45 protein-coding genes and 1 pseudogene (2 of these 46 cut by a window edge) are annotated in these 57,671 nt (G+C 40.8%); 17 read left to right on the forward strand and 29 right to left on the reverse strand.

Annotation, left to right across the window (positions count from 1 at the left end):
* Positions 1 to 616, reverse strand: partial view of a tRNA (cytosine(32)/uridine(32)-2'-O)-methyltransferase TrmJ gene (gene trmJ, locus LMH66_RS05420; RefSeq protein ID WP_229368834.1) — the 5' portion only. Its footprint begins 128 nt before the window's first position; only the first 616 of its 744 coding nucleotides appear in the window; the start codon lies at positions 614 to 616; the stop codon falls past the left edge of the window.
* 151 nt (positions 617 to 767) lie between these two features.
* On the opposite strand from trmJ, the gene suhB reads away from it, so the two are divergent.
* From suhB to LMH66_RS05460, 8 genes are all read left to right on the forward strand, one after another.
* On the forward strand, positions 768 to 1,571 hold the full coding sequence (gene suhB / locus LMH66_RS05425) for an inositol-1-monophosphatase (protein WP_229368835.1): 804 nt from the start codon (positions 768 to 770) through the stop codon (positions 1,569 to 1,571).
* 222 nt (positions 1,572 to 1,793) lie between these two features.
* On the forward strand, positions 1,794 to 2,204 hold the full coding sequence (locus LMH66_RS05430; protein ID WP_102526355.1) for a phosphate-starvation-inducible protein PsiE: 411 nt from the start codon (positions 1,794 to 1,796) through the stop codon (positions 2,202 to 2,204).
* 155 nt (positions 2,205 to 2,359) lie between these two features.
* Positions 2,360 to 2,662: a PilZ domain-containing protein gene (locus LMH66_RS05435; protein ID WP_229368836.1), complete on the forward strand. Its 303-nt coding sequence runs from the start codon at positions 2,360 to 2,362 to the stop codon at positions 2,660 to 2,662.
* A 144-nt stretch (positions 2,663 to 2,806) separates the two neighbouring features.
* On the forward strand, positions 2,807 to 3,472 hold the full coding sequence (locus tag LMH66_RS05440; protein ID WP_229368837.1) for an AAA family ATPase: 666 nt from the start codon (positions 2,807 to 2,809) through the stop codon (positions 3,470 to 3,472).
* A 188-nt stretch (positions 3,473 to 3,660) separates the two neighbouring features.
* Complete coding sequence (locus tag LMH66_RS05445; protein ID WP_229368838.1) at positions 3,661 to 5,340, forward strand: sensor histidine kinase; 1,680 nt, start codon at positions 3,661 to 3,663, stop codon at positions 5,338 to 5,340.
* Positions 5,337 to 6,047 (forward strand): two-component system response regulator BtsR, encoded by a 711-nt coding sequence (gene btsR, locus LMH66_RS05450; RefSeq protein ID WP_229368839.1) that lies wholly within the window; start codon positions 5,337 to 5,339, stop codon positions 6,045 to 6,047. The genes LMH66_RS05445 and btsR overlap by 4 nt, the downstream gene beginning before the upstream one ends.
* A 206-nt stretch (positions 6,048 to 6,253) precedes the next feature.
* Positions 6,254 to 7,717, forward strand: a complete 1,464-nt coding sequence (locus LMH66_RS05455; protein WP_229368840.1) for a carbon starvation protein A — start codon at positions 6,254 to 6,256, stop codon at positions 7,715 to 7,717.
* A gap of 207 nt (positions 7,718 to 7,924) precedes the next feature.
* Positions 7,925 to 8,257, forward strand: coding sequence for a VF530 family DNA-binding protein (locus LMH66_RS05460; RefSeq protein WP_229368841.1), 333 nt, complete (start codon positions 7,925 to 7,927; stop codon positions 8,255 to 8,257).
* A gap of 151 nt (positions 8,258 to 8,408) precedes the next feature.
* On the opposite strand, the gene LMH66_RS05465 is transcribed toward LMH66_RS05460, so the two are convergent.
* The 6 genes from LMH66_RS05465 to rssA form a co-directional block, all read right to left on the reverse strand.
* A complete protein-coding gene (locus LMH66_RS05465; protein WP_229368842.1) occupies positions 8,409 to 9,260 on the reverse strand; it encodes a hypothetical protein in 852 nt (283 codons plus the stop codon).
* A gap of 82 nt (positions 9,261 to 9,342) precedes the next feature.
* Positions 9,343 to 9,957, reverse strand: coding sequence for a GTP cyclohydrolase II (gene ribA / locus LMH66_RS05470; RefSeq protein WP_102526349.1), 615 nt, complete (start codon positions 9,955 to 9,957; stop codon positions 9,343 to 9,345).
* A gap of 85 nt (positions 9,958 to 10,042) precedes the next feature.
* Complete coding sequence (locus LMH66_RS05475) at positions 10,043 to 10,399, reverse strand: YibL family ribosome-associated protein (protein WP_229368843.1); 357 nt, start codon at positions 10,397 to 10,399, stop codon at positions 10,043 to 10,045.
* A gap of 368 nt (positions 10,400 to 10,767) precedes the next feature.
* A complete protein-coding gene (nrdG, locus tag LMH66_RS05480; RefSeq protein ID WP_229368844.1) occupies positions 10,768 to 11,250 on the reverse strand; it encodes an anaerobic ribonucleoside-triphosphate reductase-activating protein in 483 nt (160 codons plus the stop codon).
* Between the two features lie 72 nt (positions 11,251 to 11,322).
* Complete coding sequence (gene nrdD, locus LMH66_RS05485) at positions 11,323 to 13,443, reverse strand: anaerobic ribonucleoside-triphosphate reductase (RefSeq protein WP_102526346.1); 2,121 nt, start codon at positions 13,441 to 13,443, stop codon at positions 11,323 to 11,325.
* A 209-nt stretch (positions 13,444 to 13,652) separates the two neighbouring features.
* Positions 13,653 to 14,624: a patatin-like phospholipase RssA gene (rssA, locus tag LMH66_RS05490; protein ID WP_229368845.1), complete on the reverse strand. Its 972-nt coding sequence runs from the start codon at positions 14,622 to 14,624 to the stop codon at positions 13,653 to 13,655.
* Positions 14,625 to 14,754: 130 nt separating this feature from the next.
* Here rssA and LMH66_RS05495 point away from each other — a divergent pair, with 130 nt between their 5' ends.
* From LMH66_RS05495 to LMH66_RS05510, 4 genes are all read left to right on the forward strand, one after another.
* Positions 14,755 to 16,140, forward strand: coding sequence for a DEAD/DEAH box helicase (locus LMH66_RS05495; protein ID WP_229368846.1), 1,386 nt, complete (start codon positions 14,755 to 14,757; stop codon positions 16,138 to 16,140).
* A 69-nt stretch (positions 16,141 to 16,209) separates the two neighbouring features.
* A complete protein-coding gene (locus LMH66_RS05500) occupies positions 16,210 to 16,647 on the forward strand; it encodes a DUF3010 family protein (protein WP_229368847.1) in 438 nt (145 codons plus the stop codon).
* A gap of 204 nt (positions 16,648 to 16,851) precedes the next feature.
* Complete coding sequence (locus LMH66_RS05505) at positions 16,852 to 17,451, forward strand: M48 family metallopeptidase (protein WP_229368908.1); 600 nt, start codon at positions 16,852 to 16,854, stop codon at positions 17,449 to 17,451.
* Between the two features lie 33 nt (positions 17,452 to 17,484).
* Positions 17,485 to 17,919: an HNH endonuclease gene (locus tag LMH66_RS05510; protein ID WP_102526342.1), complete on the forward strand. Its 435-nt coding sequence runs from the start codon at positions 17,485 to 17,487 to the stop codon at positions 17,917 to 17,919.
* Between the two features lie 63 nt (positions 17,920 to 17,982).
* Here LMH66_RS05510 and LMH66_RS05515 read toward each other — a convergent pair whose 3' ends face one another.
* The 16 genes and pseudogenes from LMH66_RS05515 to smc all read right to left on the reverse strand — a co-directional run bounded on the left by LMH66_RS05515 (position 17,983) and on the right by smc (position 42,207).
* Positions 17,983 to 19,287, reverse strand: a complete 1,305-nt coding sequence (locus tag LMH66_RS05515; RefSeq protein WP_420709403.1) for a peptidoglycan DD-metalloendopeptidase family protein — start codon at positions 19,285 to 19,287, stop codon at positions 17,983 to 17,985.
* A 584-nt stretch (positions 19,288 to 19,871) separates the two neighbouring features.
* Positions 19,872 to 23,633, reverse strand: coding sequence for an AAA family ATPase (locus tag LMH66_RS05520; RefSeq protein WP_229368848.1), 3,762 nt, complete (start codon positions 23,631 to 23,633; stop codon positions 19,872 to 19,874).
* Positions 23,630 to 24,904, reverse strand: coding sequence for an exonuclease subunit SbcD (gene sbcD / locus LMH66_RS05525; protein WP_229368849.1), 1,275 nt, complete (start codon positions 24,902 to 24,904; stop codon positions 23,630 to 23,632). Before sbcD ends, LMH66_RS05520 begins: the two co-directional genes overlap by 4 nt.
* Positions 24,905 to 25,014: 110 nt before the next feature.
* Positions 25,015 to 25,776, reverse strand: coding sequence for a TSUP family transporter (locus LMH66_RS05530; protein WP_102526338.1), 762 nt, complete (start codon positions 25,774 to 25,776; stop codon positions 25,015 to 25,017).
* Between the two features lie 222 nt (positions 25,777 to 25,998).
* The gene (locus LMH66_RS05535) at positions 25,999 to 27,378 is read right to left on the reverse strand and encodes an SLC13 family permease (protein ID WP_229368850.1); all 1,380 of its coding nucleotides are present in this window, start codon (positions 27,376 to 27,378) and stop codon (positions 25,999 to 26,001) included.
* A 413-nt stretch (positions 27,379 to 27,791) separates the two neighbouring features.
* The gene (locus LMH66_RS05540; RefSeq protein ID WP_229368851.1) at positions 27,792 to 28,706 is read right to left on the reverse strand and encodes a M14 family metallopeptidase; all 915 of its coding nucleotides are present in this window, start codon (positions 28,704 to 28,706) and stop codon (positions 27,792 to 27,794) included.
* Between the two features lie 107 nt (positions 28,707 to 28,813).
* Entirely contained in the window at positions 28,814 to 29,278 is a 465-nt protein-coding gene (locus LMH66_RS05545) for a GNAT family N-acetyltransferase (RefSeq protein ID WP_102526335.1), read from the reverse strand.
* Positions 29,279 to 29,401: 123 nt separating this feature from the next.
* Positions 29,402 to 31,387: an NERD domain-containing protein kinase family protein gene (locus LMH66_RS05550; protein ID WP_102526334.1), complete on the reverse strand. Its 1,986-nt coding sequence runs from the start codon at positions 31,385 to 31,387 to the stop codon at positions 29,402 to 29,404.
* A 226-nt stretch (positions 31,388 to 31,613) separates the two neighbouring features.
* Positions 31,614 to 32,003: a ribonuclease E inhibitor RraB gene (locus LMH66_RS05555; RefSeq protein WP_102526333.1), complete on the reverse strand. Its 390-nt coding sequence runs from the start codon at positions 32,001 to 32,003 to the stop codon at positions 31,614 to 31,616.
* A gap of 10 nt (positions 32,004 to 32,013) precedes the next feature.
* Entirely contained in the window at positions 32,014 to 32,268 is a 255-nt protein-coding gene (locus tag LMH66_RS05560; protein WP_420709404.1) for an RNA-binding S4 domain-containing protein, read from the reverse strand.
* Positions 32,269 to 32,352: 84 nt separating this feature from the next.
* Positions 32,353 to 33,189 carry an SDR family oxidoreductase gene (locus LMH66_RS05565; protein ID WP_229368852.1) on the reverse strand — a complete coding sequence of 279 codons (837 nt, stop codon included), beginning with the start codon at positions 33,187 to 33,189 and terminating at the stop codon, positions 32,353 to 32,355.
* A gap of 87 nt (positions 33,190 to 33,276) precedes the next feature.
* Positions 33,277 to 34,470 (reverse strand): HD-GYP domain-containing protein, encoded by a 1,194-nt coding sequence (locus LMH66_RS05570; RefSeq protein ID WP_229368853.1) that lies wholly within the window; start codon positions 34,468 to 34,470, stop codon positions 33,277 to 33,279.
* Between the two features lie 326 nt (positions 34,471 to 34,796).
* A pseudogene (locus tag LMH66_RS05575) lies at positions 34,797 to 35,258 on the reverse strand (DUF2919 domain-containing protein); the annotation flags it as partial.
* A gap of 221 nt (positions 35,259 to 35,479) precedes the next feature.
* A complete protein-coding gene (ligA, locus tag LMH66_RS05580; protein WP_229368854.1) occupies positions 35,480 to 37,486 on the reverse strand; it encodes an NAD-dependent DNA ligase LigA in 2,007 nt (668 codons plus the stop codon).
* A gap of 72 nt (positions 37,487 to 37,558) precedes the next feature.
* Positions 37,559 to 38,743 (reverse strand): cell division protein ZipA, encoded by a 1,185-nt coding sequence (gene zipA, locus LMH66_RS05585; RefSeq protein ID WP_229368855.1) that lies wholly within the window; start codon positions 38,741 to 38,743, stop codon positions 37,559 to 37,561.
* Positions 38,744 to 38,763: 20 nt separating this feature from the next.
* A complete protein-coding gene (gene smc, locus LMH66_RS05590; RefSeq protein ID WP_229368856.1) occupies positions 38,764 to 42,207 on the reverse strand; it encodes a chromosome segregation protein SMC in 3,444 nt (1,147 codons plus the stop codon).
* Between the two features lie 185 nt (positions 42,208 to 42,392).
* Here smc and cysZ point away from each other — a divergent pair, with 185 nt between their 5' ends.
* Positions 42,393 to 43,157 carry a sulfate transporter CysZ gene (gene cysZ / locus LMH66_RS05595; RefSeq protein ID WP_229368857.1) on the forward strand — a complete coding sequence of 255 codons (765 nt, stop codon included), beginning with the start codon at positions 42,393 to 42,395 and terminating at the stop codon, positions 43,155 to 43,157.
* 256 nt (positions 43,158 to 43,413) lie between these two features.
* Entirely contained in the window at positions 43,414 to 45,768 is a 2,355-nt protein-coding gene (locus LMH66_RS05600) for a carbohydrate binding family 9 domain-containing protein (RefSeq protein ID WP_229368858.1), read from the forward strand.
* A gap of 114 nt (positions 45,769 to 45,882) precedes the next feature.
* On the opposite strand, the gene LMH66_RS05605 is transcribed toward LMH66_RS05600, so the two are convergent.
* Both LMH66_RS05605 and LMH66_RS05610 read right to left on the reverse strand, forming a co-directional pair.
* Positions 45,883 to 47,115, reverse strand: a complete 1,233-nt coding sequence (locus LMH66_RS05605; protein ID WP_102526326.1) for a response regulator — start codon at positions 47,113 to 47,115, stop codon at positions 45,883 to 45,885.
* A 19-nt stretch (positions 47,116 to 47,134) separates the two neighbouring features.
* Positions 47,135 to 48,256, reverse strand: coding sequence for a beta-ketoacyl-ACP synthase III (locus LMH66_RS05610; protein ID WP_229368859.1), 1,122 nt, complete (start codon positions 48,254 to 48,256; stop codon positions 47,135 to 47,137).
* Between the two features lie 376 nt (positions 48,257 to 48,632).
* Between LMH66_RS05610 and cysK the strand changes: the two genes are divergently transcribed.
* Entirely contained in the window at positions 48,633 to 49,598 is a 966-nt protein-coding gene (cysK, locus tag LMH66_RS05615; protein ID WP_102526324.1) for a cysteine synthase A, read from the forward strand.
* Positions 49,599 to 49,793: 195 nt separating this feature from the next.
* On the opposite strand, the gene LMH66_RS05620 is transcribed toward cysK, so the two are convergent.
* On the reverse strand, positions 49,794 to 50,324 hold the full coding sequence (locus LMH66_RS05620) for a GNAT family N-acetyltransferase (RefSeq protein WP_229368860.1): 531 nt from the start codon (positions 50,322 to 50,324) through the stop codon (positions 49,794 to 49,796).
* A gap of 171 nt (positions 50,325 to 50,495) precedes the next feature.
* On the opposite strand from LMH66_RS05620, the gene LMH66_RS05625 reads away from it, so the two are divergent.
* The gene (locus LMH66_RS05625; protein WP_229368861.1) at positions 50,496 to 51,572 is read left to right on the forward strand and encodes a methyltransferase; all 1,077 of its coding nucleotides are present in this window, start codon (positions 50,496 to 50,498) and stop codon (positions 51,570 to 51,572) included.
* 561 nt (positions 51,573 to 52,133) lie between these two features.
* A complete protein-coding gene (locus LMH66_RS05630) occupies positions 52,134 to 54,806 on the forward strand; it encodes a TonB-dependent receptor domain-containing protein (RefSeq protein WP_229368862.1) in 2,673 nt (890 codons plus the stop codon).
* A gap of 117 nt (positions 54,807 to 54,923) precedes the next feature.
* On the opposite strand, the gene yfcC is transcribed toward LMH66_RS05630, so the two are convergent.
* The 3 genes from yfcC to LMH66_RS05645 form a co-directional block, all read right to left on the reverse strand.
* Entirely contained in the window at positions 54,924 to 56,459 is a 1,536-nt protein-coding gene (gene yfcC, locus LMH66_RS05635) for a putative basic amino acid antiporter YfcC (protein WP_229368863.1), read from the reverse strand.
* 175 nt (positions 56,460 to 56,634) lie between these two features.
* Positions 56,635 to 57,114, reverse strand: a complete 480-nt coding sequence (locus LMH66_RS05640) for an AAA family ATPase (protein WP_229368864.1) — start codon at positions 57,112 to 57,114, stop codon at positions 56,635 to 56,637.
* Positions 57,115 to 57,240: 126 nt separating this feature from the next.
* Positions 57,241 to 57,671, reverse strand: the final stretch of a protein-coding gene (locus LMH66_RS05645; protein WP_229368865.1) for a BamA/TamA family outer membrane protein. Its footprint extends 754 nt past the window's final position; the window shows 431 of its 1,185 coding nt (coding positions 755-1,185); the start codon falls outside the window, past its right edge; it ends in the stop codon at positions 57,241 to 57,243.

Consider the following 57,671-nt stretch of genomic DNA (forward strand, 5'->3'; position numbering starts at 1 on the left):
TCATGATCTGACCTGGGTGATTTTTAATAATGAAATTTGTCTTAGTTAGTGTCGACTCAAGATGCACATAAAAGCGTTGTAAGTCTTCTGAGAGTGGGTATTCTTCTTCAAAAGTCGCCTTTTCATCTAACGCTAAATGCGCCATACGAGTTTCATAACAAATGATCTGCACCGCTTGCGCTAAATTAAGCGAGCTATATTCAGGGTTTGCAGGAATAGACACGTGATATGTACACTCTTGCAGCTCTTCATTACTTAAACCGTGGTTTTCACGACCAAATACAATAGCTACAGGCCCTTTAATACTTTCCAGAGCCAGCTTTTCGCCCGCTTCTTTCGGGACTAACATAGGCCAATCTAGTGTTCTGCTACGTGCACTCGTTGCAATCACTAAGCTACAGCCAGCAATCGCTTCTGAAAGTGAGTCAACAATCGTCACGTCTCTAATCAAATCGGCTGCACCTGCAGCGAGTGCAATAGACTGTCCATCAGGCTGCACTCTAGGTTCAGCAAGGTATAAGTTTGATAAGCCCATGGTTTTCATGGCTCTAGCGGTAGAACCGATATTTCCGGGATGCGATGTCCCAACTAAAACAACACGTATATTACTCAGCATGAAACTACTTTAATCGTCTAAAAATCTATTTGCGGATAGTAACACAAGCTGCAAATAATTCCTTATATGAAAATCTGCATTTGATAAACCTGTCAAAATGCGTATAATTACGCGGCTGATTTATTCGTTCTTTAACATCCAGGGGATTGCTATGCATCCGATGCTGACTATTGCCACGCGCGCTGCACGCGCTGCGGGCCAAACTATTATGCGCGCCTATACTGAACTCGACAAAGTTGAAGTTGATTCAAAAGGTCTAAATGACTTTGTTACAAGTGTAGACAAGGAAGCAGAAGCTACCATTACATACCAAATTCGTAAGTCTTACCCAGATCATACGATTGTTGGCGAAGAAGACGGTGAAAACCGTGGTTCAAATAAAGATTATGTATGGATAGTCGATCCTTTGGATGGTACCAACAATTTCGTTCGTGGTATCCCTCATTTCGCAGTATCTATCGCAGTTCAATATAAAGGCAAAATTGAAGTTGCCGTTATTTACGATCCTGTTCGTGAAGAATTATTCTCTGCTGTTCGCGGTCAAGGTGCTAAAGTAAATGACTTCCGCCTACGTGTAACTGGTGTAAATGAACTCGCTCATACCATGATTGGTACTGGTTTCCCGTTCAAATCTCGTCAACACACTGAAACTTACATGAACATCTTAGGTGAAGTATTCCCTGTATGTGCTGACATACGTCGCGCAGGTTCAGCGGCACTTGACTTAGCTTATGTTGCTGCAGGCCGTTTAGACGGTTTCTTCGAAATCGGTCTTAAGCCTTGGGATATCGCAGCAGGCGACTTAATCTGTCGTGAAGCAGGCGGTACCGTAACAGATTTCACTGGTAACCATAATTACCTAACTTCAGGTAACGTTGTTGCTGGTTCGCCTAAAGTGACTTCAGAATTAGTTAAAATTATGCGTCCTTTACTCAATGATGGCCTTAAGCGCTAATCATTAATCTGACCAATAACGGTTAGAACAATTAAAACCGCCTGACTTAAACGTCATTGGCGGTTTTTTTATGCCTGAAATTCCTAAACCGTCTATTAAGGCGCTAGAAAGTGATGATATTAGAATAAATTTATAATTTTTGACCTAGATCACTCAGTAAAACACGACCTAGCAGAATATACTGAATTATCAATTAAATTAATAATAAGAGATGTAATAATCATGCCGCTTCCTATACTCCGTCAAATAGGTGTTAAAAGCCTAAAAAGCGTCGAACATGTCGTTTTATTCATTATTTCTCTTGCGACGGTGTTCGCCATTGGCGAGGAAGTGTTGCACATGTTTCACATCAAAACGGTAGAACTTGCTGATCTGCTATTACTGTTTATTTATCTCGAAGTCTTAGCCATGGTGGTCAATTACCTTGAGTCAGGTAAATTGCCCATCCGTATGCCTTTATATATCGCGATTGTGGCACTCGCCCGTTACTTAATTCTTGATATGAAGGATATGGATGATTGGCGCATACTGGCTATATCACTATCAACAATCGTGCTAGCAGCAACGGTCATTGTCATTCGATGGGGCCAACTAAAACTCCCATATCCAAAAAATAAAGATATGGAACATTAAAAATTGATGAGTAACTATTCTTAAGAATTGATATTTTAATTTGAATAATTAAGCGATAAGTGACTAACTTATCGCTTTTTTTATAGATGTTGATTAGTATGAATTAGCGGATAAATTATGCTCATTAATAAAAGTAAATACGGAGTAAGGCGGTTATGTCTAACGAACCCACAGGATTTGAAGAAAAAAGAAACTCATTACGAGTGGATATGGAAGCCGAGCGCATTTTATTGCATTGGATAGATTCATCAGGCGAGTCTTGTGAAGATTATGGTGTATGTATTGATTTGGCGCGCAAAGGTATCCTGATTGACTATAAGAGTGCGTTCAATCTTGGAGATTTAGTCGCTATCACTTTTAATCACAATACTGAAAAACAAAACACGATTAAAGGACAAGTCTGCCGCTGTACCGAAGCTAACCCGCAAAGCTTTCATATTGCCTTACAGCTTGTTTAATACCGTATAAATTCTCACACAGTAAACGTATTTAATGGATAGCAGCCTTGAATAGAAATTGATTTCAAAACTTATGATTTAATGAGTTATTTTGAACTATGATTAATTTAAGGTGGTAGAAATCTCATAAAATAAGGTTGCGCTATGATAATACTGGTCGGTGGTGAAAAAGGTGGCAGTGGTAAAAGTTGTTTAGCTCAAAACCTTGCTGTATATGTTACCGAAACCTTCAAAGCCAATGTATTAATGGTGGACTGCGATCCACAACGCACCACATCTGATTGGATCCAAGCTCGCAATAACCAAACCAATCTAAAACCGATTAATTGCATCCAACTTTACGGTAAAATTCGTAATGACCTATTAAGTTTGGGTGAGCGCTTTGACTATGTCATTGTTGATTGTGGTGGTCAGGATAACTTAGCGATGCGCGCAGCGATGTCAGTTGCCAGTTACGTTGTTATTCCTTTAAGGCCAAAACGCCGCGACTTAAAAACACTCCCCCACATGGAAGACATGCTCAGTACCTGTAAAATGGTGAATCCCAAAATGGTCGCTACTGTGGTTATCAGTCAATGCCCAGCCCTTCCCTCGCAATTTAAACGCATACTTGAAGCCAAAGATGTCGTCAAATCGTTTGGACTCACCGCTTTGAATGCTGTCACTTTTAATCGCAATATTTATGATGACAGTGAAGAAAGTGGTTCATCAGTACTAGAAATAGATCCTCAAGGTAAAGCCGCCCAAGAAATCACAAATATTGCTGAAGAGTTATTTGCGATACCGCCCGATGACAGTTTTGAATTTTAAACTCAAATTCATACTCGCTTATTAGCAATAACGGCAATCAGTAACGCCAAAATGTGATCATGACTCATAAATGAACTAAAAATCGTTGCCCAATTCAGTTTGGTGCGCCAAGATCACAGCAGCATTTAACCGTGCACTAAATTACCCTTCGCTGAGATAACAGCTCTTTATCCAATAGGTTAACCTCTATGGCACTAATCCTCCTCTTAACCCAACAGATGTGCCTTTACCTCGTCATCGTTTATCTGTTCAGCAAAACGCCCTTATTCAAAATGTTTGCCGAAACATCAACTCGCTTGCCTCATAAGGTTTTCATTTATGTGGTTTTTTCAGGTTTTTGTATTATGGCGACCTACTTTGGTGAACAAACCACAGGCGCCATTGCTAATACCCGAGCAATGGGAGCTGTACTTGGCGGATTGTTAGGTGGGCCAGTAACAGGATTCTTTATCGGATTAACGGGAGGGTTACACCGCTACAGTTTAGGTGGGTTTACTGAATTAGCTTGCGCCATTTCAACCACCCTAGAGGGCCTATCGGCTGGCATGGTCAGTTATTACCTCAAACGCAGCGGTAATCTAGAACTGATTTTTAATCCTCTACTGGTATTTTTAGTGACGTTTTGCGCCGAGTTAATGCAGATGAGCATCATCTTGCTAGTAGCAAAACCATTTGATCATTCCTTTGAATTAGTCTCAGAAATCGCTATGCCGATGCTATTGGTCAACGCCATTGGCGCTGCATTGTTTATGAGCATGATTCTGGATCAAAAAACCATGTTCGATAAACTTTCTTCCGCCTTCTCGACTAAAGCCCTCAAAATTGCAGAACGCAGTGTCGGGCTACTTTCCAAAGGGTTCAATCAACAATCCACCAGCAAAGTAGCGCAAATTATTATCGAAGAAACCCAGGTGGGCGCTGTGGCAATTACTGACAGAGAAAAGTTATTAGCTTTTATTGGCATAGGTGATGATCATCATATTCCAAATACACCTATTTCGTCGCAAATTACCTTAGATGCCATTGCTCAAAATAAAGTTATGTTTGCTGATGGCGTGGAAAGCAGTTATTGCTGCTCCATAGACCATAAGAACTGCCGCTTAGGTTCTAGTTTAGTGATACCGCTCCGCAGCGATAATGAAGTTATCGGTACGATTAAATTATATGAGCCGAAGAACAAACTATTTTTGAATATCAACCGCACTTTAGGTGAAGGAATAGCTAAGTTACTTTCAAACCAAATATTATTTGGACGATATGAGCAACAGCAAAACTTGCTCACTCAATCAGAGCTTAAATTATTGCAAGCACAGGTTAATCCACACTTTTTATTTAATGCGCTCAATACCATTAGCGCTATTATCAAACGCGATCCACAAATGGCAAAGCAGCTACTTCAGCAACTGTCACAATTTTTACGCATCAATTTAAAGCGCACCACAGGCCTTGTGAGCCTTAGTGATGAACTTGAACATATTGACGCTTATTTAGCGATTGAACGAGCAAGGTTTATCGATAAGTTACAATTAGATATCGATATACCAGCTAGCTTACATCACTACCGTCTGCCTGCATTTACGTTACAACCCATCATTGAAAACGCAGTTAAGCACGGCACCTCACATTTAATTGAGCAAGGTATTATTTCTGTCACAGCATACGTCACTGACGATGAGTTAGTATTGAAAGTCACCGACAATGCCGGATTATATAACCCGCCTGAACGCTCGGAAGGTTTAGGAATGAACATAGTGCATAAGCGTATTCAAAACCAATTTGGCGAACAATATGGCGTTAAAGTGGATTGTAAGCAGGATAAAGTTACCAGTGTTTCGATTCACCTCCCTTACTCTGGAGATAAACCATGATTAGCTGTTTAATCATTGACGATGAACCCTTTGCTCGGCAGCAATTAGCTGACCTGCTAGCAACTGAAACTGACTTCATCATTATAGAAGAATGCAGTAATGCCATTGACGGACTCCACGCCATTAATAAACATCAGCCACAAGTAATATTTCTCGATATTCAAATGCCGAGAATTACCGGTCTTGAGCTTATCAGTATGCTAAACCCTGAACATATGCCAAGAGTGGTGTTTGTCACAGCGTTTGATGAGTATGCAGTCAAGGCCTTTGATAATAATGCCTTTGATTACTTACTTAAGCCAATCGAAGAAAATCGATTCAAAAGAACAATTGATAAAGTCAGAAACGATTTAGCTCCACAAGCAATTGAAACTATTGCTCCAGAGCAAATTGAGCATTTACCTTGTTATTGTGGCAATAAATTAAAAGTGGTGGCGACAGAAGATGTTGAATACATTTTTAGTGATGTAGGCGGAATACATGTTAATGCGACTAACAGCTACTGCCATACCCAGCTCACGCTAAAAGTTTTAGAAGAAAAAACCCCTCTCGTGCGCTGTCATAAGCAATATCTAATTGCTCCTCGTGCGATTTCAGAAATTGAATTGCTCGACACAGGCGCTGAAGTGACCACCCATAGTGGTAAAAAAGTACCCGTTTCTCGTCGCTATCTTAAGCCATTAAAACAAGTCTTAGGCTTTCAATAGCCGTCTCCCAACGCTCGCGACACCTACAACATTGAGTAATTAATCCTCTTAAAGGTAAATCTGTGTGAATATTAAATGTTGAGCTAGCGCCGCTTAATCCCAGATATTACCGCTTACCCTCCTAAATCGACCTATCAGTCAGTTTAGGCTTTTTTAATGTCTTCAGCGCGATAAAGTCGCACCATTGAAAATGGGAGATGTTTAAAATGACTTGGTTTTTACTTTGTGTAGGCTTGCTAATTGGTGGCTACTTTATTTACGGTGCGTTTGTTGAAAAGGTATTTGGGATTAATGCCCAAAGACAAACCCCAGCATTCACTAAAACTGACGGCGTGGATTACGTTCCAATGTCTAAAGGTAAGGTGTACTTAATCCAGCTATTGAATATTGCTGGTGTCGGCCCTATCTTCGGTCCAATTTTAGGTGCCCTTTATGGTCCTGCTGCCATGCTATGGATTGTATTTGGGTGTATTTTTGCAGGTGCCGTCCACGATTATTTTTCTGGCATGTTATCAGTAAGAAATAACGGCCAATCAGTGCCTAACCTTGCCGGCAAATACTTAGGTAAACCTGCTAAACACTTTATGAATGTGTTTGCCATAGTCTTATTACTGTTAGTTGGTGTGGTATTCATTTCAGCCCCAGCAGGCTTATTAAGTAAGCTAACTGGCTACGACATGGCAATTTTTGTTGGCATCATCTTCAGCTACTATCTTATCGCAACATTGGTTCCTGTTGATAAAATCATCGGCCGCCTATACCCATTTTTTGGCGCGCTACTGATGTTCATGTCAGTTGGCTTAACCTTAGCGATTATTGTATCAAGTGAGCACACTTTATTGCCTGACTTTGAAGCTAAGGACTTCTTAACTAACTTGAATCCAAATGACATGCCATTATGGCCTGCCTTATTTATTACCATTGCATGTGGTGCGGTATCGGGTTTCCATGCAACACAATCACCACTTATGGCACGTTGTGTTGAAAATGAGTCAAATGGTCGCTTTGTATTTTTTGGCGCTATGATTGGTGAAGGTGTTATCGCCCTAATTTGGTGTGCTATCGCATTATCATTCTTTGGTGGCATCGAAGGCCTTAACGCAGGTATGGACGGCAACCCAGCTAATGTGGTTTATGCTGCTTCAAACGGTTTATTAGGTGCTGTAGGTGGTTTCTTAGCTATCTTAGGTGTGATTGTTTTACCGATTACATCTGGTGACACAGCATTTCGTTCTGCACGTTTAATCTTGTCAGAGTTTTTCAAGATGCCGCAAACTCAAATATCTAAACGCTTACTATTAGCGATTCCATTATTCGCTATTGGCGCAATATTGACTCAAGTTGATTTCGGTATTATCTGGCGCTATTTCGGCGTAGCCAACCAAACAACGGCTGTATTAATGCTTTGGACTGCTTCTGCATATTTGCTACGCCACAATAAACTACATTGGATTTGTACTGTCCCAGCGATGTTTATGACTTGTGTGGTTATCAGCTTCTTACTGAGTTCACCTACTTTAGGTGCAGGTTTGAACATGACAGTATCAACGATTGCAGGTGTGGTTTCTACGATAGTGATTGCTGCGTTAATTATCACTAAAACCAAAGGAAGACACGTTGAAGATGATGAAGACCTGAGCTTATCAGTTAAAGGGTCAACTGAATCATAACCGTGTGTGACATTTAACCTGATAATGAATAATCATTAGTTTATTTATTACCTAAGGCCGATAACACTGTTATCGGCCTTTTTGTTCTATCCTCTGTTTGTTTACTTCATTTTTAAACAGCTAATGTTTTCAATCTCTAGCAAGTGCTAAAGCATTTCTTCCTGCTGATGTTATAATACGCTCAAATTAGTTAATTAAGTCTGAGTAATGACACAAGTAAACAACCCACTTCACGGCATTAAACTAGAAACTATCGTTAATGATCTCGTCGATAAGTATGGCTGGGAAGAGTTAGGTAGCCGTATTAATATTCGCTGTTTTAACGATAACCCTAGCGTTAAGTCGAGCTTAAAGTTTTTACGTAAAACCGAGTGGGCGAGAGACAAGGTCGAATACTTGTGGCTTAAAATGAATAAACTTCCCTTGCCTGCACCAAAGCCTTATGTTGAAAAAGAGCAAGAACCTTCAACGAGCAACGCAAAGTCAGGTCATAGTAATAAAAGCACTGAAGGCGTCAACGCGAGTATTTGGGGAAAGTAAGCTTTAAAATTAAAGCTAAACAAAACAGGCATGAAGATTCATGCCTTTTTTATTGATAAAATTTGATTCAACATCTTAGCAATGCATACTCGATAATCAATGCTATATCCATCAATGCTATAACCATCAATGTTATAACCATCAGGGTTAATTACATTGGAAATTCAAATATCAAACGCCACACTTGCAGTTCACCATCAGTTTGATAACTCACCCCAAATCTATAGGTACTGAACCAGCCCCAACCTAATGGCTTGGATAAAGCTAAGGTTGCACCCACTTCATAAGTACTCGAAGTATGGATATCATCTTCTAACGGTGTAATAAATTTAAGCTTGTTAAAGTACCAACGCCCAGCCACAAACAATCTGGGTTCAATAGTATAGTCGCCCCAATCCCACTGCTGTCCAACACCGAAATCAATGCCAGATTGCAGTACTGAATAGCTTTCTGAGCTGTCATTTATACTGCTTTTATAACCTGCGTAGTAAACTCGATTAACCCAAATGGGTGTATATTTAGGTTGCGCTAACTCGTATAACGCAGAGATACCCGTAGAGACAATTCCCACGTTACTACTATTAGAAAAATTGTGACCGTAGCCTAAATCTAAATAGCTTTCAAAAGTCAGTTGTTCATCATAAAGCCATTTGTATTCAATTCCAGGTGTGATGGTCATAGTGCCAACATTATCTGGGATATCACCTTCTGGTAAGTCACTAAACGAGTAATCAAAGAAACCTAATGAAATGGGTAATCTTAAGGTGAGAATATGATCGTCTGACTCTTCAATATCAAAAGCAAAGGGAATATTAACCACAGCAGCATTCTGCCCAGAGGTGCGATATATACCGCTGCCAATGTAATTTGCAAAAGCATAATGAGAGAGATCGGGATTTTTCGACTCACCAGCATAGCTTTGAGACGGGGTAAAAAAACTAACAAAAAGCGCTGCAAGAATAGTTGCAACGCTTTTAGGATGAATAAAGCGACACGCTTTCAATGTTGATAACCCATATGTTTTAAGCAACTCTTATCATGTCTCTAATAAGCGACGAAAGAGGCCTAGGCTAAAGCATCAACCGTTATTTATCTTCTTCGATAAAATGATGTTCTGTCATCATATGACCTAACTGGGTTGATTTAGTTTTTAAATAATCTTCATTGTAACGGTTTTTACCCACTTGCAAAGGCACTCTTTCAGCAACTTCAATGCCCATCGATTGCATCGCTTTGACTTTACGTGGATTATTCGTCATGAGCTTAACCTTGCTTACGCTGATTTGCGCTAACATCGGCTCGACCATATCGTACTTACGCATGTCTGCTTCAAAGCCTAAACGCTCATTCGCTTCAACCGTGTTAGCACCTTGGTCTTGTAACTCATAAGCACGGATTTTGTTAAGTAACCCAATACCACGTCCTTCTTGACGTAGGTAAAGAATAAACCCTTGACCATTTTCAGCGATATTTTGCATTGCTGTTTGCAGTTGGAAACCACAATCGCAACGTAAACTAAATAAAGCATCACCTGTTAGACATTCTGAATGAATTCGGCCTAACATAGGCTCGGTGGCATTAAGCTCACCATAAGTTAACGCCACATGCTCTTTGCCAGTTTCTGTATCTTCAAAACCATGCATAGCAAATACGCCCCAAGGCGTAGGTAACTTAGAAGTGGCGATATATTTAATCGACATGGATAAACCTTTAAGACAACGCTCAATCCTTGAGACTTTTCATCCTTGAACTGACTTTTATGTCATGACTATTTCGAATACTGGACTAGAATTTTGCTGGAGCAAATCCTGTGACAACTGTGATATTCATTTCACGGCCCATAGCAGTCATTGGGTGAACAACTACAAGTCCTTTTACTGATTTTTTAAGCTTGCCCATATCAGCTTGTTCAGCTTTAGTCAGTGCACGGTTGAATTTTAAGCCTTTAACTTCTTGGCCTTGCTTATTCAATTGACGTGATTGCTGATATTTCAAGCTCGCAATACGTTTAGTGACTGTGGCAATTTCTTTCTTAAACTGCATGATAATGACTTTGTCTTCACGTGCTTCTGCGGCAGCAAGCTTACGACGAAACTTCTCTGCTTTATCATTTAATGCTTGCAGTTCTTCTTTTAAATTCATTTCTTTACCTTAAATTCTTTCATGTTATCGATAGCAATGAGTTGTTTTGATATCGAACAACACTTTTTCGAACGCAAATTATATACCTAAAGGGGTTAAATTAGCTAACTTGAAAACTTGTTACAGCGCATAAATTTATCATTTCATCACTGCTATGGGAGTTTCATTGTCTGATGGCTACAAATTGAACTTTGATTACTATACTGTTTTTATAACATTCAAGTTGAAGCGAGGCTAAAACAACAACGTAATTATTGGCGAGAACAACTCTGATTGTTCGTGTCGCAGTTATTGAAGTTGTTAAATAAGAGCATTTAAAATGAGTTTTAAAAGCTCGCTCATGACAATTAACAAGCCAATACCAAAAGTTAACCAACAGCAATAAGCGAACTCATGTCATGAATAACTTGATTTGAACTACCCCGCCATTTAAGGCTTGGATCCGACAAGTCTTGTTCGAACTTGCCATCCACTAATACGTCCACATACGACAACACTTGTTGCTGTTTCAGTGACATCTCATCCAACTTGTAGCCGCTCCATAGCCAAATATCTTTATCAGGGCATTCAGCTTTAACTCGTTTAACCAAAGACAAGATAGCGGTTAAGTTTGCAGGGAATAATGGGTCGCCGCCTGATAAAGATAAGCCACGACGTTTGATTCTAGTGTCATTTAAATCAGCAATGATTTGATCTTCCATTGGCTTATCCACTTCATGACCTGAACGCGGATCCCAAGTCGATTGGTTATAACAACCGCGACATTGATGTTCGCAACCCGATACAAACAAAGTGCAGCGCGTTCCGGGACCGTTTATCACATCGACTGGATAATACTGATGAAAATTCATAACACTTACCTTTCAAATAAATAAGGCGCTAATCAGCGCCTTATTTGATTCTATGTTAACTCAATGACGCGACTAGATATGCTTAACGCGGCGCTTCACTTCTTCTTGCTTACCATAGTTAAACGGTCTTGCATCTGGACTACCTAAATAACCACATACACGACGTGTTACAGATACACGGCTTGGTTCATGGTTGCCACATTTAGGACACACAAACCCTTTACTAGTACAGTTAAACTCGCCTACAAAACCACAGTCATAACACTCATCAATCGGTGTGTTAGTGCCGTAATATGGCACACGGCTATAGCTGTAATCCCAAACGTTCTCTAATGCTTCAATGTTGTGTTGCATGTTAGGGAACTCACCGTAACAAATAAAGCCACCGTTAGTGATTTCTGGGTACGGTAATTCAAAATCAATTTTATCGTATGGGTTAACTTTCTTTTCAACATCTAAGTGGAAGCTATTGGTGTAATAACCTTTATCAGTCACACCTTCAACCACACCAAACTGTTTTGCATCTAACTGACAGAAACGGCTACACAAGTTCTCACTTGGTGTACTGTATAAGCTAAAGCCATAACCTGTTTCAGCTTTCCATGATTCTGTAGCACGCTTCATCACATTGATAATTTCAACAGCTTTAGTGCGTAAAAGCTCACTGTCGAATACATGCTCTTCTGTGCCATATAATGCATTAATCGTTTCATGAAGACCGATGTAGCCTAATGAAATAGACGCACGGCCATTTTTGAAAATTTCAGAAATATCATCATCCGCTTTTAAGCGAACACCACAAGCACCTTCCATATAAAGAATTGGCGCAACACGTGCTTTAACGCCGACAAGACGAGCAATGCGGGTATCTAATGCTTTACGAGCCAATATCATTCTTTCATCAAGTAAGGCGAAGAATGCTTTTTCATCGCCTTTAGCTTCTATGGCAATTCTTGGTAGGTTAAGACTAACCACGCCTAAGTTGTTACGGCCTTCATGGATAAGCTCGCCATTTTCTTCGTAAGTGCCTAAGAAAGAACGACAACCCATAGGAGTTTTGAATGAACCCGTAACACGCTCAACTTGTTCGTAGTTAAGAATGTCTGGATACATGCGCATTGTTGCGCATTCTAAGGCCAGTTTTTTCACATCGTAATTACTATCAGTCGCTTTGTGGTTAACACCATCACGAATAGCGAACACAAGCTTAGGGAATACAGCAGTTTTACGGTTTTTACCTAAACCTGCCATACGCACAGTAAGAATCGACTTTTGAATTAAACGTGATTCCCAGCTTGTGCCTAAACCAAACCCAAAAGTTACGAATGGCGTTTGACCATTTGCAGTATGCAATGTGTTCACTTCATACTCTAAAGACTGGAATGCGTCATGACATTCTTTTTCAGTTTGCGCCATGGCAAAAGCTTCAACATCGCTTACGCCCCACTCTTTACCAATCACTAATTGCTTTTGGTAACTTTTTTGCACAAACTCAGCTAACACTTCGTCAATTCGGTTAATCGTGGTGCCGCCATAGATGTGGCTAGCCACTTGAGCAATAATTTGCGCTGTCACAGCGGTCGCTGTTGAAATTGATTTTGGTGTATCAATCTCAGCATTACCCATTTTAAAGCCATGGGTCATCATGCCCGCTAAATCAATCAGCATGCAGTTAAACATTGGGAAAAAAGGTGCGTAATCTAAATCATGGTAATGCAGTTGGCCTGATTCATGAGCAGCCACAATATCTTTTGGTAATAGGTGCGATTTAGCATAATGCTTAGCCACAATACCGGCTAATAAGTCACGTTGTGTTGGAATCACTTTCGCGTCTTTATTGGCATTTTCATTTAGAATAGAGCTGTCGCTTTGTTCAACTAAACCACGAATTTCGCAGTTAAGTTTACTTTTTGCTTCACGACAAATATCGCGATCATGGCGATACTCAATATAATGACGAGCCACTTCTTTGTGAGGCCCTTCCATTAATAAGTTTTCTACCAGACCTTGTAGGTGGTGAATGTCAACTTCTTGCTTGTCTGAGACTTGATCTCTAATCACACAAGCAACAGTTTCAGCGTAATCACTATCAGCACTACCTGTAGCAGTTTCCATCGCAGCAACAATGGCATCCTTAATTCTAGACTCATCAAATAAAGTCCGACAACCGTCCCTTTTAATTACTACAGGCATTACTTTCACTCCATTTATGCACAGGATATAAACACTATATATCCACAACAAAAAACCAATAAACACTAGATATGGTGTATTAAGCAATAATGGAGACTAGAAATCTATGATCTAGATCATATTTACTTACGAGGTGAGAAATGAAAAATATTACTGCCAAGCTCTGCACTGTTTAGACAGACAAAGCTTGACCATAGAATTGAAAACCGTTATCGGCCTAATGCAGAGTTGATTAAATGCGCAGTTTGACGAACAGATTGTCTGCCAGCTTCTATCGCTTCAGCTGCACGGTGAAACTCCATCGTACCGATATCTGCTAACTGTGGCACTAAACACACATCGGGGGGATCCCCCATTAACCGTGCGCGTTTATGGCGTTGTTCTAAAATGTCCATTGACTGAGACATCACAGCAATCATCCCAGGATGTGATTTAGTCGACATAGAAAACTTTTCAGACAAACCTGCGATGTACTCTTTACCCTTACCTAAAATATCCATAAAAGCGGACTCTTGTTCAGCGCCTTCTTGCTGCTGCTTTTCTAGTGCAGTCGGAGCTCGGCTTTTCATCTGCTGTGGCAACATGTGCATGCTATTACGGCGGTGACCATTTAAATCAACGGCAATCACCACATCAACATCCATTGCACGGCACATTGATACAGGAACAGGATTCACCACAGCACCATCAACTAACCAGCGATCTTGTAATTGCACTGGCGGTAAAAATCCTGGCATTGAGCAAGAAGCTCTGACAGCATGGCGTAAATCACCTTCTTTAAACCAAATTTCTTGACCTGAATATAAATCAGTCGCTACCGCCGAAAAAGGTTTTTTCAGTTGCTCAATACTTAGCTCACCAATACGACCAGCCAAAACATCAAACACCTTCTCACCACTAATTAAACCGCCTTTACGCCAGCTTAAATCCATTAGACCAAGTACATCCCAGCTTGAAAAACCTCGAACCCAACCTTCTAACTCATCGAGATGATCATTGGCGTACGCAGCACCGACCAATGCCCCTACTGAACAACCGGCCACTTTATCTGGATGCACACCCATTTCAGCAAGTTCTTTTAATACCCCAATGTGGGCCCAACCTTTAGCCGCACCACTACCTAACGCTACACCAATTCGTAATTGTTTAGTGTTAGGCGGATCCTTGGGTACATCTGACATGTTTGTTTACATCCTTAAAAATACATTGAAATTAAAATGCTAATACTCAGCATAACTGAGGCTTAAGCTGTTGGCTATCTCAGGCTTACACGTTATAATATCTGGCTATCATTTTTTAGGGGATTTACCTTTGTTATTTACCGATTTTTCTTTAGACAAACGCTTACTTGAAAGTCTAAAGCATATGGGCATTTCTGAGCCAACTGAAATTCAGCAGCAAGCCCTGCCGATTGCCCTAGCGGGTAAAGATTTAATGGCATCTTCAAAAACCGGTTCAGGTAAAACCCTGGCATTTTTATTACCTGCTTTGCAGCGCGTAATATCAACAAAGGCCTTATCTAAAAAAGATCCGCGTGTGCTCATTTTACTGCCGACTCGAGAACTTGCCCAACAAGTTTATGGTCAACTGCGTTTATTAGTCGCCAACACCCAATATAAAGCGGTAAGCATTTTAGGCGGCGAAAACTTTAACGATCAAGCAAAGTCATTATCTCGTGACCCACATTTTATTGTGGCAACGCCTGGTCGTATTGCAGATCATCTAGCACAACGTCACCTGTACCTTAATGGACTAGAATTGCTAATTCTTGATGAAGCCGATCGCATGCTTGATTTAGGTTTTGCGCCGCAATTAAAAGCCATCAATGAAGCTGCCGATCACAAACGCAGACAAACACTGATGTTTTCAGCAACGCTTGATCACGATCATATCAATGATATCGCGGCAACCTTACTGAAAACACCAAGTCATGTTGCTATTGGTGCATCACATAACGAACATAAAGACATTAACCAGCGCGTGTTCTTGGTTGATCACTTAGATCATAAACAAGCGCTACTACAACATGTGTTGAAAACTGAACAACACAAGCAGGTGATAATTTTCACTGCGACCCGTTCTGATACCGATAGATTAGCTAAACTGCTTGCAGAAGAAGGTTTAGAAACGGCGGCATTAAGTGGTGACTTAAATCAATCTGCCCGTAATCAGATTATGGATAAATTCAGCCGTGGCCAACAAAAGATTTTGGTGACCACTGACGTTGCATCGCGCGGGTTAGATTTATTAAACGTGTCATTAGTGATTAACTTTGACATGCCAAAATTTGCCGAAGAGTATGTTCACCGTATTGGCCGAACTGGCCGAGCTGGCGCTAAAGGTGATGCGATCTCATTAGTTGGCCCTAAAGACTGGGAAAGCTTTAAAAAGATCCAAGTATTCTTACGTAAGAATTTTGACTTCTCGACCATTGAAGGTCTACAAGGCAAATTCAAAGGCTTAAAAGACAAGCCAAAAGCTGGCAGTAACAATGCGAAAACTGCCGATGTTAAAGCATCGAACAAAAAGCGCAGCACAGCGAATAAACCTAAAACAGCACCCAAACGCGATAAGCGTTTTATTACAGGTGTTGATATTGGTGACGCGCCAATGCGACGTAAGGCAAAGCCAGCCAAAATTTTAGAAAACGATAACTCAATTGTTCAAGATGATGAACAAGAGCTTGGCGAAGATTAAACCCATTTAAGCCTAATGAAGCATATGCTCTGTTAGGCAAAACAAACTAGTTCAAAAGTAAGGTGAAACATGAAAATTTGTGGCGTGGAATTAAAAGGTGGCGAAGCCATCATTAGCTTATTAACTTACGAAGTTGAAACATTCAATGTACCTGAATGTCGTCAAATCTCTTTCAGCATTTCTAAATCTGCTGAAACAGAATCTATTCGTGAGTTTCACTTTGCTTTCCACAAGTTAATGGAAGACTACAAAGTTGACGAAATCGTCATCATTGAACGTGAACAAAAAGGTAAATTTGCAGGTTCTGCTACCAGCTTTAAATTAGAATCAGCGATTCAAATCACTGATTTACCAGTGAGCATTATTAGCCCTGTTATTATTAAAGAAGAGTTAAAACGTAACCCGCCTCAAGCGGATTTAGAAACTCTTGGTCTTAAGCGCGTGCAAATGGCTGCATTTGATGCTGCATACGCACAGCAAAACCGTCGTATGTACGGTAAAGTTTAAGTCAAATACCGACTTAAGCTTACGTAAACAATAAGCCTATCGATTTCCTTAATCATCAATTTGATGAAAACATTAAGATGAATTGGTAGGCTTAGTTTTATCCGCTAATTAACCATATTCCATTGGGCAAACTAACAAGCTATGAGCTCAAAAAAAGCACCCAAAAATCTAGCAGACAAACCCGCTCGTAAAGCGCCGCCTAAAATGGCTGTAAAAACCAGCTCGGCTAAAGTTGCAGCCGCAAAAGATACCTTAGCAGGCCTTGTAACCAGTAAAGATGTGCAAGCAAAGCAAAAACAGCAAGCCCAGTTAAAATACCTTAATGGTTATTCAGCCAGCACCATTGAACAAGTTAAACGTCATATTGAAAATGACACCCTCGAAAACCTGCTACTAAGTCGATATCCAACTATCCATGACATACGTACCGATAAAGCCTTATATGACTATGCTATGGAGTTTAAACAGCAATTTTTAAAGCAGTCTGACCCTATATCGAAAGTCATTTTTGATGAAAAAATCAGTTTAAGTCATCAAGCTTTGGGACTTCACACCTATGCTAATCGCGTTCAAGGTAATAAGGTCAAAGCCAAAAACGAGATTAGAATATCTTCTAGACTGCGCCATGTACCCGAACCATTATTAAGAATGGTTGTTGTGCATGAACTGGCTCACCTTAAAGAAAAAGACCATAACAAAGCTTTTTATCAACTGTGCAAATATATGACCGCTGATTATCATCAGCTCGAACTCGATTTACGCTTATTGCTCACATGTATTGAATTGGGTAAGTCGCCGTATTAGTCTGAATGAATCATAAAGTATTGGAGCCTTATCATGTACGTAGCAACCTATAGAGGCGAAGGGCGTAGAACCAAACATTATAAATCAGAAAAAGCCGCTTTAAAGTCTATTCGCAATTGGCTAAAAGATAATCTAGATAAAGGTTACTCTGTAGGATTAATGGGGCCAGACATTCCTCCTACTGAATACAATGACTGGGAACTGATCCCATTTGAAGAGCCAAAAGCTGCTTCCTTCTACTCTAGTAAAGAATGGAGCAATTTAAAGGCTGAAGCATTTGAAAAGTATGGAAACAAGTGTGCATGTTGTGGGCGTAGTCCATTACATAATGTCATCATGCATGTTGATCATATTAAACCACGCTCAAAATACCCAGCACTCGCTTTAGACATTAACAACCTTCAAATCCTTTGCGATATTTGTAATATCGGTAAATCCGATAAGTTCGAAACACAATGGCGTGAATAAAAAACTCGTATAAACAAAAAAGCCACGTTTTAACAACGTGGCCTTGTTCAATATCATGACAGCTTAACCTAAATCCATCATCATTTGTTTACTGTTAACCAGTTGTTTAAATTGAGCCATTTGCTTTTTAGGTAATACCGAAGCTTCAACAATACTGACTTTCATTGGGTTCGCTGGGCGGCCGTTTACATGAAATTCATAGTGTAAATGAGGGCCTGTAACTCGCCCTGTGTTACCGGTTAAGCCAATCACTTGTCCACGTTTAACACGCTGACCTTTTCGCACTAAAAACTTTGATAAATGCAAATAACGGGTTCTGATATTGTTATCGTGTTCAATAACAATATATTTCCCTGCAAAGCGATGATTAGTGATCATCGACACTACACCATCACCAGGTGCCACAACACGAGTACCAATTGGTGTCGCAAAGTCAGTGCCGTTATGGGGCGATACTCGACCTGTTACAGGGTGATTACGATGAGGGTTAAAATGCGACGATAAGCGGAACTGACGTTCTAACGGAATACGTTGGAATGCACTGGCTAAGCCTTGGCCACGATCATCATAATAATTGCCATCAACATTTTGAAATGCATTGACGTTATTTCTACGGGAATTAATCCTAACGGCTTGTAGTTGCGAGATCCCAGTTGACTCACCTTCAATATATTGATCATTCATCAATACGTTAAAGGTGTCACCGGCACGTAAATCGCGAGAAAAATCTAATTTGCTCGAAAGTAGCGTTTCAATGGTTTGAATATTTGCCGCACTAAGACCAGCTCGTTGCGCAGATAAATAGAATGAACCATTAATCTCACCGCTAATAATACGATTTTGCCAAATGCCTTCGATATTAATTTCTTCAACGCCATAACTACCATCATCAAAGCGAGTAAAAATGACCTGATAAGCGGGGTTAAAGTACAATTCAAGTTTAGTGAGATTTTGTTGTTCGTCCTGGAAGAACTGAATTCTATTACCCAAAGACAATGTATCTAATGCAAGCACGTTCAAATCGGCTTCAAGCACTTTATACATGGTTTGCTGGCCAATACCCGCTAACTCGAATAAATGACCTAAGGTATCGCCATTTTGAATCACACGTTCAAAGTTAGGTTTTATAGGTTCTACAATTTCAAATGTTGAAGCACTCGTCCCATTGGGTAAAAAGGACTCAATGTCCAATGCCACTGGGATGCGCTGCGATGAAAACTCTTGCGGCGTTGGCCATAGCAAAGCCGCAGCAACAACAAATACGCTGGCAAGTAATAATTTTCGATGTAATACAGGTAAGTTAGGCACTTTATTCAAGCGCGCTTGTAACTGACCCCTTTTAACTGAAAGCAATCTGGGTACCGCCATAAATACGTAAAAAAGTAATACCTTTTAGCTAAGTCGAGTCAACAATAAGATGACCTAAAGAATGCGTACTTAAGCACTAGAAGATATAGTAGCGACCCGTTATACCAAATAAATAGCCTAAAAAAAATATAATCTCTCATTTGAACTGCATAAATTTGAACTAAGTATAAACCGATTGGTCACTCTAGCAGCACTCGATAACTGAACGTAATCAGCTTGAGTTAACTCTGTTATCAAGATTTAACGGCCTATTATATATTGAATTTTCAAATGGCTAAGAGCGAGTAAAATATATATTCACCTGCAATTGCTTTGCTATTAAGTCCTGTTTATTTTGGTTTTAAAAGAGCGAAACCGTCCAATGCTCTGCCCCCTAAAATTTAAACTCTAAACTCTAAACTCTAAACTCTAAACTCTAAACTCTAAAACAAATTAAACATTAACAGTCTTTTTTAAAGGTATTGGGGTGATTATCGAATTAGCAGCTTTCAATGCAGTAACCCCCAGTTAAACAAAAAGTACTCTCGACATACAAGGGCGGGAAGTTCCACACTGAACCGCCCTTCTAAGCTGCAAATTTGCGTTTACTCAGCAGCAGTCTCAACTTTGTATTCAGCCTGTAAACGGCTCACCCCAAGCCCGTTCATTTTATTCACTTTGATTTGCACGCTTATCCGCTCTTTCATCGCTTCAATATGACTAATGACGCCAATCATTTTACCTGATGCATTTAAGTTATCTAGCGCATCTAACGCAGTGTCTAATGTTTGGCTATCTAAGGTGCCAAATCCTTCATCTAAGAATAATGAATCAATACTGGTTTTATGACTGACTAAATCCGATAGTGCCAGTGCTAAAGCCAAACTCACCAAAAAGCTTTCACCGCCTGATAAAGTCCGCGTGTCGCGCACAGCATCGCCTTGCCAGGTATCTAAAACTTGTAACTCAAGCGCCTCTGATTGTTTTCTTTCCAGCAAATAACGACCTTGAAGCCTATCTAACTGACGATTCGCAAGGATCACTAAATGATCTAATGTCAGTCCTTGAGCGAATTTTCGGAATTTATCGCCTTTTTGCGAGCCTATCAGTGAATGCAAATAAGCGATGTCATCATAATTTTGTTTTGCTTGGTTGAGCTGCTCAACCAGCTGTTGCTGACCTTGACGTTTACTTTCATCTTCTTTGAGCAAATGTGCGATTTGCCAAAGCTGTTGTTTCACTTCCGCCAATGCCGTTTCAGCTTGTTTGCTCAATTCACTGACTTCTGTAATCACCTGCTCACTATGACTTGCAATTGTTTGCTCAGTTAACTTCTCCGAGTCGTTTTGGCTAAAGCCGAGTTCCTTAGCTTGGATAATCAATTGCGCCAATTGTGTTTTCGCTTGTTCAACTAAGGTGCTGGCTTTAACCATGCTTTGATCTAATTGCTGCTTGAGTTGCTTCAGTGCTTCTCGTTGCTCGCTTGGCATCACAGCTTGTTCAAACTCAGCTTGGCTGGCAAATGGACTGGTTAATAACGCCTGTTCAAATGCGCTACCAGCCTCGTTTAACTCAATGGTTAAACGCTGAACTTGTTGTTCATTGGCTTGACGCTGCGCAACTAACTTGTCCAGTTGCTGCTGCATATTGACTCGAATATCATTTGCTTGGCTTAACCTAAGTTCAGCTTGCTGCAATGACTGGTGACTGGCTTGTTTCTCTTGAGGACATTGCTTGTCGGCAAATAGCGCAAAACGCTGCTTGCTGGTGTTGTTCTGCTCAGCTGTCAATTGTTCCAGCTGAGAGTCAAGGACACTATTTTTAGCAGTCATGTCTTGATGCTGGGTCATTAACGCTGCTATCTTTTGTGAGCATAACTGATGCTCTTGCTCTAATACCCCTTGCTGCTCAAACGCTTTTTGCCATTGGGTAATTTGAATGTCTAATTCAACCAACCACGACTCAAATAGGCTCATTTCAGGCATGGTTAAGCCTGCTTGAGAGACACTGGTTTGGCTATCACCCAATAAGTCAGAAATCTGCTGCTGAGTTTCAGTCTGATGTTGCTTAAGCTCTTGTAATTTTTGCATCTGAGTTTGCGATTGCTGCTTCGTTAACATCAGTTGACTTTGCAGCTGCTCAGCATGAGCCTGTGCTTGCTGGTATTGCTCAATACATTGCTGGTGCGAAGTAGAGTGCTGCCTAATAATTGCAAGTTGCTGGTGTAATTGCTGTTGCTGCTGCGTTGCATGTTGAATAAATTCAGCTAGCGATAGCGCATCAATCTCGCCCTCGTTTGGTGCTAAATGCCCAATCAACAATTGCTCAGTAATCTCATGATACTCAGATAAATATTGAGTAATTTGATGTTGGTTTTTTTCTTGCTGCGCAGTTAATAATTCGAGTTGATGCTGGCGCTGTTTCTTTTCAAGGCTTAACTGCTCACCTTGAGTTTTAATCAGCTGCAATGCGTCAGACTCGCTTTGAAAACGCACTTCAGTGTCACTCACATCAATGGCTTGATAATGGTCAACTAAAGGGTGCTCTTTAGCGCCGCATAAAGCACAAGGCTCACCCTGGATCAATTTAGCCCGCTCAGCGGTTAAGTTTACAATTTGCTGTTCTTGTTTAAGTAACGATTGTAAATCTTTAACCTGTTGGTTCTTTGATTGCCATTCCGTGCGCACTTGGTGAAGCTGCTGGTCAATTTGCCCTAGCTGCTCAGACAATTGCTGCGCCTGTTTTAGCTCATTATTCAGTTCTTGCTGACTTTCAAGATGCAGTTGTTGCAATTGCTGTAATCGGCTGCGAGAAACCTGCTGATCAATTAATTGTTGATACTGGGCCTGCATTTGCCCTTCTGTGTTGCCAGCAAGTAATTGGGCAAGTTGATGCTCGCTAGCATTTAGCGCAGTTAATTTATGCTGTACTTCAACTTGCTGCGATTCAACGTTTTTCTGGTACTGCTCAAGCTGCTCTGTATGCTGTATACCTTGCACCGATTGAGCTTCTATTGCATTGACCAGCTCAGCATCTTTTTGGCTTAACCTGGCATAGTTGCTTGCTTGTTGTTTCCACACGGCAATATGACTTTGGATCAACTGGCCTTGTGGGAAACGTTCAATTAACTGCTGGTTGGTTAACTTAGCTTGATTATTTTCAGTTAACTGTTGATTGAGTTGATGCTGCTCACGCTCTATTTGTTGTAATTGCGTTTGCTGTTGCTGCTTGGATTTTTGCTGCTCGGACAATTGAAAATTTAACTTTTCAATTTGCTTATCTAACGGTTCAACCTGCTGCTCGACTAACTCGATTAACTGTTGATGACTTTGCTTAAGTTGTAAATTTTCTTGTTGTTTATTCTCATGCTCAGCTACAGCATCATTAAATGTCACTTGCGCATCTTGCCCAGCTTGTTTTAGCTCTTCTTGTTGCTTATCAAGCTGGCTTTTCTGCTGTGTTAACTTATTAAGCGAAGTGAATAAAGGTGCAATGATTTGCGCAGGCTCGCTGGCATTTAATTTTGCTAATGCTGGGGCTTGTGCTGAAATATCAGCTTCAGCCGCCGATAACGTTTGCAGGCTATCAGTAAGCTGCTGGCTGGTTTTAACGCATTGCTGCGCCCAAGTTAAGTTCTGCTGAAATTGTTGCGTTTTAGCTTGCAATTGCGTCTCTTGCTGCTCTAATTGTAATGCTTCAGCACGCTTATCTACTATCGCTTCGTCCGTTAGCAGCTCAACACTGTCTGTTTTGGCCTCTAACAGTTTTAATGCTTGCTTGGCTTCACTAAAATTCAGATGGACTTGCTCTGAGATCAAACCATAAATTTCTGTACCTGTTAGTTCTTCGAGTAACTCAGCGCGATCATTGGCATCGGCATTTAAAAAAGCCGCGAATTGCCCTTGAGATAGCATCATTGATTTAGTAAAACGCGCAAAGTCTAGGCCAGTAACGGCTTCGGTTAACTCGGTTTTTTGTTTCACTTGGCTGGCGAGTATTTTGCCTGAATCAAGTTCGGCAAGCTCTACTTGCGCATCTTGCAAATTGCCATCAATTTGACCCCGTGAGCGACGTTGGCTCCAAAAAGCGCGATAGCCTTTACCTTTTACTTCAAACTCAACTTCAGCCAAACAATCACTGGTGCCACGAGTCATTAACTCATTAGTGGTTTTCGAGATAACCTTTAATCGCGGCGTTCGATGATATAGGGCTAAACAAATGGCATCTAAGATGGTGGTTTTACCTGATCCTGTCGGGCCAGTAATCGCGAATAAACCATTTTCTTTAAACGGCGATTGGGTGAAATCGATTTTCCATTCATTTTTTAATGAGTTGATGTTTTTAAAACGTAAGCTGAGGATTTTCATGCTTTAGCCTCCTCAGATGTACTTGTTTCAACTTGGGCACCTTGCTCAACAACCTGTTCAACGACTTGATTGAATTGCAGTTTGATCCTTTCTAGCCTTTGTTGCTGGGCGAGCTCTGAAAAATCCTCTTGGGCTAAACGCCGCTCAAACACATCATTAACAGAAAGCTCTGATAAAGTTTCATTATCAAGCTGCGCTATTTGTTGCTGACGTTGACTGCGAGCACGCTTAAGTTGCAACACCTCAACCGCTAAAGGTTCTGTGATATCAGCAATGCGACTCTGTAAATCACTCAAAAAGTCTTGCTGTGCAACTTCGATACTAAGCCAAGTCGTTTCTGGCTCGGTATCAGCCGATTTCACTGTAAATTCAGCCAAGCTTGCTTCAATATCAACTAAACTGCCTTTTAAGCTTGCCATAGCCTGAAATCGAGGCACGTCAATAGCGTTTACTTCAGCTAATTTATCTTGCTTAAATTCAACCAGAAAGACACTTTTTTGCCCAGTCAATTCATCAAAGCTTAATGGGATCGGTGAACCGCTATAACGAATGTGCTCAGTCTTAGCGATTTTTTGTGGCCTGTGAATATGACCTAAGGCAATGTAGTCCGCTGCGGGAAACAGAGATGCATTAAATGCATCAAGACTGCCGATGTAAATATCCCTGACTGATTCACTGGTGCTAGCTCCAACCGTGGTTAAGTGCCCTGTAGCAATAATAGGTAATGGCTTATCCTGTTGCTGATTAAGCAGTTGTGCACGCTCAAAACATTGTTCATACAAAGAGGCGATTTCATTACCCAGCTTGCGTTGTTTATCAGTACTAGACTCACCAGATTGGCTTAGCACCAAATCCCTAGGGCGCAAATATGGCAATGCGCAGATAATGGCACAAGGTTGTTGATGTTTATCCTTTATCACTAATACATGCTCATCAACATTGTCGAGTGCCCCTGGAATAACAGTGGCATTAAGACATGCAAGCAATTGCTTGGACTCACCTAAGGTGGCTACAGAATCATGGTTTCCGCCCAATACGATGAGCTGACAACCTGTCTGTTGAATATCGACAATAAATTGATTGTAAAGGCTACGAGCATAACTTGGCGGCGTTCCAGTATCGAAAATATCACCCGCAACAATTAACGCATCAACATCATGTAATTTGATCTGCTCAAACAACCACTGCATGAATAATTGATGTTCGTTGGCACGGCTTTTTCCGTAAAAATTCTGCCCTAAATGCCAATCTGATGTATGAATAATGCGCATAGCAACCTATAAAACTGAATGTGGTAGTTAACCTCAGCACAAATGAGCTGAGTTAATGTATTTGGACAACGCCAACCATACTAATTTACCGTAATCGTTAACCGTATTAGTTAACCGTATTGGGCCCATAATAATTTAAAGCTCATTAAAAACGACATTGTTACAACAAGAGGCTTAATAATCTTCACACCTTTTGACATCACTAAACGTGAACCTAACGTTGCGCCAATGGCTTGGCCAACCAGCATAATCAAACCTAAAACAATGAAGACTTGCCCGCCAATCAGAAAGAAAATCAATGACGATATGTTAGTGGCAAAATTCAGGATTTTTGCATGGGCCGTTGCTTTAGCAAGCCCGTATCCTGCTAGTGATACAAACGCTAATGCAAAAAAGCTTCCTGTACCTGGACCAAAGAAACCATCATAAAAACCTACCCCAAGCGCTGCGGTAAAAGCAAACATGGTAGGGGTTAATACTTGTTGCTTATCTTCTTCAGATATCTTTTTTGAAAATAAAAAGTAACAACCAATCGCTAATATCAGAAATGGCAAAACCAGCTGTAAAATACTGACATCAATCATTTGTACTATGATGGTGCCCACTGCAGCGCCAACGAATGCGCAAATGATAGATAGCTTTGCCTGTTTTAGATTAATCATCCCTTTGCGAATAAAATATAAACTGGCAAAAAAGCTGCCACCACAAGCTTGAAGCTTATTGGTTCCTAATGCTGCAGCCGGGGGCAATCCAGCCCACATCAATGCTGGGATGGTCAAAAGACCTCCACCACCAGCTATGGCATCAATAAAACCTGCAAGAATGGCAACAAAAAATAATATGATGGCGAGTTGTAGGGTCAGTTCGAACATGAGGTGTGTCTTTAATTATTATTTATAGGCCATTAGACCTGCTTTACATATAAATTTCAAAAGCTATCTAAAACAAATGTGTTTTTGTGTTTTGAAAGCTCGAACTTGTATAAAACCTTTAACGTTTATGCTGTTAAATTGTTCTTTTTCGATGAAAAAGATAATAAAAAAGGCAACCTAAGTTGCCTTTCTTGCTATCTGAGTATCTTGTGACTTACTCGTTTAAAAACCCCAAAAGAAGTTGGTTATTAAAAACAGTATCAACATACTAATAAAGTTAATAATCAAGCCTGCTCGCATCATTTCAGATTGTTTGATATAGCCAGAGCCGAAGACAATGGCATTTGGCGGTGTGGCAACCGGCAGCATAAACGCACACGATGCCGCGATACCAATCACCACAGAAATCATCACAGGGGATAAACCTAAAGGTTCAGCAATTGCGGCAAAAACGGGGACGAGTAATGCGGCACTCGCGGTATTACTTGCAAACTCAGTCAGCATTACGACAAAAGCGATCACGGCAATAACAAATAAAGCCATATGTGCGTTACCAAAAATGTCGGTAACAAAGTGAGCTAAAAATACACTGGTGCCAGTCGCTTTTAGTACTGCACTTAGTGTTAAGCCACCACCAAATAAAATGAGTACGCCCCAGTCTGTAGTTGACTCAATCTTCTTCCAATCAACTAACTTAAGGCCCGCAAGTACAACCACTGCGCCAAGTGCGACAATAGTATCAAACTTACTGATCCCGCCTAATGCCTGAGCTAGAGGTTTACTGAATATCCAGCAACATACTGTGGCTAAAAAGATGACTAAGGTCAGTTTGCCACTCATAGACAGTGATTCTGTTTCAGCCTTTATTTCACATTTCGCAGATAAGTCTGGCTTTAAATACAAGTGCAATGCAATCAACATGGCTGGCAACATTAACGCCACAGTAGGCAAACCAAACGCTAACCAGTCACTGAAAGTCAGTCCGACTTGCGCAGCGGCGATGGCATTAGGTGGACTACCGACTAATGTTCCTATGCCACCGATATTAGCCGAATAAGCGATACCCAGAAGCACAAACAAGTAAGTGGTTTTATGATCTTTAAATTCAAGTTGATGCAATATCCCTAAGGCAAGCGGCAACATCATTGCTGCGGTGGCAGTATTACTGATCCACATTGATAAGACGGCAGTTACTGCAAAAAGTAAAAAACACGCGATACTGAGCTTACCTTTAGAAAGTTGTAATACCTTCTGAGCAATCAATTTATCTATACCCTGATGATTTAGCGCTGCAGCTAAAACAAAGCCACCAAAAAATAAATAAATGATCGGGTTGGCAAAGTTACTCATTGCCGTTTGAGTATCAAACACCCCTAAAAAAACCGCGATAATAGGAATTAAAATCGCAGTAATACTGATATGAATGGCTTCGGTTAACCACAGAACTGCCGCAAAAATTAGCAGCGACAAGCCTGTATTGACCCCTTGTTCAAATGGTAAAAAGTGATAAAGCAAAGCGAATAATGCAATGTTGCTAAACAAGATAATAAAATCTTTTTTGTTCTTCGCTGTTGTTGATGACTTATTCGGTATGTTTTCCATTAAAGCGCCCTCCTTTTGTTTTTTATGGAGAACAATGTAAAGCACACCGATGACTAAGATAAAGCCCTGTTTTTCAGTTAACTTATTACTTTTGAAACATACTAAACTGTGAGCAACTCCTCACTTAGCTGCTAACTTGAGAGCCAAGCGATCAGTGACCTTGCTTAAGTTGTGGTAATTAAGTTCCAAATAAGCTCATTTCTGGGGTGTCGCTTCAATTACTGAATGTTTAAGCTCATTCAATAACTGTGAGGTAGATCTAATATCGCAACAACTCATCTGGCGCAAAGCGACCTTATTAACAAGAACGTGAGCAAGCTCTAATCTGAAGCGCAAAAAAACCTACTCAAATGGTAGGTTTTAAATGGGCTTTATATCTTGTATCGAATTATCACTTCTAGTTCAATTGAACACTACTGCCCGAGTAAATAATCAAGCCCACTACAAATCGCTGCGACTTGCGCCAAAATACAGTTTTCAGCATCAGATAAAGGACTATCAGGATATACTTCTGTCGTGGTTTTATACTGGGCTTGAGTTAAGCCTGCACATAGACCTAGTTCACCACATGGATAGTTTATTACTCCAAATTGAGCTAATTCAACGCCGATTAATTTGCCGTCATCGTCAGCGGGGGCGATATGAGTAACTTCCTCTACGCCTTTAATAATGGCTCGTTGAAACTCTGCTTGAGGGTTTTCAGTATCGCCCACTAAATAAAAACCATCAGGAATATTCCAGTTATGATTCACGATGCCATCTCTGGCAGCTAAAGCTGGTCTAAATTCTGAATTATCAGTGTCAGTAGTTTCATGCAAGTCAATATGAGCAAGCACATCGACATTGAGCTCTGCCATCACTTTGAGCAAGGCTTCGGACTCTTCTGCAGGACTATTAGTATAGAACGAGCGATTAGGATCGACTGCTTTTGGGTTCCAGCGGTTAATGGTTTCGTATCCCCAAGGACTGACACAAGGTGCTACGATAATATTAAATTGCTCTGCATACTGCTTTGCTTTGGTTTCTACAAAGCGAATAGCGCCTTGAACGCCGCTGGTCTCGTAACCATGCACACCACCTGTGATTAAAACCACTGGTTTACTCTCGTCCCATGCACTTCGGATCAAGAGTAAAGGATACTTGTTAGCATCATATGACAGTGCGCCATATTGAGAAACGCTAAATTGTTCACGCAAAGCATCAATCTTGTTGACGACCTCTTGCTGATAACTGCGTTTAACCTGTTGCTGTGACAACCATTGCAGCTTATGTTCATCAGACCATTTTTGGCCAGTGACACCAATGCTATAAGGCTCGTTAGTTTGCATATCCATCCTAGTATTGTTTTTATTTTGATGTAATTAACCGTTTTGCTAGTTTACCCTAGCTCATTAAACAAAGGTTTTATCACTTAACAAGCCCCTGTTACAAGAACTTAGGCAACGGGAGAATGATCCTTCACTGATAAGCTGTAAGAAAAAAAGCGCGTGTCTTTAACAAATCCTATTTTTTCATACACTGACTGAGCAGGAAAGTTAACTTTAGCAGTCCCTAAGTCCACCCGTACAGCACCTATACCTCTGGCAAGTTCAATTGAACATTCAATCAGTTTGTTCGCAACGCCTTGATTTCTTGAATCAACATCAACAAACAAATCATTTAGCACTAATACCTTTCCTAACTCTACTGAAGAAAACGTCTGATAATTAAGTACAAAGCCAACAACTTGGTTTTTATCGTTATAAGCTGCAAAGATGAATGCATCCTGATTTTTTAAACGATCTGATAAATAACCTACATACTCACTTTCTGGCGAATTAACACTGTAAAACGCCATATATTGGCTAAATAAAGGCAAAATATCATTAAAGTCGGTCAAAGTTATACGGTTAATAATCATCGTTTCCCTCGTTGATTGTTTTACGTTATTGCCTTTTGATTGTGGTTAGTATTTATCCTTAAGACTCTAACCACATCATTGTTTATCAGCCGCACTGAATAAGGCATGTTATAAATTTAAGTGTTATAAACCTGAGTTCTCTAGTTCTAATTCATCTAACCCTAACTGCTTGGCATAACTCATGTTAGGCACAATTCTGAGCTCAAATCTCAAAATCTTATGGCAAGCCTCATAAAACGCTTCACCAAGCCATTGCTTATCATATTGTTCCAGCGCCCTTAATATCGCATCAGCCCCAGAGCCTTGCTTAATCGAGTCTGGCGCCATAGCATCAATAAAACTTGCCACTAAACCATACAAATCTTTTTCTGCATCACCTTCCACCGACCATAAATTAGGATCCGCGTATTGAGCAGCATAATGGCTTGCAGCAATATCAGAACCAATACCAAAATTCACCAAAGTGGCTTTTTCATCACGGCAGATTATATTCTTAGGACAAATTGCTCCGTGGTGGATATCAAGACTGTGAAGGTACTGTAATGCCGTAAGTAGTTGTACGAACCACAAACGTGGTTGGCCAACTTCAATCGATGGTACTTCATCAAGACCGACACCTTGTACCCAATCCCTTGCAATAAATAAATCATCTGATTGCGGTAACTGTCCAAAAGCTAAAACACGCTCAACATGCGGGTGATAGATTTTAGCTAAACTGCGGTACATATTACTTAAAGTGTGCCATTGATTATCTACATCTTGGTAAACGCTCACACAACATGGATAATTACCTTGAAGGTGCATAGCACGCCAGAGTTGGCTTCGTGATGTTGCTGAAATGAATTTGTCTAAGCGGTAATGATGGTCAACCACTGCGCCTTGTTCAACGTCGATTTTTTGCGGCAAAGTATCACACACACCTAAATCAATTAGGGCAGATAAATCGCAACGAATTGCATCTAAATCGATTGTGCTGCCTTTGGCAGCTGCGCGATACCATTGATAAATACGTGGTTGGAGCGTTTTCTCGGCCAGTTCCAGAAATGCTTTGGCATAAGCTTTAATATCTTCACTGGTATTAAGAGAGTCTTTAATATCAATAAATTCTACATCTGCATCTTCTGAGATAAAAATACAGTTTTCAGCCCAACCACCAATGGTGTATCCACGGCGATGGATTTGCTGAAGTCCCGTGACACTGCGTCGTAAGATTTCTAATAATTGATAAGTGGTTTGTTGCTCAATATCGAAAATATTAAGTGGTACGCCTCGCGGCATTCTAATCGGTAGCACCACTTGCTCACCGTCTTGAATTAATGGCGCACAAAATGGCACACAGCTACAGCCTGACAACGACTGAATGCGCTTAAATTCATCACGCAATTTCTGCTCATGGGAGTTCGCTTCAATAGCATCTTCAAACTGGCTTGTTACTAATATCTTCAATAACCAGGGTGCAGTCCAACCACCTGGATTATATTCTGACTGCCAGACCTCTAAGCCTTGCTGTAAGAATAAACATTTGAGTTTAATAAAGTCCTGAATTTTATTATTTCGCTGCTCAACTAATGCCACCTGGCCTATGGTATCTAACACCATTTCTTTTTGGGTTTCAGTAACAGGATGAATATGAGGCGCTGTTAAGCCCCATTCTTTGGTTAGCGCTGCGATAATTTTTGCAGGGGTGTAAATACTCAGTTTACCAGTGTCTTTCTCTACAAGGATTTCTTCGCCTTTTCGACCAGTGACAAATACCATCCCCTGACACCAAGGCGCATATACACCAACAGGAATTTTGTTCTTTAATTTTCCGGCTAAAACCCGTGCAACATAATTGGCTTTCGATAAGCTATTGTCCACATGGCGACCATCTAAAGACCACGCATGAAGTCCGGCATTTAAGCGACCAATATAGCCTTTCACATCGACAACATAGACGCCAAATTCACCGACAACGAGCGCATCGACTTCCATAGCTTGACCGGTATGAGTAGGGATCTCTACATTGGTTAGGAGTAAATAATCTTCTGGGAGTTCGTCGGATAAAAGAGAAAATGCCCAACGTTCGGCGTCGTTGACTGGGGTACCAAAACTAATATGTCTTGCCATTGAGAATGCGACTCCATTAATAATTATTGTTATCTATCTTCTGCATATGGCTACATCCTATAATAGAAAGACACAAAAAAACCACCTAAAAGGTGGTTTTTGTTTTCATTAACTTAACAGTGATTAATGGGTTAAATGATGAATCAATTATCTAACTGAATAATCTTCATATTTCTTACTGTATGTTCTGCAGAAAATGATATAACCATCTGTTAGTTTGATGGTATTAATGAGTGTGTGAACAATGACCACTTTCATGATCATCGTCAGCAAACTCATCATCACCTTCTTGATGTTGCATTACGCCCCACCCGTCAGTCATGCCATCGAACTCTTGTGCAAACGTGTTTAGCTCTATTTCTTTTGCGACTAAATCATCATAAGTAGGCACCATGTTTAAACAAACAATCAGCTCCCACTTTTCGATTTCTTCACTGAAGTTAAGCTCAAGCTCACCGTTAACATCTTTTTGAGCTAACGCTTCAAGTGCAGACTCTGCATCTCGTTGGTCATCAAAAATAAGAAAGAAGTCAACATCCAAGGCTACCGATAAATCGATGCCAGATTCAGCCATTGCGGCTAACATTTTACCATTATCATCATCAGGGAATTGCATTATTCTGTCCTTATGCACTAGCAACAATTTTAATGAACTCGCCATTGAATTCAATGACATCGCCCACAACACATTTCTTACGCTTGCGAGTATCTACTTCGTTATTTACTTTAACGAAACCTTCAGAGATAACGTGCTTAGCTGCGCCGCCGCCATCTACTAAACCTTGTACTTTTAATACTTTATATAACTCTACAAACTCATCACCACTTAATAGTGGGAATTCTGCAACTTCGCTGCTCATTGGATATTGGCCTTTGCTCATAAATATGTCGGCTATTATACCTGAACATGAATTAATACCAATCTTAAAACCCACCGACTCATGTAAAGGCTAACTCAATTCCTATTAGCAGGCGTCGAGCATACTGACAGGATCCGGATGAATATAGTTGAAACCAAGCTGCTTGCAAATTAAATCGCCGATTATTGTTTTACTCGGTAATGTTTGTTGATTGAATTCAGGAGCGCTCAAACCTAAATGAATCGCTGCAGCCCGATAAAACTCCGCTCTTGTTGGGTGATGAGGTGCAGCTAAATTATATATGCTCGCGACTGGTTTACCTTGCTCAGTTGCAGATAGAATGGCTTTAATAGCCTGAATACAATCATCAAGATGAACAAGGTTCACCGCTACATTCCCACCTGCAATATCTTGCCTTCCAGCAAAAAACTTACCTGGGTGCCTTTTAGGGCCTATTAAACCTGAAAAGCGAATAATGCAGCTATTATTCATCGCAGTAAAATAAGACTCAGCCTTGAGCAAAACTGTACTTTTATCGTCATAAGCTTGAGCATCATTTTCATGCATATGTTGATCGCTAGCAGGGTACACCCCCGTCGTACTGATAAATATTACCCGCTTATAATTTCGGCCATCAATGAGTTGATGTAGGCGCTCAATATGATTTAGATATTGGTTCTCACCCCGCCTAAGGCCTGGTGGAATATTCACAATCAGCACTTCTGCGTCCAATAAAGGGGTTAAGCGAATACAATCTTGAGCAAGAGTTTGTTGGTTAACCAGGCTCAAATCCAGTTCAAAAGGCGTAATGCCATTCAGGGAAAGTTCATCGCAACCCTCCGGGCTTTTTTTAGTACCTGCAACTTGTATTCCAGCACTCACTAACGCTTTAGCTAAAGGCAGGCCAAACCAACCACAACCGACAATTGCAACTTTATTCATGATTTTTCCGTGTTTAAAATGGTGAGAAGAGCGAGGCGATGAATTTAAAGTAAATATATGTAGCGATTCAATAAACCATTAAATCGCTCACTCAATGATATGACTTGGATAAAAACACACAGGGCTTTGCACTTGCAAGGTGCTAACAATTTTCTCTGACAAAGAGTCGGCTTTAACGGTTTCTACAACACTGACATCTTCATCAGTTAAACAACGAAACACGGCTTGGCCGCCGCGATCATTACAGCTATAAACATGAGGTTGTTTTGAATCTCTTGACGTCATCATGACTTTAGCGATAGAACCGTCTGATAATTTCACTATCGAACCCGGAGGGTAAATGCCCAACACTTTTACCAACACTTGAATAAGGTCTTTTCCATGTTTACCCACACGGGTTTTAAAGAGAGTACCAAGGGCAACTTGCGGCGAGCCTGTTTTAAGCAACAAGCCTGCATAGTCATTTGCCAGTGCCGCTATTTGAGCCAGTTTAGGAATCTTGACTTCATTCAGCTTATTCGGATAACCGCTGCCATCAAGACACTCGTGGTGATGCAATACAATGTCTAACATTGGCGCTGGAAATAGCCCACTTCTGTCTAGCATTTCATAACCAAGATTAGGGTGGGTTTTCATATAGTTTATTTCGACAGTGGTTAAATCCTTGCGTTTACGTCTAATTGCGTCTGGGATTTTGAGCTTGCCAATATCGTGGAACACGCAACCCAAGGCTAAATCACGAAGTTCACTGTGACTAAGACCAAGACTATTGGCCATCATCATAGATAGCACAGCCACTGACACACTGTGCTGAGTTAGGCTGGGCTCTTTATCCACACTGGTGACAAAAACAATTTCAGGTTGCTTGCTTTCCAAAAGATGGGTCATCAATTGCTCAACAACACTCGCCGATTCACGATAAGATAATTGTGGGTCGCTGACGACCTTACTGAAAGCCGGCCTGAGATCACTTGCAGCTTTATTAAACCTTTGCTGGCTCGAGTGAACGGATTTCTTTATTGCACCTTGGATATCAAATTCTGGAACAGCATCTTCTACAACAACGTCTTCTATCTCTTCATCATTGGCCAGTAAATGCATGCCATCAATCACGGTGACATATGTGATATCTAAACTGTTTATCAATTCGATTTCGGCTTGAGAGGTCACTGGGACTTTGTTTCTAAAGAAGGGGTTATTGAACCACGAAAGGGGCAGTTTGACTGTTAAGCCAACCACTAGTTGTGACAAAGGTATGTTAATTGATTCCGTTTTTGACACTATTGCTTACCTTCGAAATATCCATTTAATCCATTGGGTAATTGCACTGAGTAGGGTTAGCGCCCTACTCTTTAAGCTTATTTGCTATCAGTCTTCTCATCAGTACTTTCAATATTTGCTGTTAATGGCTGTGACGATTGCTGTGACGATGATTGTGCTAATGGTTGCGTTAACGCACTGCTGTTTCTTGGTCGATTATAATGTTTAATATGATGATCATCGACCGCTTGTTCTAACAGCTGTTTATCATTATCCGTATCAAGCGCAGAAGTTGGCTCTTGTGGTTGCTCTTGCTCTTTTAGGCTTTCTGCTTGCTGATAGTTTGTCTCTTGTTGCCAATCATTAAAATAATAGTTCAACCGTTTTGATTTAAGTAAATAAATACAAGACCAAAAGATAAATAACGCATCTAATGCAAAGCTCACTCGAAACAAAAAGTCATCATGCATAAGCCGTTGATTTAATATTATGGCATCGACGGCTAATAATAGCCAAAGTCCATATTTAATCTTATTAAATAATGGCCTAGCAAACTGAGGGGCTCGTTTTCTTTCTGCGATAACCAATGCATATATAATAACGGCACCGACACCTGCCACTAACGCCATTAAGAAATCGATTTTGTCAGGGTAAAATAATCTGACTAATCCTGTTCGGTCGTTGAACTGCGTTAACGACGCCGCAAAAACACACCAACCACGAGCAAGAAATATCAGTATCAAATACAAAAAAATGGGCGGTTTAATGTGGCCTTTGTCATCTAGCCAAGTGATATTACTGAAATTCACTGAATACCTATTGTTAGCTTATTAACGATTAAGATTTTTAAATCTTTTACTTATCTAGTAAACATGAGGGCAAATCCTCATAAAACAAGCAATGGGTTAAATCTACACCGCAAAACCAGTGTAAACCAAAAGTATAAGCTTACTGAATTTAATTTAATGACATTTGAGACTTTTGCAGAGCACAACCCACCATCGCGAGTTGAGCTCAAATCAATAATTAGTTAACCGTTTAGTAATGCCAGTAGTTGATCTTCATTCATGACTTTAATGCCTAAATCCTGTGCTTTAGCAAGTTTGGAACCTGCTGCTTCACCAGCAACTAAACAATCAGTATTTTTTGAGACACTACCAGCCACTTTGGCGCCCATTGCCTGTAATTGCGCTTTAGCATCATTTCGGTTTAACTGAGTTAACGTACCCGTTAATACCCATGTTTGACCTTTAAGGCTTAACTCTGCTTCATCGACAGCTTCTATTGCAGGCCAATTGACCCCTGCTTCAATGAGCTTATCTATTACTTCAAGGTTATGTGGCTGAGCAAAAAAGTGACTAATATGTTTTGCCACGATAGCACCTACATCGTCCACTTCCATCAGCTCATCTACATTCGCAGCTTTTACTGCATCTAAGGTTTTATAATGACTTGCAAGGTTTGCCGCTGTTGCTTCACCTACTTCACGAATACCTAATGCATAAATAAAGCGCGATAAGGTCGTTGTTTTAGCATCATCTATCGCGGCAATTAATTTAGTGGCTGATTTCATTGCCATTCGCTCAAGCATAGTGACCATTGATGCGGTAATGGTGAACAGCTCTGCTGGGCTTTGCACCAGTTCTTTATCAATCAGCTGCTCAACCACTTTATCACCCATACCATCGATATTAAGCGCTTTACGTGAGGCAAAATGTTTGATGGCTTCTTTTCGTTGCGCTTCACAAAAAAGCCCGCCACTACAACGGGCAACAGCCTCGCCTTCAAGACGTTCAACTAAACTCTGACACACCGGGCACTGGCCTGGAAATGTAATATCTTTAGCATCTTCTGGACGCTTTTCAGGCACAATAGCAACGATTTGCGGAATCACATCTCCCGCGCGCCGAATAATCACAGTATCACCCACTTTTACGCCTAAACGAGCAATTTCATCGGCATTATGTAAGGTGGCATTGGATACAGTCACCCCGCCAACGAATACAGGCTTAAGGCGAGCTACAGGCGTGACCGCACCAGTACGGCCCACCTGAAAATCGACCTCTTCAAGTAAGGTCATTTCTTCTTGCGCGGGGAATTTATAAGCAATTGCCCAGCGCGGAGCACGCGCAACAAAGCCCAAAGTCGTTTGTTTGGCAATGTCATTGACCTTAATCACCACACCATCAATTTCATAAGACAATGCGCTTCTTCTGGCCATAATATCAGCGTAGTAGGCAAAGACTTCAGGCAGTGTGCTGCACACTTTAACTTCTTGGCTTAAAGGTAACCCCCAGTCTTTTAACTGGTTCAATTGGCCAAAATGGCTATCAGCTAAAGGGGCTACTTCACCTTCAACGACACCCAGTGCGTATGCATAAAAGCCTAATGCTCGGGTCGCGGTGATTTTGCTGTCTAATTGACGCAAGCTACCTGCAGCAGCATTACGCGGATTAACAAATGCCTTATCCCCTTTACTTAATTGACGCTCGTTTAATGCATCAAATGCCGCTTTGGGCATAATCACTTCACCGCGCACTTCTAGTAATTCAGGAAAGTTATCACCACGGAGCTTAAGTGGCACAGAATTAATCGTACGGACATTGTCAGTAATATCTTCACCCACTGCACCATCGCCACGGGTCGCTGCACGCTCTAATATGCCATTACGGTATAAAATACTGACGGCTAAGCCATCAAGCTTTGGCTCACAGCAATAACTTACCGTATCCACTTTGTCGGTAATACGCTTATTAAATGCTTCAAAATCTGCCTCTTCAAAGGCGTTATCTAAACTCAACATCGGTTTTAAATGAGTGATTTGATCAAACTTAGCCAGTGGTGCGCCGCCAACACGTTGTGTCGGAGAATCACTACTGATTAATTCAGGGTGAGCGGTTTCAATGGCGATTAAGCGCTGCATTAACCTATCGTATTCTGCATCTGGAATGCTTGGTGCATCATCAACATAATAACGAATGTTATGACCATGAAGTTCACTGCTGATTTGCTGTAGTTCGTTTTTAATGTCTTGCATAAAATCACTCATCTAAAGACAAATAAGGCCGCAAGTGCGGCCTCATTTAAAAAGGTTAAATCTAATTAGGGATTAAGATACTGCCCTAATTCTAGCTAAATATTGTTGTTTGTTGGTTTCAGTCCAGGCTAAACGTTTATCGTCCATCACTTCTGCGCCTAAATCATCAGCCAGTTGCTGTGCTGAATTAAGCATAATGGAGAAGTTCATTAATGGATCACCATGACAAGGAAGCGTCATAAATAACACCACACCTTGAGTGACAAACTGCTCCATATTATCAGGATCGAATACGCCCGGCTTTAGCATGTTCGCCATAGAAAATAGTACTTTACCATTGCCGGCGTTATCTAGATGACGATGGAATATGTCCATATCGCCGAACTTAAAGTTCAATGATAATAAGCAAGGTAATAGCTCTGCGCCATGGAGTTGCTCGCCATCACGTGCGATAACGTGGAGCACTAATACATCTTGTGGATCGCCTAATGGCTCTTCTGTTTCGGCCACAGGTTGCGAAATAGCGGGCTCTACTGGTGCTGGCTGTGCAATAACTTGTTCTGCTTGAGGTTCAGCGCCAAAATCAGCCGAAGTTTCATCTACATAGGTATCTTCAACATAGGCGTTATCATGGGTTTGGTAATTTTCAGCGGTGAGATCAAGTTTAACGGTATTCTCTTTTGTCGTCGCTTTTGTCGTCACTTTTGTACTGGTTGACGCACCAACAACTTGCTGTGCAGGTTCAAAGCTGTCTTCAGCAAATAACGCCTGTTGAGTTGGAACATGCGTTTCAACCTCTTGGGCTGCAGTTACATTGATTGTTTCAGCAGAAATTTGTGGCTCTACAGCGGCGGTTTTTAATACCGGTTCTTTGCGGCCAGGATTATAACTTGGTGCTTGAGCATTTACAGCCGATTGATTTTGTAACCCAATGCCCTTTTTAGAGCCCGCTTCATTGACTTCAACATCGTTATGCGAAGTCCCTGTTTGCATTAGTGGCGGAGTGATATTTGCAGTGTCGTTTGCAGTGAAAGTATCATCGTCATCGTCACTTTTAACACGTCTTACTTCACCAATACCATCGGCATCAAAACCTTGTGAGTCACGTTGCTGTGATTGATCTTTATAAAACCCAGTCATTGGGTTGTCTTTTAGTGTTTTAGGTTGTTGTTTACGAATTGACCAAAAACCATGAACTAGTACTGCGATAATTGCTATTGCACCTAGTACAAACAAAACCAGTTGAAAATCTTCCATTGGTGACCCTGTAATCCTGTTTATTCCGCGTCGGCTAGTGCCACCGCTTCATCGATATCTACTGCGACTATACGTGAAACGCCCGGTTCATGCATAGTGACACCTATTAATTGATCAGCCATTTCCATCGTTATTTTATTGTGGCTGATATAAATAAATTGCACACTTTGTGACATCTCTTTTAGTAAGCGACAAAAACGCTCAACATTGGCATCATCTAAAGGTGCATCAACTTCATCCAACATGCAAAAAGGTGCTGGATTGAGTCTAAATATGGCGAATACTAATGATAAAGCGGTTAGCGCTTTTTCTCCACCACTAAGAAGGTGAATTGTACTATTCTTCTTACCTGGTGGTTGCGCCATAATGGTCACACCCGTTTCAAGTAAGTCATCATCAGTTAATGCAAGGTAAGCTTTACCGCCTCCAAACACTTTCGGGAACAATTTTGATAAGTCAGCATTAACCGCATCATAAGTCGTTTTAAATCGACTGCGGGTTTCCTTGTCTATTTTTCGAATAGCTTCTTCAAGGCTCGCTAAGCCTTTATTTAAATCATCATCCTGATTATCTAAATAGGCTTTACGCTCACTTTGCTGCTCAAATTCTTCAATAGCGGCAAGGTTAATTGCCCCTAAATGGCTAATTCTAGCTCTAACTTTATCTAGATCTTTCTGCCAAGCACTGACTTTAGCTGCTTCAGGGATCTGTTTTAGCACCGCCTGAATATTTATTTGTTGCTCTTCAAGCAATTGGTATTGGCCATTGGCCTGACCTTTTAAACCTTCACGACGTAACTTTAACCCGCTGAGCGTTTGAGTCAAGTTTTGAAGCCCACCAAGCTGTTGTTTTTGAATCAATACCGCACTATCTAGCCGAGATTGTAGCTCAGCCTGTTGAGTACGGTTTGAATTTAACAATTGTTGCTTTGATTGCTGAATATCAAGCTGCTGAGCAAGCTGTTGCTGAAGTTGTTCCAGCTGTTTATCACCTAAACTTTCACTGCTTTGCTGTTGAGTCAAGCTCAACTGGCTAGCTTGTTCTACCAATACATCACATTGCTGCTGCTGTTTAGTCAGCTGTGCTTGCGTCACCGCAGCTTGAGTTTGCAATTTTTGCAATTGCTGACGCAAAAGCGAGACCTCTCGATCATGCTGGCTTCGTTTAGTTTTATACTCACGCAATTGATGACTTGTGGTTTGCCAGTCTTCATTAGCTTTTTGCTGTTCAGTCACCTGCTGTTGATGTAACTGGCTAAGTCGCTCAGTTTCTGCGGTTAACTGTTCTACATTGCATTTACCAAGAGCAATTTGTTTGATGCAGTTTGCTACCTGTTCATCCAGGTTTGCTCGCCTACGTTGATTATCATTTTGCTGCTTAAGCAGGCTTTGACGTTGAGCATCAAACTTACTGCAATCAAGCTGCAATTGATGACATTTTGCTTGCGCCGCACTCATTTGAGCATGAACATCGGCAACTTGTTGTGTTAACTCACTCACAGACACTTGCTCATTGAATAATTGATCTTGTAATTGTTCAATTTGAGTCAACAGTTGCTGACGTTCATTTTTCAGTGCAAGCTCTGACTGTTTACCTTCAGATTTTGTGATAACAAAGCCATGACCAATTAGATAGCCATCTTTACTAGCGATTAATGCGTGTTCATTGGTTGCTTCACTCGTCGTCAATAATTGTTTCGCATGACCGATACTGTCAGCCCAAATCACTTGTTCTAACCATGGGCTTAAATTAACTGGTGCGCTCAATTGCTCAGTTATATAGGCAGATTCACGTAGGTTAAAACCTAAATCATCTTTCACACCTACATCAGTATTTAATGACTCTTTTTGCACTGAAGCTGCAAGTACACCTTGAAGAACTAAGTCAACCGCTTGCTCCCAACCTTGGGTCACCTCAACAACTTGCCATAGTGCTTGACGATCTTCGGGTTCATTATTGCTAAGCCACTGATCAATTAACTCATGACGGGCAACCACCGAGGTTAAATGTTGTTTGTTTTGCTGATACTGCTCACTGTTCTGCTGTAAACTTGCTTGCTTAATCACCAGCTCTTCAGAGAGCTGATGTTTTACTTCATCTTCTATTTCAAGCTGCTGGGTAAATGCTTTTATTTGCCTATCGAGTTCAGTTAACTCAGCTTGATTATTCTCATCATTATTGTGTTGCTGCTCTGTATTGAGCTCAATCAATTGCTGCTGTTGCTGAGATAAACTCAATTGCTGATGCTGTAATTTGTTTTGAGTCAGTGCAGCTTCCATTTTTGCATTAGATACCGTATCCGATAACACGCTTAAATGTTGTTGAAGATCAGAAGCTTTTTCATCAACATCTTGTAACTGCTCGTCAATAGTTTGCAATTCATTTTCGCCAAGCTCTAAAGCAGGCATCAGCTCTGCAACATGATGAGTAAGCTGCTTTTCTTGTACAGTCAGAGCCTGCAGCTCTTCTGCTGCAATCCCTTGTTGATTGATTATGTCTTGTAATTGTTTCTCAAGCTGAGAGTCTTGTTGCTGTTGATGCTTTAATTGCTGCTCAAGCTTAGCAAGCTCGGTTCCAGCTTGATAAAACTGCGCAACAAGGTTTTGCTCCGAATCTGATAAATCAGCTAACTGAGATGTTAATTGTGTAACAGTGAGCTCAGTGCTTTCGCCATCAGCATTGGCGGCTGCAATGCTAACATCAAGCTGCTGCATTTCTTTGGCTAAGCCATCGGTTTGATTTTGCAGTTCTTGATAACGCATGACTAACAGCTGAGCATGTAAGTCACGCTCTTGTTGTTTGAGCTCTCGATATTGTTTTGCAGCTTGTGCTTGCTGATCTAATTTTTCTAACTGGCTGCCAAGTTCTAGTCGTATATCGTTTAAACGCTCAAGGTTTTCACGGGTATGTCGAATGCGGTTTTCTGTTTCACGACGACGTTCTTTGTAACGAGATATTCCTGCCGCTTCTTCTATGAAGACTCTTAATTCTTGAGGTTTAGACTCAATCAGTCTTGAAATGGTCCCTTGCTCAATAATGGCATAACTGCGCGGTCCAAGACCTGTTCCCATAAATAGATCAGTAATATCTTTGCGACGACATTTTTGACCATTGAGAAAATAATTCGAATCGCCTTCACGACTCACTTGGCGCTTAACAGAGATTTCTTGATAACTGGCATATTGGCCCGACAATCTGCCATCTAGGTTTTCAAAACTGAGCTCGATACTGGCGACAGATACGGGTTTACGGGCACTGGAACCGTTAAAAATAACGTCCATCATTGAGTCGCCACGTAAATGTTTGGCACTGCTTTCCCCAAGTACCCAACGCACAGCATCAATCACATTGGACTTGCCGCAGCCGTTCGGGCCAATAATCGCCGTGAGGGGTTGGTTAAAGGGAATTTTTGTTGGGTCAACAAACGACTTAAAGCCAGCAAGTTTTATTTGTTTTAATCGCATTGTGCTTGTTTGGTCGTCCGTAAGGATGAAAAGTATTATTTTATAAGAAAGACTTATATAACTAACTTTACCAATCGCGCTGCATTTTGTAACGATTTTTATGACTTAAACACACTTTAAGGCTTGTTTTCCGACCAATGCGTCACCACAATCAGTAATAAGCAGTTTTTTCAAGGACGTATTAGATGGCAATCCAACCCGTAAAAAGTGGCGTTAACTATTTTCTAGATGGCTTTAAGCTGATTAAACAGCCAGGTCTTCGTGCATTTGTATTCATTCCATTAATGGTTAACTTAATCTTGTTTTCAACCGCGATCTATTTTGCCGTAGGTAAACTAGACGATCTTTTTGGCTGGATGAATAGCCAAATTCCTGAGTATCTTACTTGGCTCAACTTTTTCTTGTGGCCTCTAGCGATTATTAGTTTACTGGTGGTGATGTCATTTGTATTTAGCTCAGTGATGAACTGGATTGCTGCGCCATTTAATGGGTTGTTAGCAGAAAAAGTGGAAATGCACTTGACTGGTAAGTCATTAAACTCGGGTACTACAATTGATTTAATTAAAGATTTACCACGTATTCTCGGACGCGAATGGATAAAACTTAAATACTATTTGCCACGAGCATTAATCTTTTTAGTTTTATTTATCGTTCCAGTGGTTGGCCAAACCGCTGCGCCAATTTTATGGTTTTTGTTTAGTGCTTGGATGATGGCCATTCAATATTGTGATTTTCCATTTGATAACCACAAAGTGCCATTTAACGATATGAAGTTCGCCCTCAGCCAAACCAAGGGAACCAGTTATACCTTTGGCGCTACAGTAACGTTATTCTCAATGATCCCTATTGTGAACTTTATCGTGATGCCTGTGGCAATATGCGGTGCAACCGCTATGTGGGTCGACAAATATCGAGAAGCATATAAGCACCCAGAAATAGCACCAGAATAAAGCTGAACTAATAAGGCTAAGTAACAAATACCTCAGTTTTAGAAGCCTTGTTTATCAAAGAAATAAATGAAAGCCTCAGCGCAATGTTGGGGCTTTTTAGTGTTTTTACTTCGAGTGATTTAAGCTTTTGATATGCCAACTCTCTTTCCTTGCAAAGCGCTGTAACAATTTGAAACCATTAAGCTACAAATAATTAACGATATTTAACGGCGTTTTTGCGACAATTGCGCAAACTAATTTTAAATCAGCGTGACTTGTGAATAAAACCTTTACGATTCAGACTCTTTGTTATGCAATTTTGTTGGCGAGTAGCGCCATATCAACACCTGCTTCGGCCGGTGAACCCAGCCAATTTACAGTTAACATTCCCACTTTATCTCAAGGTGTTGAGATTGATGGCGACTTATCAGAGCCTCAATGGCAACAAGCCGCAACAGTCCAGCTCAATTACGAAACCTCACCAGGTGAAAACATCCCTGCGCCAGTGAGCACTGATGCGAAAATTTTCGCCACTGAAACCAGCTTATTTGTTGCCTTTATAGCCCATGATGTTGACCCATCAAAAATAAGAGCCAATTTACGCGACCGAGATAACTCTTGGGGTGATGACCAAGTCGGGATCAAACTGGATACGTTTAATAACGCCCGCCTTGCCTATCAGTTTTTTATTAACCCTTATGGCGTACAAAATGATTCTATAGAAAATGAATTAACGGGTGAAGAAAGCGATGCATGGGATGGTATTTGGTACAGCAGCGGCAAGCTGACTGACCAAGGCTATCAAGTCGAAGTAGAATTGCCACTGCGACTGTTCAATTTTGATGACAATAAAGATATTCAAACTTGGGGAATAGAACTAGTACGTTTTTACCCTCGTAACGAAACCCATAGAATTTCAAGCCACAAGATTGACCGTAATGTATCTTGTCAGTTATGTCAGCTAGGTACCGCTACTGGTCTTGCTGGGGCCCAGCAAGGGCAAGATATTCAAATTACTCCTTCTGTTGTCGGCTCTCGTAATAGTCAGCGAGAGCTTAACCCTAATCAACCTTGGGAAGATGAAGATAACGTTGAAGTCGGCCTCGACTTACGTTGGGGAATTACGCCAACAACCTTATTAAATGCCACCATTAATCCAGACTTTTCACAGGTTGAAGCCGATTCGGGTCAGTTAGATGTAAATAATAATTTCGCTCTTTTTTACCCAGAAAAACGTGCTTTCTTCTTAGATAATAAAGACTATTTCGATACTCAGTTAAGTTTACTACACACCCGTAATATCAGCTCTCCTGATTACGGAGTAAAACTCACCAGCAAAACCGATGATCACACCCTTGCTGTGCTGGCTGCTAACGATGAGAAAACGCAGTTTTTAGTGCCTGGCAACTTAAGCTCTGATGTGGCCACCATTGATGAGGAAAGCTATAACCTTGCTGCTCGTTATCGTTTCGATCCCAGTAAAGAGCTCTCATTTGGCGGCTTAGTCACGGCAAAGCAATCTGAGAATTATCATAACTATGTGGCCAGTCTTGATACTAAGTGGCAGCCAACCGACCAAGACACCTTTACCGCACAGTATGTGTTTTCAGATACTGAGTATCCTGATGATTTCTTTCAGCAATTTTGTAACGGTGATGATTGCTCAACTCCGCCACAGGACTGTGAGCTTGGTAATTGTGATTACAATGAGCGAGTACTGCGTACCAAAAAACAAGATAACTTTTCTGACAATATGTACCGTGTTAGCTATGAGCATGAAAAACGCAATTGGCGCGCTTTCTCTCGTTATGAATCAATTGGAGAGGACTTTAGAGCGGATTTAGGTTTTATTGAACGTATTGATGCAAGCAAGTTTGTCGCTGGCGGTAATTATTATTGGTACCCAACTGACAGTTTCTTTAACAAAATTGAATTTGGTGGTGATTGGGATATTACCCATAACCAAAACAATGAAAAAATTGAACAAGAAGCCGAAGCGGCCATCAGACTGAATGGCGGCTGGCAAAGTTATATCGCCAGTGGCTTTGTCCATAAAGACCGTGTTGGTCGTCGTCAAGACAGCTCATCATTGGCCATTGACGATAACACCACAATGTATACGTTAGATTTAATGTGGTTTTATACCAACTTTGTGCCAATTGAATCACTTAAGCTCGAGTTTGATATGAACTACGGTGATGACATTGATTATGCCAACGATCGCCCTGCGACTCTAACCATGTTCAACCCAGGTGTTGAGTGGAAAATCACTGAATCAATCATCTTAGACGTTAATCACAAATACCAAGCATTGGATGTTGATGAGGGCCGTTTATTTACCGCAAATTTAACTGACCTTCGCCTTAACTGGCAAATTACACTAAATAGTTTTTTACGTTTAACCAGTGTCTATACCGACATTGAACGTGATACTGATTTATATTTACATCAGTCGCCTAATGAACAATACCAAAATCTAGGTAATGAAATTTTATACGGTTATAAACTTAATCCACAAAGTGTGTTTTATTTGGGGTACTCAGACGGTTTAATTGCCAATGATGATATCGACTCTTTAACCCAAAAAGACAAAACCTACTTTATGAAAGTCAGCTACGCGTGGTTGCTTTAATCGATAACATAATTAAATTATAAGTAGTAGACTGGAATGAAAAAACAAAAAGGACTGCCATGGCAGTCCTTTTTATCTGTGTCTAATTCATGAATTAATCATCATTAATTCACACTAAAAAATCACTCTATTACGGCCCGCTTCTTTCGCTTCATATAAGCCTAAATCCGCACGATGAAGTAAAGTATCTAAATTACTATCAGTGCTTTCAGCACTGGCAATACCGCAACTAAAATTAATCTTTAGCTCACCCGCATCAGTAATAAAAAGCTGCTCGTCAATTTGTTGTCTGAACTTATCCATGACAGTGAATGCACGATCGCCATCTAAGCCTTTAAATGCAACAACAAACTCTTCACCACCAAATCGGGCTACGGTAAAATGTTGGCCAAAGGCATTTTTTAATCGCTTAGCGAACTCAAATAACACTTGATCGCCGACATCATGGCCATAGGTGTCATTCACATTTTTAAAGAAATCAATATCGATTAAACCTAAAGCAAACTGCCCTGCTTCATTGACATCTTTTTCATGTTGCTTGAAAAAATAACGACGCGTATACGCCTTTGTCAGATAATCTCGGTTGGCTTGCTCCCATAAACTGCGCAGCATATCGAGCGAGTCTAAGGTATTTAATACACGGCAATGAAACTCCTCATGTACAAATGGTTTTTGCAAAAAGTCATTGGCGCCATTTTTAATAAAACGTGCAGATAAGCTTTCATCAGTATCATTCGACAAACCAATAATCGCCAAATCTTCACGGCTGAATTTTTCACGCACTTTAAGGATTAATTCAAAGCCATCAACATTCGGCATATTGTAGTCAGTAATAAGTAACTGAATATCTGGCGTGTCGTTCAGCACTTGAATCGCTTCTGCGCCATCGCAGGCCTCTAATACAGTAAATAATTGCTGTTCTAAAAGGACTTTAACGAATTTACGGCTCACGACTGAATCATCTGCTACCAGTACTTTTACATGCTGATTTTGATCTAATCTGGCCACCAGCTTCACCACATACTCATAGCTAAAGCGGTTTTCTTTTAATACATAGTCCGCAATACCGAGCTTCAGTAATTTCTTACGCTGACGAGAATCAAGGTTAGATGACAAGACAATACAAGGGGTTTGATAAGACATCAGCACCAGTTGAGCAATTTCGCCATCTGGTGCATCTGGTAAGTTTAACTCTGCTACAACGACAAAGTATTTGTGCTGTTCTAATAAGGCATTCGCTGAAGCGACATCAGCGGCAACATCTACCTCACAATGCAGGTCTTGCATTAATAGATGCCGAAGTACCTTCGATACCGCTTCATTATCTTCAACAATCAGAATTCGCAATTAATTCACCCATTTACTATTAGGTCTTTTCTAAAATGATGCTCCCAATAGAGTAGCCAGCACCAAATGAACACAATAGCCCTAAATCACCAGTTTTAAAGTCTTGATTATACTTATGAAAAGCAATAATAGACCCGGCAGAAGCAGTGTTAGCATATTCATCTAGCACCACAGGAGCTTTACTTTTTGTAACATTATCACCGAGAAGTTTACGAACTACAAACATATTCATATTTATATTCGCTTGGTGCAACCATAGTCGTTTAAATTCATTAGCTTGGATCTGCTCTTCCGACAACTGTTTATCTAAATGTTGATAAATCATTGGCAGTAATTCTTTAAACACTTTACGGCCTTGTTGATGAAACAACTTGTCACTATCGTTACTTGCTACTGGGTCGCAGCGATTAAGGTGACCAAAGTTACTGCGAATATTATTTGAGTAGTCGGTAAAACACTGACTCGATAGCACATTAAAAGCATGTTCTGACTGTGCAATGGATGCTTTCTCTACAACCACTGCTGTTGCCACATCACCAAAAATGAAGTGACTATCACGATCTCGGTAATTCACTTGTGGGGAACAAATCTCAGGATTAATCACCAATACCCGTGATGCTGTACCAGATTGAACCGCATTAACCGCATTAACAATGGCAAAAGTCGCCGATGAACAAGCCACTAGCATGTCATACGCAAAACCTTTTGTGCCCATGGCTTGCTGAATTTCTATCGCAATAGCCGGATAAGAACGTTGAGTATATGCACAGGCAACAATCACTAAATCAATATCTTCAGCATTAACTTTTGCTTGCGTTAATGCTTGCTTTGCTGCAGCAATGCCGATTTCAGCTTGCATTGATAACGCATCTGATGGCCTATCTCTAATTAATGGCATCATCACTTTAGGGTCTAAAATGCCCTCTTTGACCATCACGTAACGGCTTTTGATGCCAGATGCCTTTTCAATGAACTCTGCTGACGAGTGAGCTAATGCATCCACGTCACCAGCAGCAATCGCTGTTTCATGTAGCAGATTATGTTCATTAACGTAAGTATTATAACTTTCAACCAACTCTTCATTACTGACACTGTGCGGCGGTGTATATAAACCACTTCCTGAAATAACCACTTTATTCATATTATGTCTGCCGTATCTATATAAAGGAAAACAACAACTTATCTAAAAACACTCAAAAAATTAAGCTGATAACTCAATGAACAATAGATACCTATAATCAATATAAGCCAGCAGGAATGAGGATAAATTGCGCTTTTGTAACCTCAGTCTATTACCTTCTAAACCAATCACTAAGCATTAATTACTGCTTTAACCGATGGTCAGACCATCAATGTTCATTAAGGGTGTATAACTAAGATACTGTTATATAAGAAAATGCTTTATTAATATATTTGGCTATAACCTAATAACTAAAAGGCATAACGAATAACAAACTATCACTGTTAAAGCACCTTAAACCGATTATCATTAGACAATGCAAACATAGGAGCAAACCATGAGCAACATCTACGAAGACAATTCATATACGCTAGGTAATACCCCACTAGTGCGCCTTAATCGAGTAAGCAATGGTAAAGTGTTAGCCAAAGTTGAAGCTCGCAACCCAAGTTTCAGTGTTAAGTGTCGTATCGGCGCAAATATGATTTGGGATGCTGAAAAGAAAGGCACCCTAACTAAAGAAGTAGAGCTAGTCGAGCCAACTTCAGGCAATACAGGTATTGCACTTGCGTATGTAGCAGCTGCTCGTGGTTATAAGCTAACCCTAACCATGCCTAATACTATGAGCCTTGAGCGTCGTAAACTGTTAAAAGCGTTAGGTGCAAACCTCGTGTTAACTGAAGGCGCTAAAGGAATGAAAGGCGCGATTGATAAAGCTGAAGAGATCCGTCAATCAGATCCTGCTAAGTACCTTATCTTAGGTCAATTTAGCAACCCTGCTAATCCTGAAATCCACGAAAAAACTACCGGCCCAGAAATCTGGAATGATACTGATGGTGAAGTCGCTGCATTTGTTGCAGGTGTCGGTACGGGTGGGACGATTACTGGTGTTAGTCGTTATTTAAAAAGTAAAAACAAAGACCTTGTGTCTGTTGCAGTAGAGCCAGTTGACTCACCTGTTATTGCACAAGCTAAAGCAGGTCAGGAATTAACTCCTGGACCTCATAAAATTCAAGGTATTGGCGCAGGTTTCATCCCAGGTAACTTAGATTTAGATTTAGTTGACCTTGTTGAAGCGGTCAGCAATGACGATGCTATTGCAATGGCACGTCGTTTAATGGAAGAAGAAGGTATCTTAGTGGGTATTTCTTCTGGTGCTGCTGTCGTCGCTGCAAACCGTATTGCTGAGAAGCCAGAATTTGCGGGTAAAAACATCGTTGTCATTCTGCCATCTGCTGCAGAGCGTTACTTATCATCTGCGTTATTTGCGGGTGAGTTCGGTGATAGCGAAAACGTTCAATAAACGATTCACCATATAATCGTCTTTGACTGTTTTTGGTAAATGTAAGCCCAGCAATTGCTGGGCTTTTTTATAGTGCATAACTGTGCATAACTGTGCATAACTGTGCATGGCAATGCTTGGCATTAATCACAGATTGATTAAGCTATATATCTCCCACTCATCTTTGATGAAAAATGAAGCTGTATATCCATCTCGTTAATCACTACTGTTCTCAACAGAACTGAATTCGTGCGTGCTCATTAGTAATGTCGGTTCTTGCTCATCACCCCATAAGATTTGTTGCTGATACAGCAAACCAAGCTTTGTTAATAAGTTAATCGATGCGGTGTTTTGTAGGTTGGCTATAGCCCATATAGGCGAAAGAGATAAGGTTTCATTGGCATAATTCATGACAGCCCTCGCAGACTCATATCCGTAGCCCATCCCCATATATTGGGGTAAAAAGCCAAAACCGATATCAGTGTGCTCAAGCCCATCTCTATTCACTAAGCCACACATACCGACCAACGCCTTATCTTCATTGCGAATAACTGCGTATAAACCGTAACCGTGAAGCTGATAACTTGGAATGAGCTTAGTCGATAAAAAAGTCTTAGCATCATCTCGATTTTTGATATTTCTATCACCGATGAACTTGATATACAGTGGTGAATTCATTAGCTGATAAATGAATTCAGCATCTTCTAGCGTAAACTCTCTGAGTGTCAGTCTCTGCGTGGTAATCATTAACAATCCCTATTGCATTCCCTTTGAAAGAATAATCCTATTTAGAATGACAGAATGACAGAATGACAGAATGAGGTCTTATTTCAACACATGAGCTGGATCAATTTCTTATTTCATCGCGTTTGTTAACATCGCCACACTTAATTACAATGCAAGAAATTGACTCACTTTATGTCTTTTTACCAATCCCCTAAAAAAATCTCCGCTTTTGAGGCAAAATTTGAAGCACAAAAAATTGCTTTTGCCCCTGTCAGCTTTCAAGTTGCTCGTTGTCTTAGCCAGTTTGGCATTCTAAAACAAGTTGATGATGCGGGTGAAAATGGCATTTCGTTACCACAACTTATGGATTGTAATGAATTATCAGAATATGCCATCCACGTATTACTGGATATGGGACTCAGTATGGGACTATTTTGGTGTAAAGATGACCATTATCACCTAGATAAAACGGGCCATTTTCTACTGCATGATGACATGGCATCTAAAAATTTAAATTTCATTCATGATGTCTGTTATCAAGGTTTGTTTGAGCTTGAAGCGTCCTTGAAACAAGGAAAAGCAGCCGGTTTGAAACACTTGGGTGATTGGGAAACCATTTACCCTGGATTAAGCCAATTGCCAGAGCAAATCAAGCGGAGTTGGTTTGAGTTTGATCATTATTATTCTGATCATGCTTTTGACAGTTTACTGCCAATGATTTTTAAATCTAAGCCTGAGCATATCGTTGATGTTGGCGGTAATACCGGCAAATGGGCATTTGCTTGTACCAGTTTTGACAGCAAAGTTAATGTCACCATTATGGACTTACCAGGGCAACTCGCCGTCGCAATGGAAAACGCGCGTAATAATAACGTTGCGGATCGTGTGTTGCCATTTGAAACTGACTTGTTGGATGAAACTAAACCTTTTTGTCAGCATGCAGACTTGTACTGGATGAGCCAATTTCTAGACTGTTTTTCTAAACCGCAAATCATCACAATATTAAAACGCACAGTGGCTGCAATGAAGCCCAATAGTGAACTGTGTATTTTAGAAACCTATTGGGATAGACAGCCTTATGAAGCTGGTGCTTATTGCGTTAATGCAACCTCGCTATATTTTACTGCTATTGCTAATGGCTACAGCCGAATGTATCACAGCAAAGATATGCTCAAAATGATCAATGAAGCTGGGCTTTACGTCGATGAGGATATCGACAATATTGGATTAGGCCATACATTACTGCGATGCAAAATAAAACCCATCTAAACTTTCTTTAACATGTTAACTTATCCAAAAGCCCTTCAAGGGCTTTTTTTAACATTTAATACCCACCATTTTTAAACAAGACTCCAGCTAACAGCCGTTTCAAGGGCGATTACAGCACATGTTAAATAGTGATTAACTTCACAAATCCAATTGCGCAACATTAAATTTCCAATGTAAAAATGATGCATGCTGTAACAATTAATAGTTCGGTTAAATTAAACCTGCCTCAGTCGCACCACAAACAAACCAACAAAAAGATAACCAACTCAACGAAGTCTATCAAGTTTATTTACATAAACCTGTTAGCTTATTCAACAAAGTCCCCCGTCAAGCCCAAAATCAATATCAGCACTCAAAACCACGTTAATCAAATAATCACAAAAAACAACCTTTAACGTAACAACTCTAACATCTAACGTATGTAACCAGTCCGTTGTTTATGTTGAATAAGTATGGTTACATCCGTTTTCCGCAAACTATCGTTAACGCAATTCACAAGTTAACAATGAGATTTACTAAATAAAAACGCGGTTTAAATAAAAGTTATAAGGAAGAGATTAGATGCAGCTTAATACAAAATTGGCCAACGCAATTCGAATAGCATTGGTAGGCGGTGCTTTTACCGCTGCCATTAGTTCGCCAGTAGTTCTTGCAGCTGAAGAAGGCGCTGATGTAGAACGAATTCAAATTACCGGTTCACGTATTAAAAGAACCGATCTAGAAACAGCAACGCCTGTCACGGTGTTGAGTGCTGATGATATGGCAAAGCAAGGCTTTACCACTATTCAAGATGCCCTACAAAATCTCACCTCTACTACGGGTGCGATGACCACACAAGAAGTACATGGTTTTACCCCTGCAGCTTCATCAATCAGTTTACGTAATGCTGGTGCAAGTCGTACTCTGACGCTTATTGATGGTAAGCGTTTGAACCAATACCCAAAACCAGCTGGCGGTACTGATAACTTCGTCGACACAGCAAACCTACCAATGGAAGCTGTAGAACGCATTGAAGTACTACAATCTGGCGGCTCAGCGATTTATGGTGCTGACGCAGTGGGTGGTGTTATTAACATCATCCTTAAAAAAGATTTTGATGGCGTCGCACTTAAATACCGTCATGGTGATACCACTGAAGGCGGCGGTATGAATGACCGCATCGCATTATCACTGGGCTCTTCAAATGATAAAGGCAATGTCTCAACCTTCATCGAATTCAGTAATAACGAAGCGTTAAAAGCAACAGATCGTGAGAATTTTGGTCTCCATACCGATAAAGTGCCGCACAGTGATTACTCAGCGTATAGTTCATACGGCGCTAGAATTGCAGGTACTGGAACCGGCGCACGCCAATTAACTCCAGAGCAGTGTGATGCTCGTGGATTCCTATGGACTGGAACTACATGTGGGTTTGATCGTTCAGAATGGCGCGATCTAGAGCCTGAAAGCTACCGCTTTATCAGTACCACCAATTTTAATTACGAAATCGCAGACGATATTACCTTTTTAGGTCGTCTTGATTTCGCTAATGCCAAATCAACAACAAACTTTGAACCGATGGCCATTAATGACTACGATATCAAGGTTGCAGGTGATGACTTAACGGTCAGTTACGGCGATAGCATGAGCAAGACATTCAACAAGTCAACAGGACTTGGCGGTGACTTTGCCAACGCTTCTGATGGTGATTATTACTATGCTCGTCGTTTACACGAGTTCAGTAACCGAAGCGGTGAAACCAACACCAGTAACTACTTCTTCTCAGCTGGCCTTCAAGGCGTATTAGTTGATGAGTATGACTGGGATATGTCAGTAAATTACGGCCGTACTAACGTCGATGTTTACCGCAGTGGTTTTGCAACTGTAGGCGGTATGTTCGATTACATCACAGCTGGTGAGAATGGTAATTCATTACTTGAAAACATATCAGATGCTGACGTAGAAGCCGCATCTTACTCGCCATTTGAACGCGCTCAATCTACTCAAAAGAACATCCAAGCTAACATCACTGGTATGGCGTTTGAAATGCCTGAAGGTGATGCCATGTTTGCATTTGGTGCTGAATATACTGAACAGGATTATGAAACTGAAACAGATTCTGAAACCCAAAATGGATCAGTATTAACAACTGGTGGTTCATCTGGTGCTGGCGAACGTGACTTCTGGGCAACTTATGCTGAAATCAGTGTTCCGGTACTTGACGAGTTAACTGTTGCAGCAGCGCTACGTTACGATCATTACAGCGACTTTGGTGGTAATTTGTCACCACAAGTAACGGTAGAATACCGTCCAGTTGATGAGTTATTGGTTCGTGGTTCTTGGAGTAGTGTATTCCGTGCACCAGACATGCACCGCGTGTATGGTGATGCAACAAATGGTTTCACTACAGTCATCGATTACAAGCAATGTCAGGCTATGGGCGGACAACCTGGTATTAAAACCGGTAATGAAACTCTTGATGAAATCTGTAATGAATTACACATTGATACGACCACAGGTGCCAACAAAGAACTTGAAGCTGAAACAGGTTATACCGCTAACATTGGTGCGGTTTGGGGCGGCGACAGCTTAGAAGCCTCTTTTGATTTATGGGAATGGAAACTTGACGACATGGTAAGTGATATTAGCGCTTCTACTGCCGCACAAGAATACGATACCTATGAAGATATGATCACCCGTGACGCAAGTGGCACTATTACCCACATCAATACAGTGGCACAGAACTTAGCATATCAAAAAGTACGTGGTATTGATTTAACAGCAGGTTATAGCTGGGATTTCAATGACATGGGTGAACTAAGAGTAAACTTCAACGGTACTTATATCCTACTATCTGAAGGTCAGTTAAACCCGACCTCAGATGTGGATGATGATATTGAAGATGGTGGCTTACCTCAGTACCGCGCTAATATGATCTTTAGCTATTTTATCAATGATTTTGAAACCACATTAGGTGCTTATCATACTGCCCGTATGCATGGTTCATCTTACAGTTCATTCATTGATGAAGACGGCTTTAATGAAGAAGATTTAGAAGTCGCCTCACAAACTAAGTGGAACCTAACAGGTGCGTACAACTTCTCTGACAATATGAAGTTAACTGCCGGCGTTGTTAACCTATTTGATGTTGGCCCTAACTTTGACCCAACCAATACATCATGGCCTCACTACCCTCGTGGTGTTTATAACGCTCGTGGACAAGAGTGGTTTGTTGAAGCTGAAGTGAAGTTCTAATCAAACATTAGCTTCTGATTAGACAATTAAAAAAGCGGCATCTTTCGATGCCGCTTTTTATTAGAATAAATGTAATATCACAACTTGTCTCATAACTTTTGCCATTAACAAACTCGTTTAGCTAAACCCTAAGTAGTGCGCTAACACCACGATAATGCTCGAAATAACAAATAAACCCAGCATAAAGCGCCAGATAAACTTAAACCAATTTCCCCAATCAACACGGCACACACCTAATGTCGCCATTAATGAAGCTGATGTCGGTACTAATACGTTGGTAAAACCATCACCAAGTTGAAACGCTAATACCGCCACTTGGCGAGTCACACCGACAATGTCAGCCAAAGGTGCCATGAGTGGCATGGTTAACGCCGCTTGTCCTGAACCTGAAGTCACAAAAAAGTTGAACACTGATTGGAATAACAACATAAACCAAGCTGATAATGCCGTCGGTAATTGACCAATCACATTACCGGCGCTGTGTAAGATGGTATTTAATACGCTCGGCTCTGTCGCCCCCGCACCACCAAGTAACAATAAAATACCTGAAGCACACCCCACCAAAACCGCTGGTTCTAACATGGTGCCTGCACCTTGCTTAAAGCTAACCGCGACTTTGTTCATGTCCATTTCATTAAGCTTAAATACCACCCCAATGATGCCAACAATGATCCCCATGGTAAAAAACTGACTGGCAATTTCAGGAATAAACCAAGCATGAGCAATCACGCCCCAAATAACCCAAGCAATAGTAGCTACAATGGTAAGCAGTACTAAAATATCGCCGAGATTAAAACGACTATCTTTCACATTACCTTGCTGGTTATCGCGAAAGAATTGATCCGTTTGATAACTAAAGGATGCACTAGGATTACGTTGAATTTTACTCGCATAGCGCATGGTAAAACCAATACCTATTAAGGTAAAACCAAGCCACATAATAGAACGTACACCCGCACCTGAAAGCACTGGAACACCTGCAATACCTTGGGCAATAGCAACACTAAACGGGTTCATCCAAGAACTGGCAAAACCGATTTGGGTCGCGACATAAGTGACCATCACTGTACAAATAGAGTCATAACCTAATCGAATCATTAACGGACAAATGATAATGGCAAAGGCTATGGCTTCCTCCCCCATCCCAAATACCGCACCACCCAACGAGAACAAACTGAATATGACAGGAATAAACAGCTTTTCATTGCCTTGAGTTTTATCTATTAAGCGTAATATGCCGTTATCAATCGTGCCCGTGGCCATGACGACGCCAAAAGAGCCGCCAATGACCAACATAAACATGATGACGCCAATCGCGCTGCCCCACTTAGAGCCAGAAACCATGCCCTCAAAAGCAAAATTGAAAAAGCCGATTTCGCCATTTCCTTTAAATAGTGAAATAGGATCAAGCTTAGGCTCACCCGCTTCATTCAAGGCATATTGAAAAGAGGTTGGGTCGATTACACTGCGCGTTTTCTCAACTCCATCGATAACATAATGCGCATCTTGGGTTAAAAATGAGCCTATGGGAACAACAAACGTTAATAATGCGGCAGCAAGAGCAACAAAGAAAATGATCACTAAGGTATCAGGCATTTGCCGCGCGGTGGCACTCGATTGTGCAGAAGAAGGGCTTGGGTGTGGAGAATTCATTAACAGTCCATTTATAAGTTATTGTTTTATGGATTGATGCCTAACGCCTTATACGTATTGGCAGCCAATGGCATACTACAATAGCTAATGGAAAATTCCCATCACCCTAACTGTCTTATCTATCTTAATTAAGGTAGCAAGTAAGGTTAACTGACTGCTGTTGATGGTAAAGATATTATCGATTCGAAGTGAAAATAGTTTTACTGCCTGCAAATTGCTCAAATAGTCTTTCATGCGCAACTTTAGAGAAGGTATCAATACGACTGTCATACTGAGCAATCCAACCGATTAGCATAGTTAAATTTTCATCTTGAGCTTGTTTACTGGCATATTTATGAGGTTCCCAAGGACGGTTTTTAGCATTTTCAATACACGCTGAAATGGGTAAGTTGAGAAAGATAACCTCATCGGTTTGTGGAAAGACTAATTCAAGCAAGTCGCTGTAACAGCCTTCAATAACCCATGATTGATTAAGGTTTAAAAACTCATCAATTAAAGTTTTTGAATCCGCTATTGGCATTCTTTGAGGAGGATTAACTGGCAACCAAGCAATAGTATCTAAATCTAGGTGTGCCAGCTTTTTGTTAGCCGCAAGTTGTTTTGCTAGTGTCGATTTACCCGAGCCTGAATTACCAAAAATGACCACTTTACTCACAATAACTCCTCATAAAAGCACCTCACAAGAGCACCTCATAAAATCACTTAATTAAGCAACCTATCTCAACAGGTATTTTAGAGTAACATATTCAATTTGGCTGATTAACTTAATGCCAAGTGGAAATTAAAAGGCTTCATTTACGTTAAAGTAAAAGCCAGTATCACCATCGCCAAAGGCTAAATCTAACCTTAGGTTTACGCGTGGTTTAACTTCGAATCTATAGCCTATACCTGTATTGGGTAGTACACTCGCCGAAGTCAGCTCACTGAATTTTTCCGAAATAACCCCAGCACCAACCCAGTAAACCATCCCATGACGGCCAGATAAGTTCTGTCGATATTCCACTTGTGCTAACAACATTTGCTTGTCGCGGTAACGACCTGAAGTATACCCTCTAAGTAAATCTCCGCCACCCGCTTTTGACAGCTGATCCCAAGGCACATCACCGTGAGAAAAACGGCCACGTATTTGCCACGCTAAAACATCATCATCTGCAACTTGATAATAGGTACTGTAGAGTGCATTAACAATTTCAAAGTCGGTCTTACTGCCTA

The organism is Shewanella sp. 10N.7, assembly GCF_020806285.1.
Classification (GTDB): Bacteria; Pseudomonadota; Gammaproteobacteria; order Enterobacterales; family Shewanellaceae; genus Shewanella; species Shewanella electrodiphila.

Coding starts and splice junctions, on each gene's coding strand:
- suhB (WP_229368835.1), top strand. CDS start 768: ATGCATCCGATGCTGACTATTGCCACGCGCGCTGCACGCGCTGCGGGC.
- LMH66_RS05430 (WP_102526355.1), top strand. CDS start 1,794: ATGCCGCTTCCTATACTCCGTCAAATAGGTGTTAAAAGCCTAAAAAGC.
- LMH66_RS05435 (WP_229368836.1), top strand. CDS start 2,360: ATGTCTAACGAACCCACAGGATTTGAAGAAAAAAGAAACTCATTACGA.
- LMH66_RS05440 (WP_229368837.1), top strand. CDS start 2,807: ATGATAATACTGGTCGGTGGTGAAAAAGGTGGCAGTGGTAAAAGTTGT.
- LMH66_RS05445 (WP_229368838.1), top strand. CDS start 3,661: ATGGCACTAATCCTCCTCTTAACCCAACAGATGTGCCTTTACCTCGTC.
- btsR (WP_229368839.1), top strand. CDS start 5,337: ATGATTAGCTGTTTAATCATTGACGATGAACCCTTTGCTCGGCAGCAA.
- LMH66_RS05455 (WP_229368840.1), top strand. CDS start 6,254: ATGACTTGGTTTTTACTTTGTGTAGGCTTGCTAATTGGTGGCTACTTT.
- LMH66_RS05460 (WP_229368841.1), top strand. CDS start 7,925: ATGACACAAGTAAACAACCCACTTCACGGCATTAAACTAGAAACTATC.
- ribA (WP_102526349.1), bottom strand. CDS start 9,957: ATGTCGATTAAATATATCGCCACTTCTAAGTTACCTACGCCTTGGGGC.
- LMH66_RS05475 (WP_229368843.1), bottom strand. CDS start 10,399: ATGAATTTAAAAGAAGAACTGCAAGCATTAAATGATAAAGCAGAGAAG.
- nrdG (WP_229368844.1), bottom strand. CDS start 11,250: ATGAATTTTCATCAGTATTATCCAGTCGATGTGATAAACGGTCCCGGA.
- nrdD (WP_102526346.1), bottom strand. CDS start 13,443: ATGCCTGTAGTAATTAAAAGGGACGGTTGTCGGACTTTATTTGATGAG.
- rssA (WP_229368845.1), bottom strand. CDS start 14,624: ATGTCAGATGTACCCAAGGATCCGCCTAACACTAAACAATTACGAATT.
- LMH66_RS05500 (WP_229368847.1), top strand. CDS start 16,210: ATGAAAATTTGTGGCGTGGAATTAAAAGGTGGCGAAGCCATCATTAGC.
- LMH66_RS05505 (WP_229368908.1), top strand. CDS start 16,852: ATGGCTGTAAAAACCAGCTCGGCTAAAGTTGCAGCCGCAAAAGATACC.
- LMH66_RS05510 (WP_102526342.1), top strand. CDS start 17,485: ATGTACGTAGCAACCTATAGAGGCGAAGGGCGTAGAACCAAACATTAT.
- LMH66_RS05515 (WP_420709403.1), bottom strand. CDS start 19,287: ATGGCGGTACCCAGATTGCTTTCAGTTAAAAGGGGTCAGTTACAAGCG.
- LMH66_RS05520 (WP_229368848.1), bottom strand. CDS start 23,633: ATGAAAATCCTCAGCTTACGTTTTAAAAACATCAACTCATTAAAAAAT.
- sbcD (WP_229368849.1), bottom strand. CDS start 24,904: ATGCGCATTATTCATACATCAGATTGGCATTTAGGGCAGAATTTTTAC.
- LMH66_RS05530 (WP_102526338.1), bottom strand. CDS start 25,776: ATGTTCGAACTGACCCTACAACTCGCCATCATATTATTTTTTGTTGCC.
- LMH66_RS05535 (WP_229368850.1), bottom strand. CDS start 27,378: ATGGAAAACATACCGAATAAGTCATCAACAACAGCGAAGAACAAAAAA.
- LMH66_RS05540 (WP_229368851.1), bottom strand. CDS start 28,706: ATGCAAACTAACGAGCCTTATAGCATTGGTGTCACTGGCCAAAAATGG.
- LMH66_RS05545 (WP_102526335.1), bottom strand. CDS start 29,278: ATGATTATTAACCGTATAACTTTGACCGACTTTAATGATATTTTGCCT.
- LMH66_RS05550 (WP_102526334.1), bottom strand. CDS start 31,387: ATGGCAAGACATATTAGTTTTGGTACCCCAGTCAACGACGCCGAACGT.
- LMH66_RS05555 (WP_102526333.1), bottom strand. CDS start 32,003: ATGCAATTCCCTGATGATGATAATGGTAAAATGTTAGCCGCAATGGCT.
- LMH66_RS05560 (WP_420709404.1), bottom strand. CDS start 32,268: ATGAGCAAAGGCCAATATCCAATGAGCAGCGAAGTTGCAGAATTCCCA.
- LMH66_RS05565 (WP_229368852.1), bottom strand. CDS start 33,189: ATGAATAAAGTTGCAATTGTCGGTTGTGGTTGGTTTGGCCTGCCTTTA.
- ligA (WP_229368854.1), bottom strand. CDS start 37,486: ATGCAAGACATTAAAAACGAACTACAGCAAATCAGCAGTGAACTTCAT.
- zipA (WP_229368855.1), bottom strand. CDS start 38,743: ATGGAAGATTTTCAACTGGTTTTGTTTGTACTAGGTGCAATAGCAATT.
- smc (WP_229368856.1), bottom strand. CDS start 42,207: ATGCGATTAAAACAAATAAAACTTGCTGGCTTTAAGTCGTTTGTTGAC.
- cysZ (WP_229368857.1), top strand. CDS start 42,393: ATGGCAATCCAACCCGTAAAAAGTGGCGTTAACTATTTTCTAGATGGC.
- LMH66_RS05610 (WP_229368859.1), bottom strand. CDS start 48,256: ATGAATAAAGTGGTTATTTCAGGAAGTGGTTTATATACACCGCCGCAC.
- cysK (WP_102526324.1), top strand. CDS start 48,633: ATGAGCAACATCTACGAAGACAATTCATATACGCTAGGTAATACCCCA.
- LMH66_RS05620 (WP_229368860.1), bottom strand. CDS start 50,324: ATGATTACCACGCAGAGACTGACACTCAGAGAGTTTACGCTAGAAGAT.
- LMH66_RS05625 (WP_229368861.1), top strand. CDS start 50,496: ATGTCTTTTTACCAATCCCCTAAAAAAATCTCCGCTTTTGAGGCAAAA.
- LMH66_RS05630 (WP_229368862.1), top strand. CDS start 52,134: ATGCAGCTTAATACAAAATTGGCCAACGCAATTCGAATAGCATTGGTA.
- yfcC (WP_229368863.1), bottom strand. CDS start 56,459: ATGAATTCTCCACACCCAAGCCCTTCTTCTGCACAATCGAGTGCCACC.